At 70.7% G+C, this 57,671-nt stretch carries 51 protein-coding genes (1 of these 51 running past the window's edge); 17 read left to right on the plus strand and 34 right to left on the minus strand.

Features of this window, described 5'->3' with window-relative positions:
- Positions 1-214 precede the first annotated feature (214 nt).
- Complete coding sequence (locus QWU11_RS31000; protein WP_290118190.1) at positions 215-832, minus strand: MBL fold metallo-hydrolase; 618 nt, start codon at positions 830-832, stop codon at positions 215-217.
- Positions 832-1,917 (minus strand): S-(hydroxymethyl)mycothiol dehydrogenase, encoded by a 1,086-nt coding sequence (locus tag QWU11_RS31005; protein ID WP_290118010.1) that lies wholly within the window; start codon positions 1,915-1,917, stop codon positions 832-834. Before QWU11_RS31005 ends, QWU11_RS31000 begins: the two co-directional genes overlap by 1 nt.
- A 127-nt stretch (positions 1,918-2,044) precedes the next feature.
- Here QWU11_RS31005 and QWU11_RS31010 point away from each other — a divergent pair, with 127 nt between their 5' ends.
- Positions 2,045-3,379 (plus strand): CHAD domain-containing protein, encoded by a 1,335-nt coding sequence (locus QWU11_RS31010; protein ID WP_290118011.1) that lies wholly within the window; start codon positions 2,045-2,047, stop codon positions 3,377-3,379.
- Here the strand turns inward: QWU11_RS31010 and QWU11_RS31015 are convergent.
- The 13 genes from QWU11_RS31015 to QWU11_RS31075 all read right to left on the minus strand — a co-directional run bounded on the left by QWU11_RS31015 (position 3,347) and on the right by QWU11_RS31075 (position 17,915).
- Entirely contained in the window at positions 3,347-4,231 is an 885-nt protein-coding gene (locus tag QWU11_RS31015; RefSeq protein ID WP_290118012.1) for an NUDIX domain-containing protein, read from the minus strand. The genes QWU11_RS31010 and QWU11_RS31015 overlap by 33 nt on opposite strands.
- Positions 4,224-6,293 (minus strand): RNA degradosome polyphosphate kinase, encoded by a 2,070-nt coding sequence (locus QWU11_RS31020; RefSeq protein ID WP_290118013.1) that lies wholly within the window; start codon positions 6,291-6,293, stop codon positions 4,224-4,226. Before QWU11_RS31020 ends, QWU11_RS31015 begins: the two co-directional genes overlap by 8 nt.
- Before the next feature lie 83 nt (positions 6,294-6,376).
- Complete coding sequence (locus QWU11_RS31025) at positions 6,377-7,291, minus strand: hydroxymethylglutaryl-CoA lyase (protein WP_290118014.1); 915 nt, start codon at positions 7,289-7,291, stop codon at positions 6,377-6,379.
- A gap of 54 nt (positions 7,292-7,345) precedes the next feature.
- Complete coding sequence (locus QWU11_RS31030; protein WP_354670920.1) at positions 7,346-7,837, minus strand: hypothetical protein; 492 nt, start codon at positions 7,835-7,837, stop codon at positions 7,346-7,348.
- Between the two features lie 25 nt (positions 7,838-7,862).
- Positions 7,863-8,846: an adenylate/guanylate cyclase domain-containing protein gene (locus QWU11_RS31035; protein WP_290118015.1), complete on the minus strand. Its 984-nt coding sequence runs from the start codon at positions 8,844-8,846 to the stop codon at positions 7,863-7,865.
- A 6-nt stretch (positions 8,847-8,852) separates the two neighbouring features.
- The gene (locus QWU11_RS31040; protein ID WP_290118016.1) at positions 8,853-9,242 is read right to left on the minus strand and encodes a PH domain-containing protein; all 390 of its coding nucleotides are present in this window, start codon (positions 9,240-9,242) and stop codon (positions 8,853-8,855) included.
- Positions 9,243-9,411: 169 nt separating this feature from the next.
- Positions 9,412-10,041 carry a hypothetical protein gene (locus QWU11_RS31045; protein ID WP_290118017.1) on the minus strand — a complete coding sequence of 210 codons (630 nt, stop codon included), beginning with the start codon at positions 10,039-10,041 and terminating at the stop codon, positions 9,412-9,414.
- A complete protein-coding gene (locus tag QWU11_RS31050; protein WP_290118018.1) occupies positions 10,041-12,587 on the minus strand; it encodes an FtsK/SpoIIIE domain-containing protein in 2,547 nt (848 codons plus the stop codon). The genes QWU11_RS31045 and QWU11_RS31050 overlap by 1 nt, the downstream gene beginning before the upstream one ends.
- A gap of 57 nt (positions 12,588-12,644) precedes the next feature.
- Positions 12,645-12,905 carry a hypothetical protein gene (locus QWU11_RS31055; RefSeq protein WP_290118019.1) on the minus strand — a complete coding sequence of 87 codons (261 nt, stop codon included), beginning with the start codon at positions 12,903-12,905 and terminating at the stop codon, positions 12,645-12,647.
- 72 nt (positions 12,906-12,977) lie between these two features.
- Positions 12,978-13,799 (minus strand): biotin--[acetyl-CoA-carboxylase] ligase, encoded by an 822-nt coding sequence (locus tag QWU11_RS31060; RefSeq protein ID WP_290118020.1) that lies wholly within the window; start codon positions 13,797-13,799, stop codon positions 12,978-12,980.
- A gap of 19 nt (positions 13,800-13,818) precedes the next feature.
- The gene (locus tag QWU11_RS31065; RefSeq protein WP_290118021.1) at positions 13,819-14,808 is read right to left on the minus strand and encodes an NYN domain-containing protein; all 990 of its coding nucleotides are present in this window, start codon (positions 14,806-14,808) and stop codon (positions 13,819-13,821) included.
- A gap of 59 nt (positions 14,809-14,867) precedes the next feature.
- Positions 14,868-15,308: a GNAT family N-acetyltransferase gene (locus QWU11_RS31070; RefSeq protein ID WP_290118022.1), complete on the minus strand. Its 441-nt coding sequence runs from the start codon at positions 15,306-15,308 to the stop codon at positions 14,868-14,870.
- A 30-nt stretch (positions 15,309-15,338) separates the two neighbouring features.
- Complete coding sequence (locus QWU11_RS31075) at positions 15,339-17,915, minus strand: phosphoenolpyruvate carboxylase (protein WP_290118192.1); 2,577 nt, start codon at positions 17,913-17,915, stop codon at positions 15,339-15,341.
- Between the two features lie 135 nt (positions 17,916-18,050).
- On the opposite strand from QWU11_RS31075, the gene QWU11_RS31080 reads away from it, so the two are divergent.
- The 4 genes from QWU11_RS31080 (at position 18,051) to rox (ending at position 22,785) form a co-directional block, all read left to right on the plus strand.
- Positions 18,051-19,655 (plus strand): acyl-CoA carboxylase subunit beta, encoded by a 1,605-nt coding sequence (locus QWU11_RS31080; RefSeq protein ID WP_290118023.1) that lies wholly within the window; start codon positions 18,051-18,053, stop codon positions 19,653-19,655.
- Positions 19,656-19,680: 25 nt separating this feature from the next.
- Positions 19,681-19,890, plus strand: coding sequence for an acyl-CoA carboxylase subunit epsilon (locus tag QWU11_RS31085; protein WP_290118024.1), 210 nt, complete (start codon positions 19,681-19,683; stop codon positions 19,888-19,890).
- A gap of 58 nt (positions 19,891-19,948) precedes the next feature.
- Positions 19,949-21,145: a YncE family protein gene (locus QWU11_RS31090; protein ID WP_290118025.1), complete on the plus strand. Its 1,197-nt coding sequence runs from the start codon at positions 19,949-19,951 to the stop codon at positions 21,143-21,145.
- A gap of 215 nt (positions 21,146-21,360) precedes the next feature.
- Positions 21,361-22,785 carry a rifampin monooxygenase gene (rox, locus tag QWU11_RS31095; RefSeq protein WP_290118026.1) on the plus strand — a complete coding sequence of 475 codons (1,425 nt, stop codon included), beginning with the start codon at positions 21,361-21,363 and terminating at the stop codon, positions 22,783-22,785.
- An 8-nt stretch (positions 22,786-22,793) separates the two neighbouring features.
- Here rox and QWU11_RS31100 read toward each other — a convergent pair whose 3' ends face one another.
- From QWU11_RS31100 to QWU11_RS31150, 11 genes are all read right to left on the minus strand, one after another.
- Positions 22,794-25,772, minus strand: a complete 2,979-nt coding sequence (locus tag QWU11_RS31100) for a bacterial transcriptional activator domain-containing protein (protein ID WP_290118027.1) — start codon at positions 25,770-25,772, stop codon at positions 22,794-22,796.
- Entirely contained in the window at positions 25,769-26,578 is an 810-nt protein-coding gene (locus tag QWU11_RS31105) for a hypothetical protein (protein ID WP_290118028.1), read from the minus strand. The genes QWU11_RS31100 and QWU11_RS31105 overlap by 4 nt, the downstream gene beginning before the upstream one ends.
- 59 nt (positions 26,579-26,637) lie before the next feature.
- Positions 26,638-27,057: a pilus assembly protein TadG-related protein gene (locus QWU11_RS31110; protein ID WP_290118029.1), complete on the minus strand. Its 420-nt coding sequence runs from the start codon at positions 27,055-27,057 to the stop codon at positions 26,638-26,640.
- Positions 27,054-27,464 (minus strand): TadE/TadG family type IV pilus assembly protein, encoded by a 411-nt coding sequence (locus QWU11_RS31115; RefSeq protein WP_290118030.1) that lies wholly within the window; start codon positions 27,462-27,464, stop codon positions 27,054-27,056. Before QWU11_RS31115 ends, QWU11_RS31110 begins: the two co-directional genes overlap by 4 nt.
- Positions 27,461-27,934: a TadE/TadG family type IV pilus assembly protein gene (locus tag QWU11_RS31120; protein ID WP_290118031.1), complete on the minus strand. Its 474-nt coding sequence runs from the start codon at positions 27,932-27,934 to the stop codon at positions 27,461-27,463. Before QWU11_RS31120 ends, QWU11_RS31115 begins: the two co-directional genes overlap by 4 nt.
- A gap of 245 nt (positions 27,935-28,179) precedes the next feature.
- Positions 28,180-28,416 (minus strand): hypothetical protein, encoded by a 237-nt coding sequence (locus QWU11_RS31125; RefSeq protein WP_290118032.1) that lies wholly within the window; start codon positions 28,414-28,416, stop codon positions 28,180-28,182.
- Between the two features lie 43 nt (positions 28,417-28,459).
- Positions 28,460-29,374 carry a type II secretion system F family protein gene (locus tag QWU11_RS31130; RefSeq protein WP_290118033.1) on the minus strand — a complete coding sequence of 305 codons (915 nt, stop codon included), beginning with the start codon at positions 29,372-29,374 and terminating at the stop codon, positions 28,460-28,462.
- Positions 29,371-30,342: a type II secretion system F family protein gene (locus QWU11_RS31135; protein WP_290118034.1), complete on the minus strand. Its 972-nt coding sequence runs from the start codon at positions 30,340-30,342 to the stop codon at positions 29,371-29,373. Before QWU11_RS31135 ends, QWU11_RS31130 begins: the two co-directional genes overlap by 4 nt.
- Positions 30,339-31,640, minus strand: coding sequence for an ATPase, T2SS/T4P/T4SS family (locus QWU11_RS31140; RefSeq protein ID WP_290118035.1), 1,302 nt, complete (start codon positions 31,638-31,640; stop codon positions 30,339-30,341). The genes QWU11_RS31135 and QWU11_RS31140 overlap by 4 nt, the downstream gene beginning before the upstream one ends.
- A complete protein-coding gene (locus QWU11_RS31145) occupies positions 31,621-32,433 on the minus strand; it encodes a hypothetical protein (protein WP_290118036.1) in 813 nt (270 codons plus the stop codon). Before QWU11_RS31145 ends, QWU11_RS31140 begins: the two co-directional genes overlap by 20 nt.
- Complete coding sequence (locus QWU11_RS31150; RefSeq protein ID WP_290118037.1) at positions 32,433-33,224, minus strand: hypothetical protein; 792 nt, start codon at positions 33,222-33,224, stop codon at positions 32,433-32,435. The genes QWU11_RS31145 and QWU11_RS31150 overlap by 1 nt, the downstream gene beginning before the upstream one ends.
- 437 nt (positions 33,225-33,661) lie before the next feature.
- Between QWU11_RS31150 and QWU11_RS31155 the strand changes: the two genes are divergently transcribed.
- Entirely contained in the window at positions 33,662-37,897 is a 4,236-nt protein-coding gene (locus QWU11_RS31155) for an FtsK/SpoIIIE domain-containing protein (RefSeq protein ID WP_290118038.1), read from the plus strand.
- A gap of 14 nt (positions 37,898-37,911) precedes the next feature.
- Here QWU11_RS31155 and QWU11_RS31160 read toward each other — a convergent pair whose 3' ends face one another.
- From QWU11_RS31160 to QWU11_RS31170, 3 genes are all read right to left on the minus strand, one after another.
- The gene (locus tag QWU11_RS31160; protein ID WP_290118039.1) at positions 37,912-38,214 is read right to left on the minus strand and encodes a hypothetical protein; all 303 of its coding nucleotides are present in this window, start codon (positions 38,212-38,214) and stop codon (positions 37,912-37,914) included.
- A gap of 647 nt (positions 38,215-38,861) precedes the next feature.
- Positions 38,862-40,601 carry a hypothetical protein gene (locus tag QWU11_RS31165; protein ID WP_290118040.1) on the minus strand — a complete coding sequence of 580 codons (1,740 nt, stop codon included), beginning with the start codon at positions 40,599-40,601 and terminating at the stop codon, positions 38,862-38,864.
- Positions 40,602-40,763: 162 nt separating this feature from the next.
- Entirely contained in the window at positions 40,764-41,165 is a 402-nt protein-coding gene (locus tag QWU11_RS31170) for a WXG100 family type VII secretion target (protein WP_290118041.1), read from the minus strand.
- Positions 41,166-41,844: 679 nt separating this feature from the next.
- On the opposite strand from QWU11_RS31170, the gene QWU11_RS31175 reads away from it, so the two are divergent.
- The 7 genes from QWU11_RS31175 (at position 41,845) to QWU11_RS31205 (ending at position 49,223) form a co-directional block, all read left to right on the plus strand.
- Positions 41,845-43,590 (plus strand): biotin carboxylase N-terminal domain-containing protein, encoded by a 1,746-nt coding sequence (locus QWU11_RS31175; protein WP_290118042.1) that lies wholly within the window; start codon positions 41,845-41,847, stop codon positions 43,588-43,590.
- Between the two features lie 14 nt (positions 43,591-43,604).
- On the plus strand, positions 43,605-44,237 hold the full coding sequence (locus tag QWU11_RS31180; protein WP_290118043.1) for a hypothetical protein: 633 nt from the start codon (positions 43,605-43,607) through the stop codon (positions 44,235-44,237).
- Positions 44,234-45,352 carry a hypothetical protein gene (locus tag QWU11_RS31185; protein WP_290118044.1) on the plus strand — a complete coding sequence of 373 codons (1,119 nt, stop codon included), beginning with the start codon at positions 44,234-44,236 and terminating at the stop codon, positions 45,350-45,352. Before QWU11_RS31180 ends, QWU11_RS31185 begins: the two co-directional genes overlap by 4 nt.
- The gene (locus tag QWU11_RS31190; RefSeq protein ID WP_290118045.1) at positions 45,342-46,418 is read left to right on the plus strand and encodes a hypothetical protein; all 1,077 of its coding nucleotides are present in this window, start codon (positions 45,342-45,344) and stop codon (positions 46,416-46,418) included. Before QWU11_RS31185 ends, QWU11_RS31190 begins: the two co-directional genes overlap by 11 nt.
- The gene (locus QWU11_RS31195; protein WP_290118046.1) at positions 46,408-47,487 is read left to right on the plus strand and encodes a hypothetical protein; all 1,080 of its coding nucleotides are present in this window, start codon (positions 46,408-46,410) and stop codon (positions 47,485-47,487) included. Before QWU11_RS31190 ends, QWU11_RS31195 begins: the two co-directional genes overlap by 11 nt.
- 86 nt (positions 47,488-47,573) lie before the next feature.
- Complete coding sequence (locus QWU11_RS31200) at positions 47,574-48,869, plus strand: hypothetical protein (protein ID WP_290118047.1); 1,296 nt, start codon at positions 47,574-47,576, stop codon at positions 48,867-48,869.
- A gap of 42 nt (positions 48,870-48,911) precedes the next feature.
- Positions 48,912-49,223, plus strand: coding sequence for a DUF5313 family protein (locus QWU11_RS31205; RefSeq protein WP_290118193.1), 312 nt, complete (start codon positions 48,912-48,914; stop codon positions 49,221-49,223).
- Between the two features lie 53 nt (positions 49,224-49,276).
- On the opposite strand, the gene QWU11_RS31210 is transcribed toward QWU11_RS31205, so the two are convergent.
- The 4 genes from QWU11_RS31210 to QWU11_RS31225 all read right to left on the minus strand — a co-directional run bounded on the left by QWU11_RS31210 (position 49,277) and on the right by QWU11_RS31225 (position 53,328).
- The gene (locus tag QWU11_RS31210; protein WP_290118048.1) at positions 49,277-50,839 is read right to left on the minus strand and encodes a hypothetical protein; all 1,563 of its coding nucleotides are present in this window, start codon (positions 50,837-50,839) and stop codon (positions 49,277-49,279) included.
- Positions 50,840-50,873: 34 nt separating this feature from the next.
- Positions 50,874-51,338 carry a hypothetical protein gene (locus tag QWU11_RS31215; protein WP_290118049.1) on the minus strand — a complete coding sequence of 155 codons (465 nt, stop codon included), beginning with the start codon at positions 51,336-51,338 and terminating at the stop codon, positions 50,874-50,876.
- Between the two features lie 14 nt (positions 51,339-51,352).
- On the minus strand, positions 51,353-51,775 hold the full coding sequence (locus QWU11_RS31220; protein WP_290118050.1) for a hypothetical protein: 423 nt from the start codon (positions 51,773-51,775) through the stop codon (positions 51,353-51,355).
- A gap of 167 nt (positions 51,776-51,942) precedes the next feature.
- Positions 51,943-53,328 (minus strand): NAD(P)H-quinone dehydrogenase, encoded by a 1,386-nt coding sequence (locus QWU11_RS31225; protein WP_290118051.1) that lies wholly within the window; start codon positions 53,326-53,328, stop codon positions 51,943-51,945.
- A gap of 70 nt (positions 53,329-53,398) precedes the next feature.
- Between QWU11_RS31225 and QWU11_RS31230 the strand changes: the two genes are divergently transcribed.
- From QWU11_RS31230 to QWU11_RS31245, 4 genes are all read left to right on the plus strand, one after another.
- Positions 53,399-53,851: a gamma-glutamylcyclotransferase gene (locus QWU11_RS31230; RefSeq protein WP_290118052.1), complete on the plus strand. Its 453-nt coding sequence runs from the start codon at positions 53,399-53,401 to the stop codon at positions 53,849-53,851.
- Between the two features lie 14 nt (positions 53,852-53,865).
- The gene (locus QWU11_RS31235; RefSeq protein WP_290118053.1) at positions 53,866-54,678 is read left to right on the plus strand and encodes a purine-nucleoside phosphorylase; all 813 of its coding nucleotides are present in this window, start codon (positions 53,866-53,868) and stop codon (positions 54,676-54,678) included.
- Positions 54,679-54,688: 10 nt separating this feature from the next.
- The gene (locus tag QWU11_RS31240; RefSeq protein ID WP_290118054.1) at positions 54,689-56,308 is read left to right on the plus strand and encodes a phospho-sugar mutase; all 1,620 of its coding nucleotides are present in this window, start codon (positions 54,689-54,691) and stop codon (positions 56,306-56,308) included.
- A gap of 70 nt (positions 56,309-56,378) precedes the next feature.
- Positions 56,379-57,599, plus strand: a complete 1,221-nt coding sequence (locus QWU11_RS31245; protein WP_290118055.1) for a histidine kinase — start codon at positions 56,379-56,381, stop codon at positions 57,597-57,599.
- A gap of 9 nt (positions 57,600-57,608) precedes the next feature.
- Here the strand turns inward: QWU11_RS31245 and QWU11_RS31250 are convergent, their stop codons facing one another.
- Positions 57,609-57,671: the final stretch of a hypothetical protein gene (locus tag QWU11_RS31250; protein WP_290118056.1), read on the minus strand. Its footprint extends 618 nt past the window's final position; only the last 63 of its 681 coding nucleotides appear in the window; the start codon falls outside the window, past its right edge; the stop codon is at positions 57,609-57,611.

The raw sequence follows: 57,671 nt of genomic DNA on the forward strand, positions 1-57,671 counted from the left end.
TTGTGGCGCGTTCGGGGTTAGTTAAGGTGGCCCGTATTTTTCTTGCTAATCCTCTCGTAGGCGTAATACCCGGTCCCCCAACGGGAGACGGAGTTGTAACTGTTGTAAATGCGGGGCGACCAGTTTTACCCCCCGCGCTCCGCCGTACCCGCGACGCGCTAATGCCCCGTTAGCGCCGGGGGGGGCGCCCCACGAGGGGGGGGCGCCCCGCGCTCTAGTGGCCTCGTGAGATCCACTCCTGCAGGTGCGGGGCCTCGTCGGCGATGCTCGTCGGGTCGCCGTGGCCCGTACGGACGACCGTCTCCCCCGGCAGCGCCAGCAGGTGGTCGCGGATGGAGTCGATGATCACGCCGAAGTCGGAGTAGGACCGGCCCGTCGCGCCGGGACCGCCGTTGAACAGCGTGTCGCCGCTGAAGACCGTGGCCAGGTCGGGTGCGTACAGGCAGACGGCGCCCGGGGCGTGGCCCGGCGTGTGCAGCACGCGCAGGGTCGTGCCCCCCACGGTCAGCTCGTCCCCGTCCGCCAGCGCCCGGTCCGGCTCGCGGTCCGGATAGGTCATCCGCCACAGCACCGCGTCATCCGGATGCAGCAGTATCGGCGCGCCCGTACGGTCCGCCAGCTCCGCGGCCGCGTCGATGTGGTCGTCGTGCGCGTGGGTCGAGACGATCGCGGTCAGGCGGCGTTCGCCGACCGCCGCGGCGATCGCGTCCGCGTCATGGGCCGCGTCGATCACGAGGACCTCGTGCTCGTCGCCGACCAGCCAGACGTTGTTGTCCACGTCCCAGGTGCCGCCGTCGAGGCTGAACGTCCCCGACGTGACCAGGTGCTCGATCACAGGAGCACCACCGAGCGCAGCACCTCGCCGCGGTGCATCTTGGCGAAGGCCTCCTCGACGTCGTCCAGGCCGATCGTCTCCGTCACGAAACCGTCGAGGTCGAGCCGGCCCTGACGGTAGAGGTCCACGAGCATCGGGAAGTCGCGGGACGGCAGGCAGTCGCCGTACCAGGAGGACTTCAGCGAGCCGCCGCGCCCGAACACGTCGAGCAGCGGGAGTTCGATCTTCATGTCCGGAGTCGGCACGCCGACCAGCACGACCGTGCCGGCCAGGTCGCGGGCGTAGAAGGCCTGCTCGTAGGTCTCCGGCCGGCCGATCGCCTCGATCACGACGTCGGCGCCGTTGCCCCCGGTGAGCGCGCGCACGGCCTCGACCGGGTCGGTCTCCCGCGAGTTGACCACGTCGGTGGCGCCGAAGCCGCGCGCCCACTCCAGCTTCCGGTCGTCGACGTCGACCGCGATGATCTTCGCCGCGCCGGCCAGGGCCGCGCCCGCGATGGCCGCGTCACCCACGCCGCCGCAACCGATGACCGCGACCGAGTCGCCCCGCGTCACGGCGCCGGTGTTGATCGCGGCGCCGAGGCCGGCCATGATTCCGCAGCCGAGCAGCCCGGCCGCGGCCGGTGAGGCGGCGGGGTCGACCTTGGTGCACTGGCCCGCGTGCACGAGCGTCTTCTCCACGAACGCGCCGATGCCCAGCGCCGGGGACAGCTCGGTGCCGTCCTGCAGGGTCATCTTCTGGGTGGCGTTGTGCGTCTCGAAGCAGTACCAGGGGCGGCCGCGCAGACAGGCGCGGCACTCCCCGCAGACCGCGCGCCAGTTGAGGATGACGAAGTCCCCCGGCCCGACGTCGGTGACACCGACGCCGACCTCCTCCACGATGCCCGCGGCCTCGTGGCCGAGCAGGAAGGGGAAGTCGTCGTTGATACCGCCCTCGCGGTAGTGCAGGTCGGTGTGGCAGACCCCGCAGGACTGGATGTTGACCAGCGCCTCACCCGGGCCCGGGTCGGGGACCACGACCGTCTCGATGGAGACCTTCGCACCCCTGGACTTCGCCACGACCCCGCGTACCTCGTGCGGCATCCGATCACACACCCTTCATCGCGCTGCAAACGGCATACATGAACTATCACATCGTCCGCTGTCCCAAATGCCTGGTGGGCCGGATATACGCTCACGAAGAGCCGTTGTCACCTGGCTGGGGGTCCGCATGACGAGTCACCGCGCGTACGCGATCGACCCGGGCGCCCCGCTCCCGGGGCTCACCGGACTGCCCGGCGGCGCGGAGGCCGGCGAGCCGCGGTCGTACGCGCCGGCCGGTTTCGACACCGAGGACCTCACGCTCGCCGCACACGGGATCAGGCTGAACCACCGCGACGGCCACTGGCGGCTCACGCTCCTCTCCGGCGCGGAGGAGAGGCTCCCGGGCCCGGCGCGGACCGTCCCCGCGCGCTTCGTCGCCGCCCACGCCCGGGGCCGCCCGCTCGTCCCGGTCACCACACGGCGTACGGTCATCCCCCTGCTCGGCCCGGACGGAGAGACGCTCGGCGAGATCACCGACGACGCGGTACGCGCGAGCGGCGTGTGGCGGGAGATCACAGTCGTCTCGGGCTCGCCCGAGCTGCTGGAGGCCGTCGCGGAGCGGCTGCTCGCCGCCGGGGCGCGCCCGGCGCCGCAGACCCCGGAGTACCGCACGACCGGCGACGTCGTGACCTCCTACGTCGCCGAACAACGGGCGATCATCCTGGCCTACGACCCGAAGGTACGACTGGCGGTCCATGACTCGGTGCACAAGATGCGCGTCGCCGTACGGCGGACCCGCAGCATCCTCCGTACCGCCGCACGCCTCCTGGAGCCCGAGCCGGCCGGACGGCTGGAGGCCGAGCTGAAGTGGCTGGCCGGCGAGCTGGGCGAGGTACGCGACCTGGAGGTGCTGCGGGAGCGTTTCGCCGGGCGCCTCGCCGAGCTCGGCGAACCCGCACCGTCGTGGCTCGCGGGCCTGGGTGAGAAGGAGCGGCTGGCGTACGTCCGGCTGAACCACACGCTGCTCGGCGAGCGTTACTTCGCCCTGTTGGACGCCCTCGACGCGTTCGTGGCCGACCCGCCGTTCACCGGGCGCGCCTCGCGCCGGGCGCGGAAGGTGAACGCCCTGGTCGCCGGAGCGTGGCGGCGCGTCGCCCGCCGGCACGCCGAGCTGGAGCACGCCGAGGACCCCGACGAGGCACGGCACCGTACGCGCAAGGCCGCCAAGCGCGCCCGCTACACCGCCGAGGCGGCACGGCCGGTCCTCGGCGAACCCGCCCGGCGGCTGGCCGCCCAGGCGTCGCGGGTGCAGGAGACGCTCGGGGCGTACCAGGACAGTGTGATCGCCCGGGAACGCCTCGCCGAGCTGGACACGGGCGGGGAGGACGCCCGCACGATCGACGCCCTGATCGGCGTCGAGCGCGGCGCCGCCGCGCAGGCCCTGGCCGACGCCCGCGACGTCTGGGCCGAGGCCGAGGACATCGCGGCCCTAGAGATGGTGGCGCTCGGCCGAGACGAGTGATCCGCCGGCGGTGTGCAGCACCCAGAAGCCGCCCTTCGGCAGCTTGGCGTCCTCGGGCGGGGTCGCGCCGAGCGCCTCGCAGGCGCGGCCGATGACGTCCGGGACCAGCTCTCCGTGCGTGCAGACCAGCGTCGGGACGCCGTCGGCGAGGAGCTGGACGAACCGGCCGCCCGCCTCCTTCGAGGCCGACATCGAGGTGCCCATCGAGAACGCCCAGTCGGTCCGGACGTCGGCGCCCATCCTGGCCGCGTACGGCAGCACGGTCTCCAGGCAGCGCGCCGTGGCCGAGGTGAAGACGCGGGCGGCGCCGAACCCGGCCAGCGCCTCGGCCAGGTCCGTCGCCTCGGCGCGGCCGCGCGAGTCCAGGGGCCGCAGTAGGTCGTCGTCGGCCCACTCGTGCTTGTCGCCCGCCGAGGTGTGCCGCAGCACGATGTAGGGCGTGGTCCGGTTCGGGCCGGCGGCGAACTCCCGCAGCAGGTCGGCGTCGTGCTCGTAGCTCAGGCGCTCCTCCGCCTCGGGCAGCGGCAGCCAGTCGACCCGGTCGATCTCCTCGTTCGGCCGGAACTCGCCGTCGCCCCCGGTGGCGGCCCAGTAGTCGACGCGCTTGAGCCGGCGCTCCTTCTCATATTCTCGTGCCGGAAGCCGCCGGCCGAGGATCGGCCAGACGCCGCTCTCCTCCCAGACCTCCCGTACGGCCGCGCGCAACACGTGTTCCCCGGCCTTGGTCTTGCCCTTCGGGAACGACCAGTCGTCGTACTTGGGCCGGTGCACGAGCGCGACCTCGGGACCGTCCGCTCCGGGTCGCCAGAGGATCGCCCCGGCGGCCCGGATCGGGTCCGGGGGATCAGCCATCGACGGTCCTCCAGCGCCGGGTTCGCATCAGGTGGGTCTGGATGTGGACCGAGCCGCCGTGGCGGGTCCACAGGCCTTCGTCGTTCAGCAGCCAGCACTGGGTGTCCATGCCCATCGCCAGGTCGAAGCGGCCGAGCAGGTCCGCGCAGTGGCTCGCGTCCCGCACGCGGACCAGCGTCTCGACCCGGCGGTCGAGGTTGCGGTGCATGAGGTCGGCGCTGCCGATCCACACCTCCGGCTCGCCGCCGTTCTCGAACGCGTACACCCGCGAGTGCTCCAGGAATCGGCCGAGGATGCTGCGCACCTGGATCGTCTCCGACAGGCCGGGCACGCCGGGCCGCAGCGCGCAGATCCCGCGCACCCAGACGTCGACCGGCACGCCGGCCTGCGACGCCCGGTACAGCGCGTCGATGATCACTTCGTCCACGAGTGCGTTGCACTTGAACCGGATGTGGGCCGGCCGGCCCTCGCGCTGGTTCTCGGTCTCCCGCTCGATCCGGCTCACCAGGCCGCCGCGCAGGGAGTCCGGCGCGACGAGCAGCCGTTTGTACTCGGTGTCACGCGTGTAGCCGGTGAGGTGGTTGAACAGGTCCGTGACGTCCTCACCCACGTCGGGGTCGGCGGTCAGCAGGCCGTAGTCCTCATAGATCCGGGCGGTCTTGGGGTTGTAGTTGCCGGTGCCGATGTGGCAGTAGCGGCGCAGCGAGCCGTCGGACTCCTCGCGTACGACCAGGGCCAGCTTGCAGTGCGTCTTGAGGCCGACGAAGCCGTACACGACGTGGCAGCCGGCCTGCTCCAGCTTGCGCGCCCAGGTGATGTTGGCCCGCTCGTCGAACCGCGCCTTGATCTCCACGACCACGACGACCTGCTTGCCGGCCTCGGCGGCGTCGATGAGCGCGTCGATGATCGGCGAGTCGCCGCTCGTACGGTAGAGCGTCTGCTTGATCGCCAGCACCTGCGGGTCGTCGGCCGCGTCCTCGATCAGCCGCTCGACGCTCGTGGTGAAGGAGTCGTACGGGTGGTGCACGAGCACGTCGTGGTCGCGGAGGGTGGCGAAGATGTTCGTGTCGTGCGGCAGCGCCGCCTCCGACGGGACGAACGGCGGGTACTTCAGCTCGCTGCGGTCGAGGTCGGCGATGGCGAACAGGCCGCCGAGGTCGAGGGGGCCCGGCACCCGGTAGACGGCGTTCTCGCTGAGGCCGAGCTCGGTCGTCAGCAGGTCGAGCACTCCGGGCGAGATCGACTCCTCCACCTCGAGCCGGACGACGGGGCCGAACCTGCGGCGCAGGAGCTCGCGCTCCAGTGCCTGCAGGAGGTTCTCGGCGATGTCCTCATCGACCTCGAGGTCCTGGTTACGGGTGACCCGGAAGGCATGGTGCTCGATGATCTCGGTGCCGGTGAACAGCTGGGGGAGGTTCTCCGCGATGACGTCTTCCAGCGGGACGAACCGGGACGGCGACGCCTCCAGGAACCTCGGCAGCAGCGGCGGCACCTTGACCCGCGCGAACAGGGTCTCCTCGGTCTCGGGGTCGCGGACCAGCACCGCGAGGTTGAGCGAGAGCCCGGAGATGTACGGGAAGGGGTGCGCGGGGTCGACCACGAGCGGGGTGAGCACCGGGTAGATCCGCCGGCGGAACAGGCGGTTCAGCTCTTCCTTCTCGGTGTCGGCGAGCTCGTCCCAGCGGAGGATCTCCACGCCCTCCTTGGCCAGGGCGGGCAGAATGTCGTCGTGGAAGCACGCCGCGTGCTGGATCATCAGCTCGTGCGCGACCTCGGAGGTACGGGCGAGAACCTCGCGGGGCTGCTGGCCACTGGCGGTCTGGAGCGCGATCCCGGTGGCCATCCGGCGGGCCAGCCCGGCGACGCGCACCATGAAGAACTCATCGAGGTTGCTCGCGAAGATCGCGAGAAACCTGACACGTTCGAGGAGTGGAAGCTCGGGGTCCTTGGCCAGATCCAGCACACGCTCGTTGAACCTCAGCCAGCTCTCTTCCCGGTCGAGGAATCGGTCTTCCGGAAGCTCGCTTTCCATGTCGGCGAAATGTCCAGCTTCGACACTCATGAGGTATATGCTCCCCGGCTTGTATGAACTTGAAGCCAACGGGGCGTTATCTTCGTAAATTTCAGACGAGGCCCCCCGGCGGGTCAGGCGGGGATCGTGCGGCTCCTGGGGCCGGCGCGCAGGACCTGCGAAGGCAGCGTGTGGCCCACCATCCGCTCCGCCCGCGCGGCGACGTCGACCAACGCCTCCAGGTCGACGCCGGTGGCGACGCCCATGTCCTCCACCATGTGCACGAGTTCCTCCGACGCGATGTTGCCGGTCGCCCCCGGGGCGTACGGGCAGCCTCCGAGGCCGCCGACGCTGGCGTCGAAGTCGGCCACGCCCAGCTGGAGCGCGGCCAGCACGTTGGCCAGCCCGGTCCCCCGCGTGTTGTGGAAGTGCAGGTTGAGCGCGGTCTCCGGATTGGCCATCCGGAACTCTCCGACCAGCCGGGTCACCCGTGACGGCGTGGCCATCCCGGTCGTGTCGCCGAACGAGGCGCTGTCGGCCCCGTCGCGTACCGCCCGCGTGGCCACCCCGACGACCCTCTCAACCGGCACGTCACCCTCGTACGGGCAGCCCCACGCGGTCGAGACGATCACCTGGAGGGTCGCACCCCGGTCGTGGGCGATCCCGATGATCTTGGAGATGTCGTCGAGCGACTCGTCGGTGGACCGGTTGAGGTTCTTGCGGTTGTGGGTGTCGGAGGCGGAGACCACGACCTCCAGCTCCTTGAAGCCCGCCTCCAGGGCCCGCTCGGCCCCTTTGAGGTTGGGCACGAGCGCGGAGTAGCGCACGTCGCCGACCTGGCTGACCTTGCTCCAGACCTCGGCGGCGTCGGCCATCTGCGGAATCGCCTTCGGATGCACGAACGAGACGGCCTCGATCCGGCCGACACCGGTGTGCGAGAGGGCGTCGATCAGTTCGACCTTCGCCTCGGTCGGCACGGGGTCCTCGTTCTGCAGACCGTCACGTGGTCCTACCTCACGCAGAGAGATGCGCTCGGGCAGATCACTCATGTCCACCTCCTGCCGACAAATCTAACCCGCGCCGACGGGAAACGCGCCCGCGGATCAGCCGCCCAGAGCGGCCCGCAGCCGGACGATGTCCTCGGCGTCCTTCGCCCGGCGCGGGGCCCCGGGAACCCAGACCGGCATCATCTCCTTGATCTCGATCTGCGCCCTGGGGTTGATGATCGGGCACCGCAGCCCGCCGATACACCCGAGCCGGCCGTCCAGCATGTCCTCGGGCCAGGGCGACCCCGCCCAGGGGCCGCCGCCCACCACGACGTGGCCCGCCTCGTCCCGGCGGAGGAGGTTGAAGCTCAGGTCCTCTCCGTCCTTGAGCAGGTCGAGCTGCTGGTCCGCCGGCAGGCCGGTGGCCCGCTGGAAGCCGCGCCGCCCCAGCTCGTCGCCGAGGACCCCGGCATCGCCGGTCCAGGCGAACCAGTCGATGTCCCGGTGGTCCCGGGTGACCTCGCCCCGGAAGAAGTCCATGGCCCAGCCGCCCCTCAGCCACACCTCGACGCCGAGTTCCGTCGTGGCGGTCACGGTCTCGGTGATCAGCCGTAGCTACCGGGCCGCGCGGGCCTCATCCACGGCCCGTCGCCTGGCGACGGAGGACGTACGGCTGGATGAGGCCGAGGCCGTGGGCTCGGCGGCGGTTGATGCGGGTGAGGGTGTAGGCCTCGTCGTCGCGGAGTTCCGCCGCCAGGCCCGCGTCGACCAGGGCGCTGCCCGGCCTGGCCATCGTCGTCAGGCGGCTCGCCAGGTTGACCGTCGTGCCGAACACGTCGCCTCTCAGCGGTAGCACCGGGCCGTACGCCATGCCCACGCGTACGTCCGGGATGCCCGCGTGGTCGCGGACCGCCTCGGCGATCGACAGGCCGATCTCGGCGCCGGTGCGTGCGGTCTCCGCGCTGAACAACACCTCGTCGCCGAGGGTCTTCACCAGCCGGCCGCCGTGCTCGGCGACCACGTCCGACGCGGTCTCCTCGAAGCGTTCCACCAGCCGCCCCAGCCGGCGTTCGTCCAGGTCGCGGCTCGTACGGGTGAAGGCCACCAGGTCGGCGAAGCCGATGGCGGCCCGGGTCGTGGGGTCGTCGAGGTCCTGCGTGGTGAGCAGGCGGGTGCCCGCGGCGGCGAGCTGGCGCCGCCAGGCGTGCACGATGAGGGGTTCCAGCTCGGCGATGTGGAACTCGGCGTTCGCCATGATGAGCCCCAGCGCCTCGGGGTCCGGGGGTTCCAGCGGGTCGGTGAACGCCTCGACGAGGATGTCGACCTGCCACTTGGCGAGCCGCGCCATGGTCTGGCCCACGGCGCGGACCATCCGGAGCACGATCTCCTCATCGATAACCCCGCCGGCCCGTTCGGCGACCTTGGCGAGCGCGGCCACGTCGCCCTCGGTGAAGGCGGTCATCTCGTCCGGCACGTGCGGAAAGCCGAGGGCGCGCCACAGCCGCCGGGCGAACTCCTCCGAGACCCCGGCGGCCTCGATCGCGTCCGCGCTCGTGTACCGCAGCTCGCCGCCGAGCAGGAGTTCCTCGAGCCGCCGGGGGTCAGGCGCGTCGGTCATGGACCGTCAGGGGCGGATGCCGTCGCCGTCCGTCAGCTCCTCGACGAGGCGGTAGAGCTGGTTCTGGGCGTACTCCACGCGGGGGATCTTCTTGAGCACGAGCTGGCCCTGCTCGCCGCCGGACTCGACCATGAGCGTGCCGGTGCCCAGCATCCGCTCGATCAGGCTGTGCTTGAACGACACGTCGTTCACGCGGGTCAGCGGGATGTCGCGGCCGGAGCGGGACAGGATGCCGTCCCGCATCACGAACCGGCGGTTCGTCAGCGTGTACGTCGTCGTGACCCAGCGCAGGAATGGCAGGAAACCGACGATGATGATGGCTACGACGCCGACGGCACCGACGATGAGCCGGATCAGCGTCTGAGAGTCGCCGTCCGGAATGAAGAAAATGATCACACCGGCGACAACGACCGCGACAATCGCCCAGAAAAAGGTGGCGACAAGCGTTGACCAGTGGGGGTGAAACTCGAGGACGATCTTCTCGTCATCGGTCAACGAGCTCTTCGGAAGACCCATGGCGGATATCTTGACAGAAAACAACCCCATGAGCCGATCAATGTGATCATCACGTGACCACGCGTATGACGATGAAGGTCAGCGCGATCAGCCACACTCCTCCGCCGCCGAAAGCGCCCGCCACGGCGGTGTCCACCGCGTACTCCTGCTCCTCGTGCGACGTGCGGTACCTGATCCACCCGTTCGCCGCGAGATAGCCCAGGTAGGGGGCCAGCAACGCCGGCAGGCCGACCGCGAGGAGACGGGCCCGGCCCAGGTGGTGCAGGGCGATGGTCAGCTCCAGCCCGACCAGCGTGACCGCCATCGCGGCGGTGAACCCCAGCACGGCCATCCGGGCGTAGCGTCCCGCCAGCGGATGGTCGACCGGCTCGCGTACGCGCTGGTGCGCGTCGTCCAGCAGCTCTTCGGCGTCCGGCCCGCGCGCGACGCGGTCGGCGGGCTCGGGTAGCGGCCCGGCCGCGTGGGGGCCGAACCTCGTGGTCAGCTCCCGCCAGATGCCGGCGGCCCGCTGCTCCAGCCCGTCGAGATGCGCCCACTCCGCCTCCACCGAGGCGTACGTCGCGGTCCGCTGCTCCTCGGCCTGCGCCAGCCGGCGGGCGGCGTCGTCGGCGGCGTGCAGCAGGCGCCCCGCCTCGGCCGCCAGCTCCTTGTACTTCACCCGCGCCGTCTGCGGATCCATCACATGCCTTCCGGCGTGCTGCTCGTGGTGTCGCTCAGGACCTTGAACGGGATGATCGGCTGCGGGGTGTTCCCGGCGCGCTGGTCGTAGAAGAGGGCGCGGCGGCGGCGCGGGCTCCAGTGCTGGAGCTGCCCGCCCGGCAGTGAGGTCAGCTCGCTGTCGCGTACGTCCAGGGCGACCCACGCGTCGATCGTGCGCACCGGGCCGGTGCGCTCCACGACGTCGGCCCGCAGCCGGTCGACCGTGCGCCACCAGCCAAGGACGTGCATCTGGCCGTCGGGGCCGTGCTCGGCCAGCCGCCGTACGGCCGTCCGCAGCGGCGCCGAGCGGGCGGTGGCCGCGTCGACGGCGAACAGCGCCAGGTAGACCGGGACCTGCCGGTCGCCGGGCTCGGGGAGCTCGGCGGCCAGGTCGACCCGGTGGCCCTCGTCGGCGAGCCAGCGCGCCAGCCGGGCCACCTGGGGGTTCGGCTCGCCCTCGAAGAGGACGAACTCCGCCGACCCGGGCGCGTGCCCGCGGGCGAGCGACATCACGGCCGAGGACAGCACGTCGTACGCCTCGTCGGCGCGGGTGCCGATCACCGCGAGGTTGCGGCCGGGGTTGCGGTCGAAGCGTACGGTCGCGGCGCTGCCGGCCAGGTCGATCAGCTGTCCCACGATGCCCTCGCCCGGCGGCGGGGAAGGCACGCTCGTCAGCTCGGGCACGTGCGCGCCGTCGAAGATCTGCGGCGGCGCGAGGTGTTCGGGGCGGCGCTGCCACAGCTCACGCTGCAGCACGTCGAAGGTGCCCGCGGCGCCGGCGTCCGGCAGCCGGGCGACGCGGTTGGCCTGCCGCGCGCCGGACTCGGAGTTCACGACGGCGCAGAAGCGCGCGACCTGCTGGGCGGCCGGATTGTCGTCGGCCAGGATGCGCCGCGCCTTCGGCAGCGCGACCCGCAGCGTGAACTGGTCGAGGATCGCGCCGCGTCCCCAGAGCGCCTGGACGCCGCCGACGTTCTGGCTGGCGAGGACGAGGTGGATGCCCTGGGACCGGCCGCGGCGCGCGAGGTCGTTCAGAAGGTAGAGCGACTCGTCGGTGATGCGGTCCTGCTGCTGGATCAGCACCTGGAACTCGTCGATCACCGCCACGATGCGCGGCCAGTGCCCGTCGGGGTCGACGGCCCGCAGCTCCTCCAGCTTGGTGACCTCGTGCTCGCGCGCCGCCGCGCCCCGCCGCTCCAGCTCGCGGCCGAGGAAGCGCAGCAGCGCCAGGCCGAACTCGCGATCGTTGTTGATGTTGACGCCGATGAGCCGGGCGTGCGGCAGCCACGTCTTGTCCGTACGGCCGCTGGCGAGCCGGGCGAACGACACGCCCTCCTTGAAGTCGAGGAGGTAGAACTCCAGCTCGCTGGGGCTGTAGCGGGCCGAGAGCGAGCCGATCAGGGCGTACAGGAAGTTGGTCTTGCCCGAGCCCGGCGGCCCGCCGACCAGCGCGTGCACCGGGTCGTCGCCGAGCAGGACCTCCACGGGCTCGTACCGGTCGACGTCCTCGCCGATCGGCGCGCGGACCCCGGGCGCGGACGTCTCGCCCCAGAATCGGTGCGGGACGAGCTCGGCGAAGCGCGGCGGGTCGCGTTCGATGCCGACCCAGCGCGCGGCGCGCTCGCACACGTCGCGGACGAGGTTCGCGGGCGGCGGCTCGACGGTGACCCGCAGCTCGCCGGTCATCGAGGTGCGGACGGTGCCGTCCTCGCCGATCTCGACGGTCTCGATGCCGGGGGCGTCCGCGAGCGGGGCGTCGCGGCAGATCACGTGGATGCCGCAGGCCGCGCCCGCGTGCATCACGCTCTCCAGGTGGGCGACCTCGTCGTCGCGGAAGCCGCGTACGGGGCTCTGCACGATGACGACCTGCCAGGGCTCGGGCCGCCGTCCCGTGGAGGCGGCCAGCGCCGCGATCGAGGAGTGGCCGCCGCCCAGGACGTCGCGCTGGATGCGCCGGATGTCGCGGTCGAGCGAGCCCAGGAGGTCTTTCAGCTCCTCGACGCCGTAGACCGTGAGCAGGCCGGGCCGGGACAACGCGTGGAAGCCGCCGAGACCGGCGCCCAGCCGGCGCGGGTCGTACAGGCTGATGCGGACCGAGCCCGGCCGCGCCGTCGCGACGATGCGGACGAGCAGGGAGTCGACGACCGCGTCGGCGGTCGCCATGTCCTTGCCGATGACGCGCAGGTGGCCGGCGTCGAGCAGCGGCACCAGCGCCGGGACGCCGCCCTCGACCGACCCGACGCGGTAGAGCGAGGGCTCGTCGTCGCTCGGCTCGGGCTCGACCACCCAGTCGTCCCAGGGCGTGGACGCGACGCCGGGCGCGGCCTCGGCGGCGTGCCGCCGCCAGTGTTCGAGGACGAGTTCCGGACCGCTCGTCGCGGCGGCCTCCTCACGTGCCCGCTCGACGGCCGCCTCGGCTTCGGCGATCGTTTCGTCCAGATCACTCCTGCGCGCGCGAATGGTCGCGCGCGCCTGCCGGACGTCCTTCTGCACAGCGGCGAGGAGATCGCCGGGCTTCAAGGTCATTTATGGGTTCCTGGGGCATTCACACAGACAGGGTGGGGCCGGTCCTCAGTGATGGATCTAAAGCCCTTCGGAGTATTTGTTCGCCTCTTCGATCGCGGCGCCGATCTGGGCCTGGCATTCGGCGATGCTCTCCACCGCCTCCCCCATGGCTCCCAGGGAACCCCCGAGTGCCTCGTGGTCGCTGCCCTGGGCGACCGCCACCAGAAACTGCAGCGCCGCCTCCGCGCGTTCGCCGGCCTGGACGAGCATTTGAACGGCCTGCTCGGCCTCTTCGCCGGCCTGGGCGATCGCGCCCTTGAGCTCTGCAACACTGGCCATGCAAACGACCTCCGGGGGGACGGACTACTTTGATTAAACCGGCGCGCTGCGGGCCGGTCCAGTTGACGTCAACTACCGGACATGTACGACATCTCCGGCACTGAGAAGATGGTCGCCGTCCGCGGCTCTGACCACGAGACGCCCGGCCTCCTCGACGTCGACCGCCGTCCCGGTGAGCACTTCGTCACCGGGCAGTTCGACCCGTACCTGCCTGCCGAGAGTGGCGCACAGCTCGCGGTACGCCGCACGCAGCGACGCCCGGTCGGCCCTGAACTCCTCGTGCCGGGCGGCGAGCTCGCGCAGGATCGCGCGGAGCAGCGGGTCGCGGTCGGTCGGCGAGCCCTCGATGGCGAGTGAGGTCGCGGTGGGCACCGGCAGCTCGTCCGGGCGGAGGCTGACGTTGAGCCCGATGCCGAGGACGACCCCGGCCTCGGCCCGCTGGGCGAGGATGCCGACCAGCTTGCGCTCGCCGATCAGCACGTCGTTCGGCCACTTGAGGCTGGCGTCGGCCATCCGGCCGCGTTCGACGCCCTCGACCTCGGCGAAGCCCCGGAGCGCCGAGGCCACCGCGACCCCGGCGACGAGAGGCAGCCAGCCGAGCCGGGTGGCGGAGTCCTCCTGCGGGAGCAGCACGGAGAAGAACAGTCCCGAGCGCGGCGGCGCCGTCCAGGTGCGGCCCAGCCGGCCGCGTCCGGAGGTCTGCGCCTCGGCCACGAGGACCAGGCCCGGCTCCACGCCGGTACGGGCGAGCTCGGCCAGGTCGGTGTTGGTCGAGCCGGTCTCCTCCACGACACGGATCTCCCGCCACAGCCCGCCGGGCCGTACGAGCGCGCGGTTCAACGCACGCGCGTTCAGCGGCGGTCTGTCGAGATCGGAGAACGGAGAACGGCTCACTCGATCAGCCTAGAGCGTCTCAGCGCTGGGGCTTTCCCGAGACGCCGACGCCGAACTCGAACTCGCGGTAGACGCGGGCCCAGAAGCCCTCGCGCAGCCAGTCGCGGGCCTCCTTGTAGGGGCGCAGCGAGTGGCCGAGCTCCTTCTCCCCCTCGATCAACAGCTCCTTGTCGATCACCGTGGGCAGGATCGGGCCGGGCAGCAGGTCGCGGATGTTGTCACGGCCGCGCGTGAGGATCCACTTGTGCGCGACGTGCTCGCCGATCTCCTCCATGTGCGGCCGGGACGGGCCGAGCTTGGCGACCGAGCCGACCTGCGGCGTCTGCGGGCGGATCGCGGCCGGCGTGGGCACCGGCTTGGGCGGCCGGGCGCCGAAGACCGCGGTGGGCGAGGGGATCGGCTGGACGGTCCGCGGCTCCTCGGTGTCCTCGCGGGAGGTGTCGAGCCCGAAGTAGGGCTTGACGAACTCCGCGTGCACGATGTCGACGGTGTCGGACTCCCAGATCAGGCGCTCGGCCTGGTTGGTGCCGTACGGGGGCTCGACGCCCCACAGATGGATCCGTACGCCGTAGGTCTGCGCCGCCTCCACGGCGGGGACCATGTCCTCGTCGCCCGCGATGAGGATCGCGTCGGTGACCGCGCCGTGCCGGGCCAGCGTCTCCAGGTCCTCGCGGATCTGGGCGTCGACGCCCTTCTGCTGGTTGTGCTTGTTGAGGTTGCCGAGACGCAGCTTGACCCGCGGTAGCGGAGCGACGACGCGCTGGTCGATCGTCGGCACACGGTCGCGCGCGGCGTCGAACCAGTAGATGCGCAGCAGCTCACCCCGCATGCACGTGGCCGCACGGTCCTCCAGCGCCTTGATCAGCCCTTCGGCGTCCACCCGGTAGGAACGCCGGGAGGAGATGCCGAACAGCAGATCACCCGCCGCGGCGTAGAGGTATCCCACATCGACGAGGATGGCGAAACGCGGAAGCGGTGAGAGGTGGGAGGCTGGCTCGCGAACAGTCATCACCTCTGACTTTAGGTTAAACACAGCTCGCCGTCCCGGGTTGCTTCCTTTTACCGGCGCTACAACTCCTTGCGCATGTGCACGGCGTGCCGGCCGTCGATCGCCTCCCGGCCGGTCTCACGGTAGCCCAGCGAGGCGTACAGCCCGATGTTGGACTCCATCTTCTCGTTCGTGTAGAGCCGCAGCGCGGGCAGCCCCAGTGACCGGGCACGGAACTCCGCGAACGCCATGAGACGCCGGCCCAGCCCCCGCCCCTGGCGGTCGGGCCGTACGGCGACGTTCTCGACCAGCAGCACGTCCTCGGAGGCGTCGAGCACGATCACCGCGTCGATCCCGCCGTTCTCCAGCACGTGGACGCGACCCTGGGCGATGAGCTCTCCGTAGTCGGCGCCGAGCGGAAGCGGTTTCGCGCCGATCACCCGCACCCACGGCTCGTACGCCGCCTGGACGATCGCCTCCACCGCCGCACGGTCGGCGGATTCGGCCAGCCTGATCCCCATGCCCTCAGTAAACCGCCCGATTCGCCTCGATCATCCCGTGTTCTGAAGCCCGGCAGCCACGCCGGCGGCGGAGAGCAGCAGGAGATCCTCGACCTTCTCTCGCTGGGCGTCGTCCTCGATTCCCGCCCGGAGCTCCTGCAACGCGCGCAGCTGGAGGTGGGACAGGGCGTCGACGTACGGGTTGCGCAGCTCGACCGCGCGGGACAGCACCTTGCGGTCCTCCAGCAGCCGGGTGTGCCCCGTGACCTGCAGAACCAGGGACTGCGTGCGGTCGTACTCCTCCAGCACCGCCGAGGCCAGATCCGGCCGGTCGCCGAGGGCCAGGTAGCGCTCCGCGATCGCCCGGTCGGTTTTGGCCAGGCTCATCTCGACGTTGTCCAGCAGCGCGGCGAACAGCGGCCAGGAGCGGTACGCCTCGCGCAGCTCACCGAGGTCGTCCACGGCCGCGAGACCGCTGCCCAGGCCGTACCAGCCGGGCAGGTTGACCCGCGTCTGCGTCCAGGAGAACACCCACGGGATGGCCCGCAGGTCATCGAGCGAGGCGGTCGCCTTGCGCCGCGACGGACGCGAGCCGAGCCGCAGGTTGCCGATCTCGTGCAACGGGCTGACCTCGGCGAACCAGCCGGCGAAGCCCTCGGCCTCGGTCAGCGAGCGGTAGGTGCGCTCGGCCGCCACGCTGATCCGGTCGGCCAGCGGCCGGAACCGCTCGGCCGCGGCGAGCGCGCGCTCCTCGATCCCCGGGGTCGAGGCGAACAGGACCGCGCTGGTCACCTGCTCGACGTGGCGCCGGGCGATCTCCTTGTGGCCGTACCGCGCGAAGATCACCTCGCCCTGCTCGGTCACCTTGAACCGGCCGGCCACCGAGCCGGGCGCCTGGGCGAGTACGGCGCGGCCCGCCGGGCCGCCGCCGCGCCCGAGCGCGCCGCCGCGGCCGTGGAAGAGCGTCAGCCGGATGTCGTGACGCGCCGCCCAGGACGCCAGCGCGGCCTGCGTGTCGTACAGCTTCAGCGTCGCGGTGGTCGGGCCGAGCTGCTTGGCCGAGTCGGAGTAGCCGAGCATGACCTCCAGGCGGCGGCCGGTCTCCAGGAGCCGCCGGCGTACGGGCGCCAGGCGCAGCATGCCGTCCAGCACGGCCGGGGAGCGGTCGAGGTCCTCCCCGGTCTCGAAGAGGGGCACGACGTCGAGCACCGGCGGCCGTCCGCCGAGGGCCGCGTGCTCCGCCAGCTCGTAGACGGTCTCGATGTCCTCGGCCGTACGGGTGAAGGAGATGACGTAGCGGCGGCAGGCGTCGGCGCCGAAGCGCTCCTGCACCCAGGCGATGACCCGCAGGGTGTCGAGGACCTCCTCGGTCTGCTCGCTCAGCTCACCGCCCGCGCGGATCTCGGCGAGGGCCATCTCGTGCACGCCGGAGTGCTGGCGGACCTCCAGTTCGGCGAGGTGGAAGCCGAACGTCTCGACCTGCCAGATCAGGTGCTGCAGCTCGCCGTACGCCTGACGGGGCGCGCCGGCCTCCACCAGGGAGTCCTGGATGATCCGCAGGTCGGCGAGCAGGTCGGCCGGGCCGTCGTAGGCCAGGTCGGCGTCGCGCCGCCGGGTCGCCTCGACGCGCTCGGCGGCGTACAGGAGGAGCTGGCGGTGCGGTTCGCCCGGAGATCGCTTGGCGATGCCGGCGATCAGGTCGGGCTGGGCCGCGCGGGCTCCGGCCAGCGCGCCGCGCAGGGCCGCCGACGGCGGGGTCGTGCTCTCGTGCGCCGTGAGCGTACGGCCGACGCGCGTGCAGGCCAGGCCGAGCGCGCGCAGGATGTGGTCGGCCTGGACGCCGATCGCCTCCCGGGTGACCTGGGCGGTGACGTACGGGTTGCCGTCGCGGTCGCCGCCGATCCAGCTCCCGAAGCGGAGGTAGGCGTGGGCCAGCGGCGGGCGCGCGCCCGTGCCGGGGGCCAGCGCGGTGTCGAGCGAGCGGTAGATCGTCGGCACCACGCGGAACAGCGTCTCGTCGAAGATCGCCATCGCCGTACGGACCTCGTCGAGCGGGTCCGGCTTGGTGCGGCGCAGCTGAGAGGTGCGCCACAGCAGGTCGATCTCCTCCAGGAGCCGCCGCGTGATCTCCTCCCGCTCGCCGCTGCCGGCGCGGGCGTCGTCCAGGTCGGTGAGCAGCGCGCTGATCCGCAGGATCGCGGTGACCACGGCGCGGCGGCGTGCCTCGGTCGGGTGCGCGGTGAAGACGGGGCGCAGCTCGAGGTCCTCGAGCAGCTCCTTGATCCGCTCGTCGCCGATCTCGCGCACCGCGGCGCCGACGGACTCGCGCTGGGGCTCGCCGCCGGTGTCCCGCTCTCGGAGCGTACGGATGCGCTGGTGTTCTTCGGCGAGGTTGGTCAGGTGGAAGTAGACGGTGAACGCGCGCGCGACGAGCTCGGCGCGGTCGAGTGGCCAGCCGCTGACGATCGCGGCGACGTCGTCGACGTCTTTCTCGTCCCGGCGGGTCGCGATGACCGCGTGCCGCAGGGACTCGACGTCGTCCAACAGGTCCTGGCCGCCGTACTCGACCAGGACCTGGCCGAGGAGGGAGCTCAGGAGGCGGACATCGCCGCGCAGCGGCTCGGGCATCTGCTGCCGAGCGGAGTTTCGGGTCGACACGCGATTCAGCGTAGTCAGTGCCCGTGCCCTTGCTGGAAGCCCCGTCTCGCCAAGTGAGATCACCCCGTCTGCGGCACGCGTGCCGCGGCTGGCTAGTCTGGCGGCATGGCCACGCAAGCCCCTGAGCCGCTGCCGTCCGACGAGATCGACATCCACACGACTGCCGGAAAGATCGCTGATCTGGAGCGACGCCGGTACGAGGCCGTGCACGCCGGGTCCGCGCGTGCGGTCGAGAAACAGCACGCCAAGGGCAAGATGACGGCCCGGGAGCGGATCGACGCGTTCCTGGACGAGGGCTCGTTCGTCGAGTTCGACGAGATGGCCCGCCATCGCGCGCACGGCTTCGGCGTGGAGAAGAACCGCCCCTACGGCGACGGCGTGGTGACCGGGCACGGCACCGTCGACGGCCGGCCGGTCGCGGTCTTCTCCCAGGACTTCACCGTCGCGGGCGGCTCGCTCGGCGAGGTGTTCGGCGAGAAGATCATCAAGGTCATGGACCACGCGCTGACCACCGGCTGCCCGGTCGTCGGCATCAACGACTCCGGCGGCGCGCGCATCCAGGAGGGTGTCGTCGCGCTCGGCCTGTACGCCGAGATCTTCAAGCGCAACACCCACTCCTCGGGCGTCATCCCGCAGATCTCGCTCATCATGGGCCCGGCGGCCGGCGGCGCGGTGTACTCCCCCGCCCTCACCGACTTCGTCGTCATGGTCGACCAGACCTCGCACATGTTCATCACCGGGCCGGACGTGATCAAGACGGTCACCGGCGAGGAGGTGTCGTTCGAGGACCTCGGCGGCGCGCACTCCCACAACACCAAGTCCGGGGTCGCGCACTACCAGGCGCCGGACGAGCAGGACGCGATCGACTACGTCAGGGCGCTGCTGTCCTACCTGCCCTCGAACAACATGTCGGACGCGCCGGTGTACGACACGCCCGCGCCGCTGGAGGTCATCGACGACGACCTCGCGCTGGACACGCTCATCCCGGACTCCCCGAACCAGCCCTACGACATGCAGACCGTCATCCAGCACGTGCTCGATGACGGGGAGTTCCTCGAGGTGCATCCGCTGTTCGCGCCCAACATCGTGTGCGGCTTCGGCCGTGTCGAGGGCCGCTCGGTCGGGATCGTGGCCAACCAGCCGATGCGGTTCGCCGGCACGCTCGACATCGACGCCTCCGAGAAGGCCGCCCGGTTCGTCCGTACGTGCGACGCCTTCAACGTCCCGGTGCTGACCTTCGTGGACGTGCCCGGGTTCCTGCCCGGCACCGACCAGGAGTGGAACGGCATCATCCGGCGCGGGGCCAAGCTGCTCTACGCGTACGCCGAGGCGACGGTGCCGCTCGTCACGGTGATCACCCGCAAGGCGTACGGCGGGGCGTACGACGTCATGGGCTCCAAGCACCTCGGCGCGGACGTCAACCTCGCCTGGCCGACCGCGCAGATCGCCGTGATGGGGGCCCAGGGCGCGGTCAACATCCTGTACCGCCGCGAGCTGGCCGACGCCGACGACCCGGACGCCCGGCGCGCGGAGCTCGTCACCGAGTACGAGGACACGCTCGCGAACCCCTACATCGCCGCCGACCGCGGTTACGTCGACGCGGTGATCAAGCCGTCGGAGACCCGTACCCAGATCGTCAAGGCACTTCGCGCACTCCGTGAGAAGCGCAAGACGTTGCCGCCGAAGAAGCACGGGAACATTCCTCTGTGACACGTCGGCGACGGAGGTCTTCGAGATGAGCGAGCAGCGGTTCCTGCAGGTCGTGCACGGCGACCCGACGCCGGAGGAGATCGCGGCCCTGGTCGCGGTGCTCACCGCGCGGGCGCATGCCGCCGCCGCGCCCGAGCCCGGCAGGCGCCGTTCGGCCTGGTCAGACACTGCGCGGCGGCTCCGCAAGCCGCTGCCGCACGGCCCCGGCGCCTGGCGGACCTCCTCGCTTCCCTGACTTCTCTTCGTGGTTATCCGCTCACAACCTGTCTCCGGGTGGATAGAGTCCGGCGTTTGTGGGGAGTAGCCGACGAGCGTCCGGCGGCCGGATCGCCGTGCCGTTGGCGCTCGCGTCCCTTCTCACCGGTCTCGGGGGCTGCCGTTCACCGGTTCCGTTCCGCGGACGGCCCGGTCCCGACTCGCCGGTCTCGGCGCTCGGAGCGCCGGAGCCCTACCTCCGCCCGTCCCGTACGCCGCCGGTGGTCGACCAGCGCGGCGACCTGCCCGACACTCCGCCCGACGTCTACGCCGCCACGCAGGCGGGCATGTTCGGCCCGGCAGTCCGTGGCCTGCCCGGCCGGGTGTACGTCCCGGACTCCGGCGGCGCGGCCGTCGACGTGGTGGACACCACGAGCTACCACGTGCTCCGCCGCATCCCGGTCGGGCGCGCGCCGCGGCAGGTCGTGCCGTCGTGGGACCTGAAGACGCTGTGGGTCACCTCGCGGCGGAGCCTCGTGCCTCTCGATCCGCGGACCGGTGAGGCGGGCCGCAGGGTGCCGGTCGCCGCGCCGTCGGACCTGTACTTCTCGGTCGACGGCCGCGCGGCGCTTCTCCTGGACTCCCGGCGCGGCCGCATCCAGATCCGCGACCCGGCGACGATGCGCTACCGGTCGACCGTACGCGTGCCGTGCTCGGGCCTGACCCGGGCCGACTTCTCCGCGACGGGCGACACGATGGTCGTGGGCTGCGCGTCGGGCCTGGTCGCCCGTGTGGACGTGGCCGGCCACCGTTCGACGGGAACCCTCCGGCTGGCCGCCGGCGCGCGACCTCAGGACGTACGCCTGTCACCGGACGGCACGACCTTCTACGTCGCGGACCGCGGCCGGGGCGGGGTGTGGCTGGTCGACGCCCAGCGGTTCCGCAAGACCGGTTTCATCCGTACGGGCCGGGGCGCGCACGGCCTGTACCCCAGCCGCGACGCCGGGATCCTCTATGTCACGAACGGCGGCGAACGTACGGTGTCGCTGGTGTCCTTCTCCCTGCGCCGCCAGATCGGCCGCTGGAGGGTGCCGGCCGCCCCAGACGCCGGAGGCGTGTCGGCGACGGGCCGCGTGTTCTGGCTCTCGTCCCGCGCGGGCGACGCGGTGTACGCCATCTCGACGCGGACGGGCCACGTGATCAGGAAGGTACGGACCGGCCCGGGCCCCCGCGGCCTGTGCGTCCACCCGCAGCCCGGCCGCTTCTCCCTGGGCAACACGGGCAACTATCGCTAGAGCTCCGTTTCGGGTACCAGGTCGCGCTGATACCAGGTGCCCGGCTTACCGCCGAGGTACGCCGGGAAAGCGCAGCTGCCGGCCTCCTGCTCGGCCGGCAAGGCGCTGTGCTCCCCCTCTACTTTCAACGTATAGCGGGCACCGGGGCTTGCGGCAAGACCCGGCTCGTGCTGCAGAATCTGCGGCCGAAGCCGGAAGCCCGGGGGGGGGTTCTCATGATCGACGTGATCATTGCCGGGGGCGGGCCGACCGGGGTGATGCTGGCGTGCGAGCTGCGGCTGCACGGCGTGCGGGTGCTCGTGCTGGAGAAGGAGGCGGAGCCGACCAAGGTCGTTCGCGCGCTCGGCCTGCACGCGCGCAGTATCGAGGTGATGGATCAGCGTGGGCTGCTGGAGCGGTTCCTCCCGCTCGGCACCCGGTATCCGGTCGGCGGTTTCGCCGGCATCAGGAAACCGCCGCCGGACCGGCTGGACACCGCGCACCCGTACATCCTGGGCATCCCGCAGACCACCGTCGAACGCCTGCTCATCGAGCGCGCCGCCGAACTCGGCGTCGAGATCCGGTACTCCTGCGAGCTGACCGGGCTGGACCAGGACGATGAGGGGGTGACCGCCGAGCTGGCCGACGGCACGCGGCTCCGCTCGCGCCACCTCGTCGGCTGCGACGGCGGCCGCAGCACGGTGCGCGGGCTGCTCGGCACCGGCTTCCCCGGCGAGCCCTCCAGGACCGACACGCTGCTGGGCGAGGTGGAGCTGACCACGCCGCCGGAGACGCTGGAGGCCGTGGTGGCCGAGGTCCGCAAGACCCACAAGCGGTTCGGCGCGATGCCCCTCGGGGACGGGGTGTACCGCGTCGGCGCGCCCGCCGAAGGGGTGGCCGAGGACCGTACGGTCCCGCCGACCCTGGACGAGCTCAGACGGCAGGTGCGCAAGCTCGCGGGCACCGACTTCGGCGCGCACTCGCCGCGCTGGCTGTCCCGGTTCGGCGACGCCACCCGGCTGGCCGAGCGCTACCGGACCGGCCGGGTGCTGCTGGCCGGCGACGCGGCGCACATCCACCCGCCGGTCGGCGGGCAGGGCCTCAACCTCGGCATCCAGGACGCGTTCAACCTGGGCTGGAAGCTGGCCGCCGAGGTGAACGGCTGGGCTCCGGAGGGGCTGCTGGACGGCTACCACACCGAGCGGCACCCGGTCGCCGCCGACGTGCTGGACAACACCCGGGCGCAGATGCAGCTGCTGTCCGTCGAGCCGGGTCCGCAGGCGGTACGCCGGCTGGTGTCGGAGCTGATGGACTTCGAGGACGTGACCCGGTACCTCGTCGAGAAGGTCACCGCGATCGGGGTCCGCTATGACTTCGGCTCAGGACACGAACTGCTGGGCCGGCGGCTACGGGACGTACGGCTGAGCCGGGGGCGCCTCTACGAGCTGACGCACTACGGCCGCGGGCTGCTGCTCGACCAGACCGGCCGGCTCTCGGTCGCGGGCTGGGCGGACCGGGTCGACCACGTCGTCGACGTCAGCGAGGAGCTGGACGTGCCCGCGGCGCTGCTGCGGCCGGACGGCCACGTGGCGTGGACCGGCGACGACCAGGCGGACCTGCTCGGCCGGCTGCCCCGGTGGTTCGGCGCGCCCGCCGGCTGAACGCGCGGTCAGCCGGCGTGGCCGCCGGCGGCGACGCCGCGCCACTGCGGGAGGAGCTCCTCGACCAGGGCCTCGGTCTCCGGCTGCATCTGGTCGATGTACGGGTCGGACTCGACGCGCTCGCGCAGCTCCTCCACGACCTCGCGGACCTGGGCCGCGTCTCCCGTGGCGTGCGTGGCCCTCAGCAGGTCGCGCCACAGGCCCTCGTCGGCCGTGGCCAGGCGCAGGCCGGCGCGGGCGGCCGTCACGCCGCCCCTCGCGTCGCCCTCGTCCAGGCGCATCAGGACCAGGCGGTGGGCCACGTCCGCGACCCGGGCGGTCGCCTCGTACTCGAAGTCCTCCATCGCCAGCCAGCCGTACCGGCCACGCGGGCGGCCGTCCATCAGGCGTCCGCGTACGAGTTCGAGCGCGTAGGTCATGTACGCCATCTCCGAGGCCGGCTCGGCCGCGGACCGCCAGAGGAGCCAGCGGAAGATCTCCCAGTCGACGCGTACCTCCGAGCCGAGCCGGATGCGGCCGCGCTCGTCGTAGTAGAGGTTCGGGCGTCCGCGCGAGTCGCGGCCCAGCCAGTCGGCCACGCGCGCCACGGTCGCGTCGCGGACGCTCGCCGACACGCCGCGTGGCCACACCGCGCCGCCGAGGACGGTCGGGTGCACGCCCTCGCTGTGCGTCGCGAGGTACACCAGCACCTCGGTGCACAGCGCGCGGCGGCTCTCGTCCACGGTCTCAGGCGCGTCGACCTCGACGGCGCCGAGCAGCCGGATGTCGACGGACGGCTGCGTGTCGGCCCCGGGCGGCGTGACGAGCGGCTCGTCCTGCCGGTCGTCGTACGGGACTCCCTCGGTGCGCCCGGCGGTGCGGAACAGCTCGACGACCGCGCGGTAGTGCTGCTCGGGTACGAGCTGCGCGTCGACGTCGAAGCCGAGCACGCCCGCGCGCAGGTGGGCGTCGGCGGTGACGTCCCAGGTCCAGGTCGCCCCGGGCGTATCGCCGGCGACGATGTAGCCGGAGGCCATGCGCCGGCCCGTACGCGCGAGCGCGACGAGCCGGTCGGCCTCCTCCGGCGCGGGCGGGTCGGCCATGATCAGGTAGTGCGGCATCCACGCCTCGCCGAACACCCCGCGGCAGCGGCCGGTCAGCACCGAGTCGACGCCCGAGGCCGCGAGCGCCTGGCGTACCTCCTCGCTGCGCGCCTCCAGCTCCGGCAGCGCCTCGGCGAGCGACCCGACGACGCGGATCCGGTCCGGGGCGACGAGCGCCAGCTCCTCGTCGAAGCCGACCAGCGTGATCCGCATGTGGTCCGACCAGCGGTTGGTGGCCAGTTCGACCACGACCGCGGCGAGCACCGCGCGGCGTACGTCATCCGGGCCGTGCAGCGCGATCAGGCCGTGCGCCGCCTCGAGGTCGACCAGGATGCGGCCGGTGTCGTTGGTGCCGATCGAGACCAGGCCCGGGTACGGCGCGAGCACGTCGGTGAAGTCGCCGGTGTTCATGCCGTCGAGCGCGGTCGTCTCCAGCCGCCACACCTGCCCGTTGTCGTACTCCTGCCAGGGCGCGGGCGGGTTACGGTCGGCCGGCGCGATCCACAGGTCGAGGCTGTCGGCGCCGAGGTGCACGCCGTAGACCGTCGGGAGCGTACGGCCGTCGGCGGCCAGGGCCTGGGAGAGCTGCCGGAGCCCGAGGTCGAGCAGACGCGTCGCGTCGGTGTCGGCGCCGATGCGCAGGGCCTGTTCGGCCATCGCGGCGTCGCCGTCCGGGCGGGCGATCATGGTGCCGAACGCGCGGCGCCAGAGCTGTTCGCGCCGCCTGCGGCCGAGCCCGGCGAGCAGGCCGGCGGCCAGCAGCGACGCCACGGCGAGCTCCTGCGGCCAGCCGAACGCGGGCCCGTGGGCGGGCTCCTGCTGCTGAGGCTCCTGGTGTTGCGGTTCCTGCTGCTGGGGCTCCTGGTGTTGCGGTGGCTGTTGTACGGGCGGCTGCTGGACAGGGGGTTGCTGGACGGGGGGTTGCTGGACAGGGGCGTCCGGCGCGGGCACGTCCGGCCCCTCGTCGATCGGCGGGCGGCCGGCCTCCTTGTCGGCCTGGTCGTCACGCGCCTCCTGCTGGGCGGCGTGCCGCGCGGCCTCGACCGCCTGCTGCTCGGTGTTGACCTGCCCTTGGTGGTGGACGCCGCCCGGCACATCCGAGTGCGGGACGCCGTGCTCGTGCCGCCCGTCGTGGGGGCCCTTGTCGATGATCTCCACGTGCGTGGCGTCGGCGGGCATGTCGAGGACCCAGCCGGGGCGGATCAGGCTCGCCATCGTGAGACGGGTGCCGTCGGGCTGGAGCTTGCCCTTGTTGAGGGAGTAGATCTCCCGGTAGCGGCGGCCGTCGCCCAGACACTTCTCCGCGATCTCCCAGAGGCTCTCGTGGTGCCGCCCGGCCGGCGGCCGTACGCGGTAGATCTTCCGTACCGCGTTCTTCTCCATGAGGGTCGGGTTGTCGGGGCTCTCCTGCCGCTGGGCGGTGGGCTCGGCCACCCGCGTGACCTCACGGTGCTCGGGAGGGTTCACCCGCTGCTGGATGTGGGTCGAGCGCACCCCCGTGATCACCGGCATGACCGCCGTCGTGGCGGTGAACAGCAACAGCGCCGCGACGACGAGCCGGTGCGCGAGCGCCTGCGGCCCCCCGGCGAGCGGCACCCGCGCGGGCACACCGACACCACGGATCCCGGCGTACGCCTCGACGAGCACGCAGGCGGCCAGTTGGGCCCAGGCCAGCCAGACGATGATCACCAGGACGTGGAGCAGCGCCGTGGTGTCGAGCCGCTGGGTGAGCGTCTCGGTGGAGGGGAACTTGTGCGGTATCGGCGAGCCGAAGAAGGTCAGCAGCGCGAACGGCACGCCGAGCAGCAACGCGGCGAGCGCGGCGAGCGCGAGAACACCGGCGAGGACGTCGCCTGCGCTCCGCCCGCGGTCGATGCGTACCGGAGGCCGCTGGATGGAACTCATCGGCCGCGCGACGTCAGCGCCCTGGCTTGCGCGCCGGGCGGAGTACGCCGCTCCCTCCCCGCTATCTCGGTGACGGTCGGCGAAGCGTCGAGCGGCCGCCGGGACGAGCCGGCCCGCCGCCCTCCGCGAAGGTGACCCAGCAGAAGGCGATCGGTCGTCGCGCCGAGCGCCTCGGGCAGAGCGGAAGCCGCGCCGTACGCCTCAGGCACCGGAAGCCCGCCGACCGAGCCCGCGCACGTGGAGACCGGCGCGGCGTCCCCGGCCTGGCCCGCGTCGTCAGACCATGCCGAGGCCTCGGACGTGGCGTAGGCCGGGCCCACCGGCGTGACGGTGCCGCGGGACGCGGGAGTGACCTCAGCCGGGCCAGGCGAAACGCCCGCCGACTCCCGCCGCGCCGCAGCCGACACGCCGGCGCCCCAGACCCGCTCCGCGCCGCCGAACGACGCCGGGGCCGTGTCCCGGGCACCGAGCCATCCCGGGGGCACGGAAGTGGCCTCGACCGAGCCTGGCAGGACTCGGGTCGTCGGCCTCCCGGCCGTGACGCCCGCCTGGCCCGCCGAGGAGTCGGCACCGAGGCCCGCCGGGCTCAGCAGGACGCGCGCCAGGGACCTTCGGTTCTGGATCGGCGTGCCACCGCTTCGCGGCCGGACGGTCATGGCGGGGTCGGTCACGGCTGCTTCGGGGGCGGCCAGGCCGTCGAGCCACGCTGAGGACCCGGCCGGGAGGGCGACGGCATCGCCGCCGGGCGGGCGGTGACCGCGTGAGGTGACCGGCCGGGTGGCCGGCCGGCGTACCGCGAACCTCAACCTGCTCACTCCTCTGCGTAGGACCGGGGTGGTGCCGTGCCGCTCACGGGCGGCGGGTGTCAGATCCCCTCCTGCGGATGGGCCGATGCCGATGAGGACATTGTCATGTCCGAGAAGCCGAAAGCGCTAAGCAGTTGGAACTTCACGTGGATCTGCACGATTACGCGCGCGGACTCACCACCTGCGGTGTCGCACTGGATCGGGCCACTCACCTCGGGATACTTCGAGGCGAGCAGCCGCGCCCGCCGGCACGGGGCGCTGGAGGCCAGAATGCGCGCCTTGCCGGTCCGCCGCAGGTACGCGACGTCGATGGTGTCCGCGGCGGCCCGCGCCGCCTGTTCGGCGATGTCGGCGGCTCGCTGGCGGGCGTGGATGGTCAGGCCGCCGTCGACGAGCAGCCCGGCCAGGATCAGCACGAACATCGCGAAGATCGTTGTGAACAGCGCGACCGTGCCGCGGTCGCGGTGCGGCCGCCTCACCCGATCCTCCTCAGGGTGTCGATCGGCGCCGTCGCCGTACCCCTCATGGTCTTGGTCGGGCTGAAGTCGATGAGGGACAGGCCGGCCAGGTCGATCTCGCAGCTGACCGCCACCGTCACCTGGCCGCCCTGGCGCCACTGCGAGAAGTCGACGGAGGTGCCGGGCTGCCTGCGGCACCACTTGCGGCCGCTCAGCGTCTGCTGGGCCGCGCTCCTGGCGGCCGCGTCGGCGCCCGCCCGCGTACGGCCGAGAGAGGCGGCGCGTGCGGCGTCGCGTGCGGCGCCGTCGACCTGGCTCTGCGCCTCGACCACGCGGCCCAGGCCGACCATCACCATCATGAAGGCCACGAGCAGCGGCGTCAGCAGCGCCAGTTCGAGCGCCATCGTCCCCTTGTCGCCGCGTCTCATGGCCGGCCCGCGCAGGTCTCGCCGGTGCCGACGTCGGGCCGGTAGCACTCGATCGGGCCGCCGGAGTGCTCGCTGACGTGGAACTTGAAGAACGGCACGATCGGGATGGCGTAGCCGCCGACGGTGACGCCGCGCTGGTTCGCGTCGCCGTCCGGCACGGCCTCGACCTTCGTGAGGAGCTGAGGACCGATCTTGTTGACGTACTCGACCCCTTCCGACCGCGCCGCCGAACGCCAGTCGCCGGTGCGCTGCTCGCGGGCGACGCGTGCGGCCGCCTGGGCGGCGGCGAGCGCGACGTGGCGCGCGTGGAAGACGAGGGCGAACTGGACGACGAACAGGATGACGAGCAGCAGGATCGGCGTCAGCAACGCGAGCTCGAGCGTGTTGGCGCCGCGGTCCGGGCGACGGCTCGTACGGAGCGCGAGCCCCTTCGCGCCGCGCCCGGCATGAGCGTACGGACGGCAGGCCATACGGCCCCCCGACTCGCCGCACATTGATGTCACGTCAAATCCTACGAAGCAATTTCAACACCTGTCAACCATTATCCAATGGCCTTACATCAGCATCTGGCGACACTTCCGCCTCCCCGGGCCGCCATTTTCGGGTGTCCCAATAGGGAAATAGAGACTGGGATAGAACGCGCAGACATCCAGGTCCGGCGGGCGGCGATCCCGGCCACGCCCGGTCCGGGAGTCCGGTCAATTGGCGAATGTGATCAGTTCCCGGGCCCGTTGTCCACGTTGATTTTGTTCGCCGCGGCGGTGACCCGCCGGTAGATGACCCAGCCCACGGTTATCGCGATGAGGGCGAGAATCCCGGTGATGATGGCCCACTCGATCGCCGACGCGCCGCGCGACCGGTCGGTCTCGTGGCGCAGCCGGTGAATGCGCGTCTCGACATACGACCGGACGTACGCGACGACCGGGTCGTTCATCGGGTTCAGCCACTGCATGGTGTACCTCGCAGTCGGATTTGGGGGGACGGACGAGATCTCATCAGGAGGCGACCACGCGCATCACCGCCGGATAGGCCAGGAAGACCAGAAAACCGGCGCACAGCAGAAGCTGGGCGACGAGCATGGACTGAGAGCGTTCACCGGCCTTTCCTTCGATGTCGGCCAGCTGCCGGCTGCGCATGCTGGCCGCGCGTGCGGACAGGGACTGGCGCACCTTCGCCCCGTCGTCGGCCACCAGCGCGAGGGCGGCGGACAGGTCCCGCAACTCGTCGACGTTGACGTCGTCGCCCAGCCGGCCCAGCGCCTGCCAGGGCGTGATCCCGGTGATCCGGGCGTTGGAGAGAGCGTCGCGGATGCGGCGTACGGCCCAGCCGTCGCCGACGTTGGCCGCGGTCATGAGCGCCTCCGGCACGCCGCGGCCACCGGAGAGGTTCATCGCGACGAGGTCGAGGAAGGCGCTCACCGCGTGCCGGAAGTCGCGCCGCCGCGACCCCGCCTCCTGCCGGAGCTGCATGTCCGGCAGCAGAAAGAAGATCAGCGCGAAGAAGATGCCGAGCCACACCGGGACCGCGACGACGACGTTGAGGCCGAGGACCGCGAAGTAGGCGATGAGGATCGGGATGAAGACGATCGCCGCCGTCGCGAGCAGGAACTTCGTGGCGAGGAATGCCTCGAACGAGCGGTCGAGCAGGGCCAGGTCCGCGCGTACGGAACGCTGCTGCCACCCCCGCGCCTCGTAGAAGGCCGCCAGGGAGCGGCCGACACGGGCGCGCAGCCCGGTCACCCGCTCGGCCGTGCCCGCGGCGCGGCGGGACGGCTCGGCCTCGCCGCGCCGCCGGGCGGCGTCGAAGGCGGCGAGCCGCGCCGACAGGCCGGGCCGCGGCGGGAAGATCGCGCGGAACAGGAGGTAGGCGCCGAGGCCGAAGAACGCTCCGGCCAGCAGGGCGATGGTCATCGCGCGCCTCCTCGGGGATTGGCCGCGGTGGTCGAGCCGTTCGCGGGCGTCTGCCCCTGCCAGCGGGCGACGGTCTCGGGCACCTCGGCGGGTACGCCCGGCTTGTCGGAGTCGGCAGAGGCCAGGAAGCGCTGCGGCGTCTCGTACTTGGCCAGGCGCCGCAGCCAGATGAACCCGACGGCGAACAGGCCGACGACGACGGCCAGCACGAGCTGCCCGGTGACGGTGTCGTACATCGAGACGTACGCGCGGTTGACGACGGCGAGCAGCAGCGCGGTGCCCACCGAGACGCCCACGACGATCTGCACGCTGCGGCGGGTGGTCCGGCGGTTCGCCTCGACCCGGCGGCGCATGTCGAGCTCGGCGCGGGCGGAGGTGGCGAGGGCGCCGAGCATGTCGCGCAGGCCGGGACCGCGCAGCCGCGCGTTGAGGATGAGGGCGGCGACGACCAGGTCGGCGGAGGCGTCGTCGAGGTCGTCGCCGAACCTGCGCAGCGCGTCGGCCAGCGGCACGCGCGTGTGCATGCGGTCGACCAGCGCCTGCACGTGCGGGTGGAGGACCGGCGCCACCGCACGCAGGGACGACGGGATGGCCTGCTCCAGCCCGACCGCGCCCGCGATCGTGTCGCGCAGCGACTCGGTCCAGGCGGCGAGCGCCTCCAGGCGCGCCATCGACCGGCGCTCTTCGGCGGCTCCCCCGCCGATGGAGTTCCAGGACAGGACGAGCAGCCCGGCGCCGATGCCGGCCACCGGCCATCGCGTGATGACGAGCACGACCAGTCCGACGACGACGGCGAGCGCCGTACGCGTGCTGAACGTGCGGACGAGCTCCTCGCGGCTGCGCCCGGACGGCTTGCCCGGCCGCGGGCGTACGCCGCGCACCGCGACGATGAACAGCATCACGCCACCGCCGACCAGCGCGCCGGCGATGATCGCGAGCAGGAGATCCCCCGAGAACGCCCCTGTCACCAGATCGCTCCGTGCGAGGGGTCATAGCCGTACGGGACGAGCTCCTGGGCGCAGGCGATCGGCGCGGCCGGACGCGCGCCGCCGTCGGGACCCGGCTCGAAGATCTCGCTGGACAGCACCCGGCCGTCGCAGCCGGTGACCTCGCGGATGCTGGAGACGAAACGGCGCAGCCGCCCGCCGTGGACGTACTCGTTGCGCTTCTCGATGAAGACCACGAAGTCGATGGCGCCGGCGATCAGCATGTGCGTGGCCTCGATCGGGAGGCGCTCGTCGGACTGCAGGGCGTACGTCGCGATGCGGTTGAAGACCTCCCAGGAGGAGTTCGCGTGGATCGTGGACAGCGATCCGTCGTTGCCCTGGGTCATCGCGTTGAGCATGGTGACGATCTCGTCGCCGAGCACCTCGCCGACGATCACGCGCGAGGGGTTCATGCGCAGCGACCGGCGTACGAGCCCGGCCATCGTGATGGTGCCCTGCCCCTCGGAGTTGGGCAGCCGTTCCTCCAGCGCGACGACGTTGGGGTGCAGCTCGGCGAACTGGTCCAGGCCCAGCTCCAGGGCGCGCTCGACGGTGATGAGCCGCTCGCCGCCGGGGATCTCGTTGGCGATCGCCCGCAGCAACGTGGTCTTTCCGGCGTTGGTCGCCCCGGCGATCATGATGTTCTTGCGCGCGCCCACGGCGGCGCGCAGGAACAGGCCGATCTCGGTGGTGATGGTGCCGTTGCCGATCAGGTCGGCCAGGAACACCTTGCCCAGACGTGCGCGCCGGATCGACAGCGCGGGCCGTACGGTGACGTCCATGACCGCCGAGAGCCGGGAGCCGTCGGGCAGCCGCAGGTCGAGCTGGGGGTTGGCGGAGTCGAACGGCCGGCTGGACAGGCCGCTGTAGGCCGCCAGGATCTGGATCAGCTCGACGAGCTCCTCGTCGGACTCGGCCACCGGCTCGGCCATCACCTCACGGCCGTCGGCGTAGCCGATGAACACCCGGTCACAGCCGTTGACGTCGATGTTCTCGATCTCGTTGTCCTCGAGGAGCGGCTGGAGCCGGCCGACGCCGAACAGCGCGGCGTGCACGCCCGCGGCGAGCTGCTCCTCCTCTTCGGCGTTGGGCGGCCTGCGGCCGGCGCCGATCTCCGCGCGGGCGAACTCCTCCAGGACCTGGCCGATGAGGGCGCGCGCGAACTGGCGCTCGTCCTCGGGGTTCATCGCGGCGATGCCGTTCGCGGCGTCGAGCCGGCGCTGGTCGGCCAGACGGGAGCCGACGTCCTGGCGAAGGCGCTTAACGAGGCTGTGGTCCACTTGCCACTCCCTGCGCTTCGCGATCCGCCCCCGGGACACTCACGACCCGCGACGCGAGCTCACCGGCGATCTGCCGTGCCGAGCGAATCAGCAACGACCGGTCGAGCCGCCCGCCCCACTGGCCCCTCAGCATTTCAGCACCCTTGGGATCCATCGCGAAACCCCCGAGGACGGAGGCCGGCAGTTTCGCGTTCGAAACGATCCGGGCGACCTCGGTGATCGAGGTCCGGTATTCGCTCGGATCGGCGACGACGACGATGCCGATCGGCGTCGCCGCGTGCCCGCCGAGCTCGCTGGACAGGGAATTGATACGTTCGCGCAGGTGAGCGACGTGTTCGAGCGTCGCGCGGGTGAACAAAATAATCATTGACGCTTCGCGCAGCAGATCGGTCACGGCCGATCCCGCGCCGAGGCGGCCACAATCGGCCACGACATCGACGTCCGGCAGAGTGGCGAACGCGCGGCCGAGCGGGCTCCACAGCCAGGTCAGGCCCTGAGCCTGCTCGGCCCGAGTGAGCCCGACGAGGACGTCGAGACCGCCCTCGAGGCGTTGCGTGTGCTCCCAGATCTGCTCGGCGCGCAGCCCGCGCCGTGCGGTCGCGGCGAGGCTGAGCATGCCGCGGGCCGGGTTGAGCATGCCGCCGCCCTCGGCGGGCAGCCGGTAGACCAGGTCGCCGCCGGCCTGGTCGCACTCGGCGAGCAGGACCGGACGGGGCCAGACGGCGCCCAGCGCGATCGCCGCGGTCGTGACGCCCGGCGCCCCCTTGTCGGCCGCGAGTACGACGAGCCCCATCAGGGGGTGCCCGTCGATCTCGTCGTACGGGGCGAGGCCGTCGGTTCGTTCGGCTGCTGGCTCGCGGGCGGCTGTTTCGGCGCCGTCTGCGGGGCCTTCTCGCCCGCCGGCAGCAGCGCCACGGCGACCGCGCCCGCGGACGACGCCTGGGTCACCTGGGGCGCCTGCGCGACCGGGACGGTCACCGAGACGGTGATCTGGTCGGCCTGGATGTCGTTCTGGCCGGGCTGCACGACGTCGTAGACGGTGGCGGACGGCGCGAGCACGGTGCCGTTCTGCGCGCCGCTGGAGCCGCCCTGGGAGGCGACGGCGTACAGCGCGACGCGGTCGCCCGGCTGGAGTCCGCCGGCCGGGAGCTGGCCGGGCTTGAGCGCGAGGCCGACCACGACGTTGCCCTTGGCCACCGAGGCGTCCGTGCTGATCATGCCGTTGGTGAGCAGCGCGCCCTTCACGAGCGTCACCGTCGCGAAGGTCTGGGTCACCTTGGCGCGGTCGCTCCACGGGATGTAGTCGAGGCCACCGGTCGCCGAGACCTGGACCTCCTGCAGCGCGGAGGCCGGGATCTGCTGACCCGCCGCGACCGGCCGGGCGACGCTGATCACCGGAACCCGCTGGCCGCTCACCATCACGAGGTACGCGCTGATCAGCGCGCCTCCGACGATCAGCAGCACGGCCAGCGCGGCCATGGCCGGCTTGCGCTCACGCCGCGGAACGGGAATGCGCTGACCGGCGGCCACTCCGAGCGACGGACGCCCGGACGTGTCGGTCTTGCGATCACTGCTCGTCGTCACAGGCTGCTCCGCCAATTCGGCCGATTGCGGACTGTATTGCGTATGACGGTACGCGGCGAACCATCGTTCCGCCCTTACCGCTGTCCGTCAATGCGGCGACGACAGATTGTTTGCGCAGCCCGTCCTGCCACTTGTCAAGTGATCAAGGAAAAACTCTCACCGAGCCGCTGCCTCCTGTCTTCCCTCGTCTCTATTCTGGTCCCGCAAGCAGGCGATGCGGAGGGCTAATGCGAATCTCGCTCACGGTGCTGACCGATCAAGGTCCCCGTGACGTTGTGGTCAACGGCGATTCCGATATGACGGTCGGAACCGTTGCTCGGTCACTTATCGCCACATTGAACGCCGACTCCGTCAAAGAACCACTCGCGCAAGTCGTACGCCTTCCGACCGCCCGCTGGGTCGAAGATCCACCGCAACCACTTTGGGCCGGCGGGCGGATGCTCGACCCCACCGCGGCGGCCGGACGGCTGCTCCGCGACGGCGCCCTCGTGGCCGTGCACCCGTCCGGGGCGCCCGCGACCGTTCTCGACGAGCCCAGCGGCATCGCCGAAGTACGCGTCGCCGGCGGCCCGTCCGCCGGGTCCGTACACCGCCTGGGGATCGGCGCGACCACCATCGGCACCGCCTCCGACGTGGACGTACGCCTGTCCGACCCGTCCGTTCCCTCCCACGCGCTGCGGGTCACGGTCGAGTCCCGCCGAGTGACCGTGGCCGGCGCGGGGACGCTGGACCAGAAGCCGCTGGAGGGCATGGTCGAGTGGCCGCCCGGCGGCGTGCTCGAGGTCGGTGCGACCGTCCTCACGCTGGGCTCCGCCGCCGCCCCGGACGCCCACCTGTCGGCGCTCGAGGACGGCGGGCTCGCGTACAACCGGCCGCCGCGCATCCGCCCGGAGTCCCGGCCCCGGCGCATCGAGGTGCCGCAGGAGCCCGAAAAGGGACAGCGGGAGCGGCTGCGGCTGCTGGGCTCGCTGCTGTTCGCGGCGACCGGCGTCGTCATGGTGATCTTCACCGGGCAGTGGTACTGGGCGTTGATGGCGCTCGCGTACCCGGTCATCCAGGTCGGCGAGTGGATCGCGGACCGGCTGTACGGCCGCAAGTCGTACAAGAAGTCGCTGAAGGAGTACCGCGCGAAGAAGGCCTCGTTCGACGGGGCGCTGGAGGCCATGCGCCGCGCCGACCAGACCGAGTGGCGCACGCTCGCCCCGGACCCGGCCGAGGTCCTGCTCACCGCGACCGGCCCGCGCCGACGCCTGTGGGAGCGCCGCCTGGGCGATCCGGACACTCTGCACCTGCGGTTCGGCCTGGCCGACCTGCCGGCCCGCATCGAGCTCCGCCCGGGCCGGGGCGGCGGCGACGAGCCGGACCTGCCCCCGCCTCCGATCGCGCACTCCGTCCCGGTGCCGCTGCCGCTGGCCGAGCTCGGCGTGGTGGGTCTGTCCGGCGCACGCGACCGCTCCCGAGCGCTGGCCCGCTGGCTCGTCGCGCAGGCCGCGGCCCTGCACAGCCCGCGCGACCTGGCCATCGTCGTCCTGTCCGCCGACCCGGCGGCCGGCCGGCACTGGAACTGGGTGCGCTGGCTCCCGCACTGCGCGCCGCGCGAGGGCGAGGACTGCGTCGCGCTGATCGGCACCGACCCGGACACGGTGGCCCGCCGGGTGACCGAACTCGCGATCCGCATCACCGAACGCCGCCGCTCGGCCGAGCCGTCGTTCGGCGCGGCACCCACCGTGGCCGAAGGGTCGTACAACATCCTGCTGGTCCTCGACGGTGCCCGTCAGCTGCGCCGGGTCCCGGGAATGCCGCAGGTGCTGAGCGGCGGCCCGGACGTCGGCCTGCACGCGATCTGCATCGACGACGACGAACGCCTGCTGCCAGAGGAGTGCACGGCCGTCGCCGTCTGGGACTGGGACCGGCCCACGCACGTACGGCTGCACGGCAACGGCCTCGACTCGGTGGGCGCGGTCCTGGCCGACCAGGTGACGCCTGCGTGGTGCGACCGCCTGGCCCGCGCGCTGGCACCCGTACGCGACGTGTCCCGCGACGACGCGGAGTCGATGATCCCGCCGTCGGCCCGCCTGCTCGAACTCCTGCGCATGCCGTCCCCGACCGCCGCTCAGATCCAGTCGGTGTGGCAGGCCGGCGGCCGTACGACGTGGGTCCCGATCGGCGTGTCCGCGGACGGCGTCTTCTCGGTCGACCTGCGCCGCGACGGCCCGCACGGCCTCATCGCGGGCACGACGGGCGCGGGCAAGTCCGAGCTGCTGCAGACGTTGATCGCGTCCCTCGCGGTCGCGAACCGCCCGGACGAGATGACGTTCGTCCTCATCGACTACAAGGGCGGCGCGGCCTTCGCGGACTGCGCGTCCCTGCCCCACGTCGTGGGCATGGTCACCGACCTGGACGGCCACCTGACCGAACGCGCCCTGGAGTCCCTGGGCGCCGAACTCCGCCGCCGCGAGTCGCTGCTGCTGCACGCGGGCGCCAAGGACATCGAGGACTACTGCGAGCTGTTCGACACGGGCGACCGGCGGGCCTCCGTACGGGTCCCGCGCCTGGTCCTGGTGATCGACGAGTTCGCGGCGATGGTGGGCGAGCTGCCGGACTTCGTGGAGGGCCTGGTGGACATCGGCCGCCGGGGCCGGTCGCTGGGGGTCCACCTGCTGCTGGCGACCCAAAGGCCGGCGGGCGTGGTCACCGGCGACATCCGGGCGAACACCAACCTTCGGGTGGCGCTGCGGGTGACGGATCCGGACGAGTCGTCGGACGTGCTGGACGACCCTTCGGCGGCACGCATCTCCAAGTCCGCGCCGGGCCGGTGTTACGTACGCTCGGGCGCGGCGGCGCCGGTGGCCGTCCAGGCGGCGCGGATCGGCGGCCGGCGGCCGGGAAACGTCGCGGCCGTACCGGCCCAGGTGGTGCCGCTGCCGTGGGCGCGCCTGGGCCACTCGCTGTCCCTGGCCGCGCCGGCCGAGGACGAGTCGTCGATGGTCACCGACCTGAAGGTCCTGGTGTCGGCCATCCGCGAGGCGTGCGACCGCGCGGGCGTGGAGGAACAGGCCCCACCGTGGCTCGAGCCGCTGCCGCCGGTGGTGACGCTGGACGACCTGCCCGCGGTGTTCGCGGACGAGGACGACGTGGCACCGCTGGCCTTCGGCCTGACGGACCTGCCGTCGGCCCAGTCCCGATCGGCACTGACGCTGGACCTGGTGCACGGGGGCCACTTGTACGTGGCGGGCTCGTCCCGCTCGGGCCGCTCAACGGTGCTACGAACACTGGCGGGAGCGCTGGCGTCGTCCTGCTCCCCGGCGGACGTCCACCTGTACGCGATCGACTGCGGAGCCAACGCCCTGCTGCCGCTGGTCGCCCTGCCCCACTGCGGAGCGGTGGTGGGCCGCGACCAGATCGAAAGAATGGAACGCCTCCTGGCCCGCCTGCACACGGAGGTGTCGAGGCGGCAGCAGGCGTTGGCTGCCACCGGGTTCGCTTCGTTGGCGGAACAGCGCGCGGCGGTGGCCCCGTCGGAGCGGTTCCCATGGATGGTCTTGATGCTCGATCGGTGGGAAGGCTTCGTCTCCGCCTTCGAGAACTATGACTACGGCCGCCTGATCGACGCAGTCCTGCGGCTGCTGCGTGAGGGCTCCGCCGTGGGCCTGCGAGCCGTCTTCACCGGCGACCGTTCAGGTCTGGGCGGCCAGGTGTCGACGGTGTTCGACGACCGCCTTATTCTGCGCATGTCGGACCCGAATGACTATGTTTACGCGGGCGTTAGCGAACGCCAGGTGCCATCGGAGATGTTCGCCGGGCGTGCTCTGGAAGCCATGGGAGCAGGCAGCACATCTCTGCGGGAGTCACAGATCGCGCTGCTCGCCCCCGATGCGGCCGGAGCGGCCCAGGTCGCCGCCTTGCAGCTCCTCGGCCGTGAGGCGGAAAGGGCGTACGGCCGACCTTCCTCTGGACTCCGCCCACTGCACGTCGACGAGCTGCCGGTTCGAGTCACCTACTCACAGGCGCTCGGCCTGGACCCCGACTTCGTCGCCCCGTCTCCCTTGTGGGCCTTGGTCGGTGCCGGCGGCGACGAACTCGGCCCGATAGGCGTGGATCTGACGGCGGAGGGCCCAGGCTTCACCGTCGCGGGGCCACCTCGCTCTGGACGCTCGACCGTGCTGATGACGATGGTGGCATCATTGCTGGATCCGGACATCGGCGAAGGCGCCGTGCCGGTCGTCCTGATCTGTCCGCGCCGGTCCCCCCTGCGCTTTTTGGAGAACCGGCCCGGAGTGCTCGCCGTTCTTGGAGCGGACGCCGATGAGGATGCGCTGCTGAACGCCATCGGCCATCTCGAGCGCTATGTCATCGTGATCGACGATGCCGAACTCATGTACGAGACACCGCTGGACGACACGCTGGCCGACCTCCTCCGTCAGGCAAGAGACGGGGAGCACGGGATGATCATCGCGGGAATCGCCAGCGAATTGGCCCGGACCTTCCAGAGCTTCCTGGCGTCTGTGCCTAAGTCGAGAGTCGGTGTTCTGCTGGCCATCGAGTCTGTCGATGACGGGGAGATCCTTGGCGCCCGCCTACCCCGGAACATCGCGATCGGCTCGCCCTCTGGGCGGAGTCTGTACATCCAGCCGGGCGCCTCGCTGCCCATTCAGGTGGCCGTCTGTCCGTGACCTATGGAGCGAGGTCAATACCGCGGGTTGAGCTGCGACCTGGCCGCCTGGGGACTGACCTTCTCTGGGCAGTTCTTGAGGGCGGACTGAACCTTGTCCATGAGGTCGTCCGCGGATGACCTCAACTGGCCTCTCTTCATCGAGAGGTCACCACCCCAGGTTCTGGCCCATGGGCCGACCCACGCCTCTCCCGACGCTATCTTTGCGTTGGCGTCGTCCAGCGCCACTCTGATGGCACCGATCTCACCTTTCAGCTGGTTGAAGAGAGCTTGGAGTTTTTGGTACTGCGGATTCGGCACCAGAGGCTCCGCCGTCATTATATCTCCTCATTCCGCCGGGGTCGCTTTCGGTGAGTTACTGGGCGATACGCCAGAGAAGCTGTCGACATGCTTCAACAGGTCCACAGATCCAGATGGCCCCTTGAAACACTTTCCAACTATTTTCAGATGCGAGACCGAGGTCTTTTTAGGGTTGTTGAGCTCAAATGTGGCCAGCTCATTCCTGGCGCCTACCAGTCTCCAGGCATTGTTGTCAACCGAGCCATTCGGCCCCCATACCTCGGTTACGGCCCACTCATGATCTTCAAAATATTCTATGACCTGATGGATGATATCTCCACGAAAACTGTGCGTCTTATATGAGTCATCCATCGAAAGATCCACAGTGTAGCTGTAGCCGCCAGCCGGCCTGTAGCAATAAGTGAATTTACCACTACCTTCCATAGATACATATAGCGATACGAACCTGTGTTGAAAATCCGTCGCGAATTTCGACAATGCCACTCTGCTATTTACCAGATCCCTGCGCGCCGACACAGGGTCGACATTGTCGTTGCGATCCGAGCAGCCAACTAGACCACTCGACGCAAGAAGAGCGATTGCCAGTGACCTGTAGCGCCGCCGGAAGAACTTCCCCGTCTCCGACAATTTGTCGAGAATCCTTTCGTCTAGAGATCTGCCAGCACCTAATCTCCTGGGCTGAACCGATCCTTCAGCGCGTCAACCACAGCCGGATCCACGAGCCACGCGTTATACGCGGCCAACGTCCGAGGATTCTTCACTATTTCATCGATATCTCTCGCCCCTCCGGTAGCAGGATCGATGAATCCATCAGCAACGCCGAGACCAAAGCGCTCCTCGTACTTTCTCGGGTCGCCAAGCGAACCACCCGACCCCTTGAGGCCATCGTTTGCGAACTGGCTCCAATCTCGCCGATGACTGAACACATCAGGATTCACCTGCGGCTGGTCACTTGGGTTGATGGCGCTGATACCTAGACTTATAGACTTCTTAATCGCCATCAGCGACATATCTTTGAGGGCACCGTGTGGCGCCACCGACCAGTCAATTCCTTTTCCGATCACCGTCTCAACTCGCTGGTTGAATGCCTTCCGTTTATCTTCCGCGGCGCCCGCCGCTTTCATAAACTGATCGCGCATATATTCTGGAAAAAGCTTGTTGCGAGTGTAATTAACCCAGTAGTTGTCCTCGCCAGAGCCAATGCCACCCTCCTTCCACTTGCCATATCGGGCCAAAACGTGCGCAGCCGCCTCTGGATCTCGCAGCGTCTCCTGCAGCAGCCCACCCCAGTACTGGTCCGGCATGCCGATTCCCGGACCGAACGGATTGTCGACGGCCGTCGTCTCATGAGCGGGGTCGTTCGGCTTTGCCAGGTTTCCGGCGGTCAACGATGGCGAGGTCACGCTCGCGAACAGGTCGTCCCAGTACACATCCACAATGTCGGCGTAGATGCGCTGCACCTGCGGAACCGCATGTTCCGTGGGATTGTTCCGGTAGTAGCTCGCAACGTCTCGCACGTTGGCCTCGGCCAGCTTCGGGTTCACGTCACGACCGTCGATGGTCGCCGAGTGAATGAAGTCCGGCACGCCCTTTTCCGCACCGTCGGTGCCTGATATCGACCTGTTCGCGATGTGAAGGATCTTGTCGTGGTTCCGGCTGAAGAAGTCTGTGGCGAAGCGCGGATTCCTCGACATGGCTTCCCAAATATTTTCCGACCGCGGAGGGAGCATCCCGCCGTTGTCGGCTAGTAGCCGGTGCCCCACCAAGTCCAACCACTGATCAGAGAAGCTCCCGTACTTCATCAACGGAGCCATCAGCTCATAGTTGTAGTGGTCCCCGTACCGGTTGAAACCCGCAAGCCACTTCTCGTCGATCTTGGTCTTATGACTCGCCAGCCCAAGGGAGTCACCGATCGCTCGCTGAGCACCGTCCGCCTCCGCCTTTTCGCCAGACGACAACAGCCTTCTGACGTAACTGCCCAGCGCAGCCGTGCCCGAGGCGCCGAGCATCCGATAAAGCGCGGCCGCGTAATCTGCATCCGCCTTGTTCGCACCTATCTTGTCGATATAAGGCGCTATGTCATCATCGCGACCATGGCGGAGAAGTTCTTTCAGCTTCCTGCCGTCATCGGCGCCCGCCTTCGCCGCGGCAGCACTCGACGGGAACCGACCGAGGTCGCCTGCACCCGCCGGGACGTAGCCGCCCGCCCCGAACTCCCCGAGGTCCCACGCCGCTGCCAGGCTCTGCCGCCGCTTCAGTGTTGGAACCTCGCCGAGGGCCCAGTCGATGCTCTGCAGCATCCTTTTGACGTCGTCGGTCCCGACGCCCACCTGAGCGCAGAGGCCGACCACACTGCGCAGGCGTTGCGCGGCGTCCGTCGCGCGTCGTTCGAGCCCAGCCGTCATTCGGCCGAATGTCTGGGGATTTATTCCCGCGAAGTCTCTGTCCTTAGGCGCCGGCAACCTCGACTCCCGCAGTCGGATATGTAGATGGGAAGGCGACCCATCATTGACGCCCCCGGGTCCTGACCACGGATGATCAGGACCCGGAGTATGCGCACGTCAACGTCAGTGCTGCCACTGGTCGAGGCTTTGGGCCTTGGACTTGATGAAGCGGTCGGCCTCCTGCAACGCCGCCGCCATCTTGTCGAACGACGCCTTGGCTTCTTGCCAGGACGCGCGGAACTTGGTGGCGTGATCGCCCTTCCAGATCGCGTCGCTGTTGACGGTGTGACCGTTCAGGTCTTTGATCAGTGCCTGGAGGCCCTGTGAGTGCTTGCCGAAGATCCGGGCGAGCTGCTGCATTTGCTCTGGACTGCCACCGATTACGTCGGACATACGCGACCCTTCCTTGGTTGTTTTATCCGGGAAATTGTCAGGCGCAGCCTGCCGCCTCGCGACAAGAGCCTGCACGCCGGACGGCCAGAAGTCTCCAGGGGAGATGCGATACGGGAAAGGAGGGATCGGCACCGCACCGCACGATCCGCCGACGTCGCCTGCTGACCATCGTCCCCCCAGACGCATTAACCGTTCTATGGCGGGCGGTACCTACGGCACTCATCGCGAAGCGCCCGTCCCCGTCAGGCGTCTCACTCGCGGCCGGTCACCCGCCAGGTTGATCGACACCGACCCACCGATGGGAGAGGTGTGATCGTCCCCGCAGGTACCTTAACGTCTCTTTAGGTTTGTTTTCTAGGTTGCACAGCCAATTAAATGACCGACGCACTTGCTGTAACACTCCCCACATCCCGATCCGCACACTGACCTGCACATCCGCGCCTGACATGATCGTTAACGTGACATGACATACCAGTCCTACTAGATGCCGAAATTACCTATTACGCCTATCGGGACGTACGGTCAGATGATCAACAGCTTCTCGGGGACGTCTAGGGGTGCGAAGCGGTGTCACCGCGAGTCCGCCTGCCATCGTGGAGCGACCGCGTCTGGTCCGTGGCACGTGTCGAGGTTGTCCCCACAGACGCTCACCCACTGCCGTACCGACGGCGAAGTGACTGCTCGCACGGCCGGCCAATGTCTGGCAGGAGTAGAGCAAGGTAGGCGAAGCCTGACAACCCGGTAGGCATTGACGATGGGTGGATGCGTCTTGCCTAGACTCTGTTCGATCGGCAAGAGTGAGGAGTCGCACGTGCGAAAGGTCATGATCGCTAACCGGGGTGAGATCGCAGTCCGGATCGCACGGGCCTGTACGGACGCGGGGCTCAATAGCGTCGCGGTCTACTCCGAGCCAGATCTCGACGGGTTGCACGTGCAGGTCGCCGACGAGGCGTACGCCCTAGGTGGGCAGTCCGCCGCTGAGAGCTACCTCGACATCGAGAAGCTGCTCAACGTCGCTAAGACCAGCGGTGCCGACGCCGTTCACCCAGGCTACGGCTTCCTCGCCGAGAACTCCGACTTCGCCGCGGCCGTCATCGACGCCGGGCTCACCTGGATCGGGCCGCCGCCCTCCGCGATCCAAGCGCTCGGGGACAAGGTTCAGGCCCGGCATATCGCGCAGAAGGTCGGGGCTCCCCTCGTCGCCGGGACCAAAGATCCCGTCGAGAGCGCCGACGAGGTCGTGAAGTTCGCCCAGGAGCACGGGCTGCCGATCGCCATCAAGGCGGCCTTCGGCGGTGGTGGGCGTGGGCTCAAGGTCGCCCGCACCCTCGAAGAGGTGCCCGAGCTCTACGAGTCCGCCGTACGCGAGGCCGTCGCGTCGTTCGGCCGCGGAGAGTGCTTCGTCGAGCGGTACCTCGACCGGCCCCGGCACGTCGAGACCCAGTGTCTCGCCGACCACGAGGGCAACGTCGTCGTCGTCTCCACCCGCGACTGCTCTCTACAGCGCCGCCACCAGAAGCTCGTCGAAGAGGCGCCGGCTCCGTTCCTCACCGACGAGCAGATGCAGACGCTCTACACGAGTTCCAAGGCCATCCTCAAAGAGGCGGGGTACGTCGGCGCGGGCACGTGTGAGTTCCTCGTCGGCCAGGACGGCACCATTTCGTTCCTCGAGGTCAACACCCGGCTTCAGGTCGAGCATCCCGTGACCGAGGAGGTCGCCGGCGTCGACCTCGTACGCGAGCAGTTCCGGATCGCCCAGGGCGAGACCATCGGGTACGGCGACCCCCGGCTGCGCGGGCACTCCTTCGAGTTTCGGATCAACGCCGAGGACGCCGGGCGTAACTTCCTGCCCGCGTCCGGAACCATCAGGACCTGGTCTCCGCCCAGCGGGCCCGGCGTGCGGCTCGACACCGGGTTCGTGCAGGGCATGACCGTTCCGCAGATGTACGACTCGATGATCGCCAAGCTGGTCGTCACCGGGGCCGACCGGAACGAGGCGTTGCAGCGGTCGCGGCGTGCGCTCAAGGAGTTCCAGGTCGACGGCATGCCCACCGTCATCCCCTTCCACCGGGTCGTCGTCGAGGATCCGGCCTTCACCGACGAGCCGTTCCGGGTGCACACCCGGTGGATCGAGACCGAGTTCGACAACACCATCGAGCCGTACGCGGGTGAGGGCGACGGCGATGAGCCCGGCGAGCGCGAGAAGGTCACCGTCGAGGTCGGCGGCAAGCGCATCGAGGTCGTGTTGCCCGCCGGGCTCGGCGCGCAGTCCACGACAAACGCCAAGACGCCCGCCAAGCGGCGGAGCGGGCAGCAGTCCGGGGCGCGTCAGGCCGGCGGCGACGCCCTCGTCAGCCCCATGCAGGGCACGATCGTGAAGCTCGTCGCCGAAGACGGGGCCACCGTCGCCGCGGGCGACCCGATCGTCGTCCTCGAGGCCATGAAGATGGAGCAGCCGCTCACCGCGCACAAGGCCGGTACGGTCAGCGGGCTGAACGCCGAGGTCGGCCAGACCGTCTCCAGCGGTGCGGTGATCTGCGAGATCAAAGACGCCTGAGCGAGAGGAGCGGAATGCTCCGAAGTCTCCTGATGGCGTTGATCGTGACGGCATCGCCCCCCGTGACCACCAGGGCCGACTACATCGCCGGCCAGCTCGCCCACGACCCGGTCTTCATCACCGACGAGGCGCCGCGCGCCATCACGCCGGCGGACGCCGCACGGATCCGCGCGGCGGTCAAGCGCATGCCGGTGAAGACGTACGCCGCCGTGGTCGTCGACGGCGACCAGTCGCGCGACCCGCAGGGCGCACCCGACCGGCTGATCGCCCTGCTGCACGACAAGCTCGGTGAGAACGGCGTGTACATCGTCGTTCCGTCGACCGGGATCGGCGTGACCGCGGAGCAGTTCGGCGAGAACCTCCCCCTGCAGGCCGCCGAGCGCGAGGTCACCTTCTCCCAGCCGTACAACGCGGGCGCCGCGCGGGCCGTCGAGCGGTTCGTGGACGACATCCGCTCCGGTCAGGCGCAGCAGCGCTACGAGAAGGTGTACGCCAAGAGCCAGCACGGCTGGGAGCCCAAGCCGTACTCCGAGGCGGGCGACGACAACGACCTCGCCGAACAGGCCGGCGTCTACTCCGGGATGGCCGTCGCCCTGCTCCTCGCGACGGCGATCGGAATCCGCACGCGACGGCGGCGGAAACGGTGAAGCGCCTAGCGGCCGGGCTGATGCTCACGGCGATCCTCACCGCCACCCCGGCACACGCCGCCGACCGCGTCGACCGGATCACCGCCGCGCTGCGTCAGTCGCCCGTCTTCGTCGACCCGGACGTGTCGTACCTGCTCGACGCCCGCGACCGTACGGCGCTGAGCAAGCAGATCGCCGCGGCGGGCGTCCCCATCTACCTCGTCGCCGTACCCCTGCTGTCCGACGACGAGTCGGCCGGGAGCGGTGACTACCTCGCCTACCTGCTGCACCGGCGTCTCGGCCGGAACGGCATCTACATGATCGCCGACCAGCGCGGCAGCCTCGAGTGGGACTCCTACCAGGTGCCGCGCGACGACGAGCTGGACTACGCGCTGATGGCGAGCGACAAGCCGCTGCCGAAGAAGCTGCACGACGTCATCGACGCGTTCGCCCACTCCCCGGCGGGCAAGCCCTCCAACCCGCTCACGCCCCGTCCTCCCGTGTCCCCGGCCGGGCAGAAGGACGGGGTGACCGGACGGTTCGTCAGCGCGTTCTTCCCCTCGCTGCTGGCGAGCGGCCTGGTGCTGACCGTCCTCTGGTTCGTGTACCGATGCGTCCGCGCCCTCCTACTCGCGGTGCGCTCGAGGCGCCCCGCCACGCTCGGGCCGCGGCGGCTGCGGCGTACGGCCCGGGCCGAGCTCGTACGGCTGGCGCGCGCGATCGGCTCCGCGGCGGGCGACAACCCCGGCTTCACCCGGGCGATGGCCGACTACGACGCCGCCAAGCTGCTGCACGACGAGAAGACGGACCCGGGGAGCGTGTTCGGCGTCGTCGTGCTGGCGCTCGACGGGCAGGACGCGCTGCGGCACGAGACCGCCGATCCGCCGGCGCGCTGCATGGCCAACCCGCTGCACGGCACCGCCGAGCGGAGCGTACGGACCGTGCTGGCCGGCCTGGCGCAGGCCAAGCGGCCGCTGTGCGCGGTGTGCGTACGCGACGGCCATCGCCGCCCGCTCACGCTGGAGATCGACGGGCAGCGGCGCCCGTACTATCAGGCGCCCGGACTGTGGGAGAAGATCCGGGGACGGCCCAGGGACCTGCCCGAACGCGTACTGGAGTATCTCGGTGTCGAGTGACGGAGCGACGATCGCCGCCGCGCTGCGCCGCGATCCGCTGTACGTGGACCCGGCGTACGCGAGCGCGCTGCCCACGGCCCGGCGTGCCGCGCTGGAGCGGCGGATCGAACGTTCGCCCGTTCGGATCTACGTCGTGCTGGTGCCGATCGTGGCCGGCAGCACCTGGCAGAGCTCGGAGCAGGTCACCACGGTCGTACAGTCCCATCTCGGGCGCGACGGGGCGTACGTCACGTTCGACGCGGACTTCGACGACGTGTTCGACGTCGTCAGGTACGGCGGAACCGACGAGGAACAGCAGAACGCACGCGACGCCGGATGGGCCGTCTCGTACGAGAAGGGGCACACCACCCTGGCCGCGCGCCTCGGCCGCTGCGTCGACCTGATCGCCACCGGCCAGGGCTCGGCGGCGTACACGAAGGCCAAGGACACTGAGTTCCCGCCGCGTCCCGCGCCCCGCCCGGTCGCGCACCGCGCCGGCGGGCACGGCGACCTCACGATCGGCGTCCCCGCCGCGGTGGCCGGGGTCGCGGCGATCGTGGGCGGCCTCGTGTGGCTGCGCCGCCGGCGGGCTCGCGCCGCCATGGAGGCGCTCCGCCTGCCCCGTACGGTGTTCGGCACCGCGCTGGAGGCGGGCGACGACGACCTGCGCGCCCGTGCCGAACGCGACCTGATCGCGCTCGGCGAGTCGCTCGACGGCGGCGAGCAGGCCCTGGACGCGGCCCTTGACGCGTATGACGCCGCGAGCCGTACCCTCGACCGGGCGCGCTCGACCGCCGACCTCGCGGGGGTGCTCGCGCTCATCCAGGCGGCCAGGGGCGGGCCGCCGCTGTGTTACTTCGACCCCCGGCACGGAGACGGCACGATCACCGTGCACTGGCGCGCGCCGGGGACGCGGCCGAGGCTGGAGGTACGGGTGTGCGCGGCGTGCGCGAAGGCGGTACGCGACCGGCGGGCCCCGGACGTCGTCCTCGACCGCGGCCGCCCGTACTACGAGGCCGCGACGCCGTGGGCGCGGACCGGTTACGGCCAGTTCGGCGACCTGGTCGGGAGCGTCCGTGGCGAGTGAGCTGACCCGGATCGCGGCGTCGCTGCGCAGGTCACCGGTCTACGTCACGCCGTCGATGGCCTCCGCCCTGCCGGCCCCCGAACGGCTGCTGCAGGCGATCCGGTCCGCCCCGGTCCCGGTCTTCGCGGTGATCGTCCCGCTGGTGGCCGGCGGCGCGTGGCCCGACGCCGAGCATCTCGCCGACGCCGTGCACGGCCGGATGCGGCGCGACGGCGTCTACCTGACCCTGGACGAGGGCTCGTCGAACGAGATCGCCGCGCGGGAGTACGGCGTCGACCGGGACTCCATCGACGCCGCCGGGGCGGTCAACCTCGACCCGGCGATGGACAGCGCGTCGCTCACGGACCGGCTGACCCGGTGCGTCGAGTTGATCACCTCGGGCCGGGCGCACGCCGTGTACCAGGAGCAGTCCGACGCGCTCGACCGGCGGATACGGAACGAGAGTCCCGGTGGTGGCGGGCATTCCCTGGCGTACGGCCTCGGGGGCGGGGCGGCGGTGGCGGTGGCCGCCGTCGCGGGACTGCTGGTGTGGCGGCAACGACGCGTGCCACGACCGCGCCCCGCGCTGACCGGCGCGCGGACGACGGCCGAACTCCGCGAGCGCGCCGAGGCGGAGCTGGTCAGGCTCGGCGAGGCGCTGGAGGACAAGCCCGACGACACCCCCGGCCTGCGCGAGGCCCTCGACGCGTACAGCGCGGCCGGGAAGGCCCTGGACGCGGCCCGTACGGTGCCGGACCTGGCCGGGGTCCTCGTCCTCGTCGACATGGGCGGCGACGCGGCGGGAGGGCAGGAGCCGACCCCGCTGTGCTTCTTCAACCCGCTGCACGGCGACGGGCCGGTCGCGGTGCGCTGGCGCGCGGTCGGCGGCCGTGAGCGGCTGACCGTACGCGCCTGCGGGGCGTGCGCGCGGGCCGTACGAGCGCGTAAGACTCCTGACGTGCTAAGAGATGGCGCGACGCCTTACTACGAGGTGGATCCAGCGCGTAGCGTGTGGGCTACCACCGGCTACGGTCAGATCAGGGGGGACCTGGTGCAGCGGGTGCTGCGCGGCGATCTCCGTCGCGCCTGACCGGAACCAACCGGCCCAGCGGTTCGTCCCACGTTAAAACAAAGGCAAAAACTGACCACCATGAAGGCCACATGAAGATACGCCGTATGACGATCCCCGCCGTGCTGGCAGCGATCGTCCTTTTCGCATTCATGTCCCCAGCCGGCGCGGACCCGTTCAACAGCGTGGTCCAGGGCCTGAAGTCCCAGCGCTTCTACCTGTCCCAGGACGCCGGCGCCACGATGTCGTCCGGTGACCAGCAGGCGGTGGTCAGTGCGCTGAAGGACGACGACTCCACGATCCGCATCGCGATCGTGAAGACCGAGCGCGTGAACTCCGCGGGCCTGACCCAGCTCGACCGCGCCCTCGGCCGCAAGGGCACCCTGATCATGCTCGACGGCAAGGGCTCCAAGGTCGTCGCGGGCTCCCACGAGGGTCTGGGCAGCAGCAAGATCAGCGACCTCGTCGCGCAGTCGCGCGGGCAGTCCTCGGACCTCAAGGGCCTCCTGCTCAACCTGGACAAGAACTTCGACAAGGCGCTCAAGGACAAGAAGTCCAGCAACGTCATGGGCGGTCTGATCCTGCTCTTCATCCTGCTGCTGATCGCCGTCGGCGTGGTCGTCGTGATCATCGTCGTGTCCCGTCGCCGCAAGCAGCGCAAGGAGCGGGAGCTGGCCGAGCTGAAGGAGAGCGTGTACGAGGACGTCACGCGCCTCGGCGAGGACATCTCCGCGCTCAACCTCAACGTGATGGACCCGGACCTCGACCCGGCCGCACGCGATGACTACCAGAAGGCCATGGACTCCTACGACCGCTCCAAGGCGGCGGTCGACGCGGCCCGCAGGCCGGAGGACATGCGCCAGGTCACGACCGCGCTGGAGGACGGCCGTTACTTCATGACCGCCGTACGCGCGCGGGTCGACGGCCGGCCGGTGCCCGAGCGGCGCGCCCCCTGCTTCTTCAACCCGCAGCACGGCCCGTCGGTCCAGGACGTGTCCTGGGCGCCTCCGGGCGGCGCACCGCGTTCGGTGCCCGCCTGCGCCGCCGACGCGCAGCGGGTGCTGTCGGGCCAGGACCCGGACGCGCGGCTGGTGACGGTCGGCGGCTACCAGCGGCCGTACTGGGACGCCGGCCCGGCGTACGCGCCGTACGCGGGCGGGTACTACTCCGGCTTCGGCGGCGGCGACATGCTCGGCGGCATCCTCATCGGCACCGCGCTCGGCTCGATGTTCAGTGGTGGCTGGGGCCACGGTGGGTATGGCGGCGATTATGGCGGCGGCGGGTTCAGCGACGGCGGAGGCGACTTCGGCGGCGGAGGCGACAGCGGCTTCGACATCGGGGGCGGCGACTTCGGCGGCTTCGACGGCGGCGGCGGAGACTTCGGCGGCGGAGGCGACTGGTAAGCGAGGTCCCCGCTGACCCGGCTGCCCGGTGACCCGGGCGTCCTGCGACATTTTCGGTACGCGGTGGGCCTCCGGCTACCGGTGGAAAACCACGGCTGGGTCCGGCACGACCTTACCGACGCGGGGTGGCGCGGCCGCATGATGGCCCGCCACCTCACGTTGATGGTGCCCTTGTGCGTGCTGCTGGGCCTGCTGCCGGCGGAGTGGGGCATCCGCGTGGCGGTGGGAGCGCTGGCCTTGCTGAGCAGCACGTTCGTGGTCGCGATCCACTCTTCGGAGATCCGCCGAGCCCGCCTACGCCAGCACGGCCTGCCGATGCCGGACGAGCCCCAGCAGGGTCATCCACCGTACTGAGCCGTTCATCCACAACCTGTGGACAGAGCCGGCGTCCGACTGGCGCGTGGGGGTCAGTGCGGGAACTGGCCGGAGATCGGCCGCCCACCCGTCGGCGGCGGGGGAGTGCTGTAGACACCGTGCTCACGGGCCCGGTAATGCTCCTCGGTGAACACGATCGCCGGATCTTTGGACCCCGCGTCTCCCGGGACGTCCGCCAAGGCGTCGCCCTTGGTGGCGCCCTCCCAGATATCGCCTGCCAGGCCCGACGCGGCCACTCCGACGAAGGGACACACGATCTCACCCGCGCCGGTCTCCGCGACGACGGCACTGCAACCCGCGGTCGCCGCGGCACCCGCCGCGAGGTCGACGCCCTCCGCCACGCTCGCCCGGATGAGCGCCTCAGGAACGGGACGTTTCTCGTTCATCACCTGGTCGGACGCGTCGATGACGGCTTTGATCACCGCAAGCGGCGTCTCCAGCTTGGCGAAACGCTCGATGTCCTCGGGCGTGAATGTCGTGTGGCCTCGTAGCTGACTCTCCAACTGTCGAGCGAACTTCGCCACCTCCGGATCCTTGCTGTTCGCGTAAATGGCGAGCGATTCCAGCATGGCGGACGAACGCTCGTGGGCGTCTCCGGTGTCTTCGCCGACGTCGTTGAGACGCTGCAGGAGGTCCCCGAGCTTCGGCGTGTCCGCGCTCGACCGGCTTCCGTTGAGCGTGACCTTGAAAGGCGTCATCGTGTCCGTCTGCTCGAAGTCCAGGACACGGAACCCGGCGGGCGAGGCGAGAAGCTTCTCGATCGCCGCTATGCGCAACTTCACCGAGGCCTCGTCACGTGGATAGAGCTTGTACCCGACACCGCTCTGGGAGTCGCCGAGCTGTCCCATGAGCTTTTCGTGGTAGCCGACCAGGCCTATCCGGTTGGCGAGTCCGCGCAGTTCGGCGGGGGCTCCGGCCATACCACCGACGACCGAGGGGTACGCGGTGGCGAACCACAGCTGCTGATCCAGCGACAGCTTCTTCCAGTTGTCCGCGAAGACCTTTGTCGGCATCGTCGTGATGGCCGTGAATCTCTTCAGAGCCGGATCGGAGTCATCCGCGTTCTCGGACAGCAGTTGCGCCGCCTTGGGCAGGTTCACTATCAGCCAGAGTCGCGTACCCGCGTCTGGGACATTTTGCTCCAGCCACCGCCGAACGTCGTTCGCCTGCTTGCCCGGGTCAAGTGAGATGTCCTGATCGACCTGAGCCTCCAGCTCAGCGAGCTTGATCGCTCGCGGGTTGTCGAGCAGACGCTCCATCCGTTGATGCAACTCGGCCTTCCGGGCGCCCGTGAGCGGCGACCAGATTCGCCCCGCCTGAAGCTCCGCCTCCCTCTCGAAACGGGCCAAGAGGTCGTGCAGGCCGGTGACCTTCCGTCCTGCCTGGTCGAGTTCTGTCGCGATCGAGCCGACGGGAGTACGGCCGGCCGTCTCTCGGGCGGCCTGGGCCGTCCTCAGAGAGATCTTGTACCGGCGGAGCGTCGTTTCCGCCTCTGCCAGCCGGGCCAGTTCCTTGGGAAGCTGTGCGGTCAGGTCCCGGTTCAGCCCGGTCGCGTTGTCCTTGAGAACCTTCGCGAAGGACACCAGGTCGTCCATGTCCCAGATGATCTTCATGGTCCGCCTTCACATGTCAGAGCCGTCTCAAGGCGATCTCGACGAACTCCTTCGAGTAACGCACCGGATCGTCCGCGGTCACCGAGACCCTCACGGTGACGGAGCCTCTGCGGGCCTCGACCGCTCCGGTCGAGAAACCACCGGGGGCCACGTAGCTGAAGGCCTCGTCGCCGACACCATCGATCGCCCGTACGACGCTGCCGGTTTTCGCCATCGCGGCCTTGCGCTCGCCGTTGAAGCCCGCGCGACCGGCGTGCCAGTCGACCAAAATGTCCACGTAATAGCTTGAGGCCGGCTTGGCGTCACCGTACGAGCAGCCGCGATAGCCCTTTCCACCGTTCTCTGATGGTTCTTTCGCCACCATGCCGCTGATGGTCTTTTGCACGTCGGCCTTTGTGATCAGTTTGCACGGGCTCGCGCCCACGTCGGAGCCCGATCCGCAGGCCGTGAGGGTCCCGGCGAGAACAACGGCCACGCTCATGGCCCGAATACCGCTCACAAATACCCCTGTGTGTGGCTCCGGCCCAGAACCGTGTGAGCGAGCTGCGCCCACTGAGGGTCGAGGGAGGGCGGGAGACGTCGGATGGCGTACAGCGCGTTCGAGCCGGTGACTCCTCGCCCCTTCAGATAGCCCTCGTACGCGCTCCGGACATCACGTTCGTCGGCGCGCAGACCCTGGAGTACGTGGTCAAGCCGGCCGGCGGCGCGTTTCAACTCCGCGGCACAGGCGGACACGGACTTGTTGAGCCTCCGGGCAGACGCGAGGTGCGTGCCGAGTTCCGCGTCGAACCTCCTGCGCGCTCCGCCGTTCCACGTGGTCTGCTCGCTTTGTTTTTCGACTGCGGCGGTCACACCGCGAAGGCGATCAGCACTCCATGCCAGATCGCCCGCCAACCGTCGTATTTCGTCCGGCGTCATCAGCCCACCCCCGTCACGGTCCCGCCGCCGTGATCGTCAGCCGGGTCCAGCTTAGACGTACCGTTCTTTCAGAGTGTTCCCCTATGGTGACCGATATGCGCCGAAAAGACGGCGGGGCCCGTCCGCAATAGCGGGCCGAGACCTATTCCGGTGACCGCTCGCGGGAGCTAGTAGGCGGACTCCTGCATCAGGCGGCGGGCGGCCTCCGTGATGCTGCCGGACACCGACGGATACACCGCGAACGTATGCGCGACCTGGTCGACCGTCAGGTGTTGCTGGACGGCCATCGACAGGCCCAGGATCAGTTCGCTCGCCCGGGGCGCCACGATCACTCCGCCCAGCACGATGCCCGTCGCCGGGCGGCAGAACAGTTTCACGAAGCCGTCCAGGAAGCCCTGCATCTTCGCGCGCGGGTTCGTGGACAGCGGCAGCTTCACGATGCGCGCCGGGACCTCGCCCGAGTCGATCTGGGCCTGGGTCACGCCGACCGCGGCGACCTCGGGGTCGGTGAAGATGTTCGCGGACACCCAGCCCTGCTTCAGCGGCTGTACGGCCTCGCCCAGCGCGTGCCACATCGCGATGCGGCCCTGCATCGCCGCGACCGAGGCCAGCATCAGCACCCCGGTGCAGTCGCCCGCCGCGTACACGTGGGCCGCCGACGTACGGGAGACCTTGTCGACCCGCACGAAACCGCGCTCGTCCAGGCGTACGCCGGCCTCCTCCAAGCCCATGCCCTGCGTGTTGGGGACCATGCCGACGGTCATGAGGCAGTGGGAGCCCTCGACCTTGCGGCCATCGGTGAGAGTCACCTCGACCCCGCCCGGTACGCGCCGCACGCCGGCCGCGCGTGAGCGGGCCAGCAGTTCCATGCCGCGCCGCTGGAAGACGTCTTCCAGCACGCGGGCGGCGTCCTCGTCCTCGTTGGGCAGCACGTGGTCGCGGGAGGACACCAGGGTCACCCGTGAGCCGAGGGCGAGGTACGCGCCGGCGAACTCGGCGCCGGTCACTCCCGAGCCGACCACGATCAGGTGTTCGGGCAGCTCGGACAGGTCATAGAGCTGGCGCCAGTTGAGGATGCGCTCGCCGTCCGGCTCGGAGCCGGGGAGCTCTCGCGGGGTCGCGCCGGTGGCGACCAGGACGATGTCGGACTGGATGCGCTCGTCTCCGACGGCCACGATCTGCGGGTCGACGAAGCGCGCCTCGCCGTGGACGATGCGTACGCCCTCGGCGGAGACCCGCTCCTCGATGTCGGCGGACTGGGCCCAGGCGAGCTCGCGGACCCGTTTGTTGACGAGCGGGAGGTCGACCTCCAGGCCGCCGACGATGCCGTCGGCTCCGCCGGAGAACCGGACGCCCAGCGAGGCGGACTCCGAGAGGGTCGCCATGCGGGTCGAGGTCGCGATCAGTGTTTTCGAGGGCACACAGTCGGTCAGCACACACGCACCTCCGGGGCCGTCGCGTTCGACGACGGTCACGTCGGCGCCCAGTTGTGCGGCGACGAGAGCGGCCTCGTAGCCGCCCGGGCCCCCTCCGATGATGGCTATGCGTGTCACATGCTTCATTCTCCCGCACTCCGGGAGTTAACGTGCCGCCACGCCCGTACAGGCCGTACGCTGGGCGACCGTGGCCTTGTATGCGGCGTACGCCTCCAACATGGATCCCGACCAGATGGCGCAGCGGGCTCCGCATTCGCCCCTGCGCACCACCGGGTGGCTGCAGGACTGGCGGTTGACCTTCGGCGGCGAGGGGCTCGGCTTCGAGGGCGCTCTCGCGACCGTCGCCGAGGCCGGCGACGAGCACGTCTTCGTCGTGCTCTACGACGTCCCGGACCTGGACGAACAGGCGCTGGACGAGTGGGAGGGCGCCGGGCTCGGCGTCTACCGCAAGATCCGCGTACGCGTCGCCACCCTCGACGGCGACGTGCTCGCCTGGCTCTACGTCCTCGACGACTACGAGGGCGGACTGCCCTCGGCCCGCTACCTCGGCATCCTCGCCGACGCGGCGGAGAAGGCCGGGGCGCCCGACGACTACGTGAAGGACCTGCGTACGCGGCCCTGCCGCTCGCTCGGCGACTGACCGAACCGCCGGTAATGTGGGCGGTTGTGAGCAACGACGCCTACGACCTCGCCCGTTCCGCAGCCGATGACTTGCGGGAACGCGCCTCCGCCGACTCCTTCGACGTCGCCCTCGTCATGGGTTCGGGCTGGCTCCCGGCCGCCGACGCGCTCGGTACGCACGCGGTGGAGGTGCCCATGACCGAGCTGCCCGGGTTCGCGCCACCGGCCGTTCCCGGCCACCACGGGCGGATCAGGGTGGTCGAGGTCGGCGCGAAGCGCGCACTGATCTTCCTCGGCCGTACGCACCTGTACGAGGGCCACGGGCCCGCGGCGGTCGTCCACGGCGTCCGTACGGCGCTGGCGGCGGGTGTCACGACGGTCGTGCTCACCAACGCCGCGGGCGGCACCCGCCCGGAGTGGCAGAAGGTGGGCGACCCGGTACTCATCTCCGACCACCTGAACCTCACCGGGCACAACCCGATCAGCGGCCCCACCTTCACGGACCTCACCGAGGCGTACTCCCCCGCGCTGCGCGAGCTCGCCAAGAAGATCGACCCCTCGCTCGCCGAGGGCGTGTACGCCGCGCTGCCGGGCCCGTCGTACGAGACTCCGGCGGAGATCCGGATGCTGCGGACGCTCGGCGCGGACCTCGTCGGCATGTCGACCGTTCCGGAGACGATCGCGGCGCGCGAGGGCGGCGCCGACGTTCTGGGTATCTCCCTCGTGACCAACATCGCCGCCGGGCTCGCCGGGCGGCCTCTGGACCACCAGGAGGTGCTGGAGGCCGGCCGGGCCGCCGCGACGCGCATGGGCGGGCTACTCGGCGAACTCGTCAAGAGCCTTTGAGGGAGACGTGGTGAGCGACAGGGCGCGGGCCGAAAAGTGGCTGGAGCAGGACCCGGACCCGGAGACGCGTACGGAGTTGCGCGCGCTCCTCGATGACCCGGAGGCGCTGGCCGACCGGTTCGGGGCCAAGCTGGAGTTCGGCACCGCGGGCCTGCGCGGCGAGCTCGGCGCGGGGCCGAACCGCATGAACCGCGTCACGGTCAAACGCGCCGCGGCAGGCCTGGCCGCGGTGCTCACCGACCGCGACGACCTGGCCTCCGCCCCGTCCGTGGTGATCGGCTACGACGCGCGGCACAAGTCCGACGTCTTCGCCGAAGACTCCGCCGCGGTGCTCAGCGGCGCCGGCATCAGCGTCTATCTCATGCCGCGGACCCTGCCGACGCCCGTCCTCGCGTACGCCGTGCGCCACCTCGGCTGCGCCGCCGGGATCATGGTCACGGCCAGCCACAACCCGCCGCGGGACAACGGGTACAAGGTCTACTGGCAGGACGGCGCGCAGATCATCCCGCCGCTCGACGAGGAGATCTCCACCGCGATCGACGCGGTGGGCCGGGTGGACGAGCTCCCGCTGGGCACCGGCTGGGAGGTCCTGGACGAGTCGATCGTGGAGTCCTACCTGCGTTCGCTGGCCCGGCTGCCGCTGGGGACCGCACGCGAGGTGACGGCCGCGTACACGCCGCTGCACGGCGTGGGCGGCGAGGTGCTGCTGCGGGCGTTCGAGTGGTGCGGTTTCGCCCCGCCGGAGGTCGTCCCCGAGCAGTTCACCCCGGATCCGGACTTCCCGACGGTGTCGTTTCCGAACCCGGAGGAGCCCGGCGCCATGGACCTGGCGCTCGCCCTCGGCAAGGGCCGCGACCTGGTGATCGCGAACGACCCCGACGCCGACCGGTGCGCGGTGGCGGCCGGCGGCCGGATGCTGACCGGGGACGAGGTCGGGGGGCTGCTCGCGGAGTACGTCCTGCGGCACACCGACGGCGCGGACCGGCTCGTCGCCACGACGATCGTCTCCTCGTCCCTGCTGGGCAAGATCGCCGAGGCCTACGGCGTACGGCACGCCGAGACGCTCACCGGCTTCAAATGGATCATGAAGGCCGGCACGGACCGCGACCGGCTCGTGTACGGCTACGAGGAGGCCCTGGGCTACTGCGTCGGCGGCGACGAGGGCGTGCCCGTACGCGACAAGGACGGCATCGGTGCGGCGCTCACAGTGGCCGCCATGGCCGCCGAGGCCGCGGCCGAGGGCCGTACGCTCCTGGACCTGCTCGAGGACCAGGCGCGCCGCTACGGCCTCCACGCGACCGCACAGCTGTCCGTACGGGTCGAGGACCTGTCGCTGATCTCCGACGCGATGGTGCGGCTGCGCGAGGCGCCCCCGTCCTCACTCGCCGGCCGTACGGTGACCGAGGTCGACGACCTCGCCTCCGGGCTCGACGGGCTGCCGCCCGCGGACGTCATTCGGCTGCGCCTGTCCGGCGGAGGGCGCGTGATCGTACGGCCGTCGGGCACCGAGCCGAAGCTCAAGTGCTATCTGGAGGTCGTGATCCCCGCGGACGGCGACGAGGCGCGCGCGGCGGCGTCCGCCGAGCTGGCGGCGCTGCGGGAGGCCGTCGCGGACGTCCTGAGACTGTGACCGACGGTCTAGACGACCGTCGACTTTGGTCGCTACCCCGCCGCCGCGTCCCCGCCTACCGTGGTCAGGCATGAGCGGCATCGCGGCTCCCCGCCCCGACCATCCATCGTTGCTGCCCGCGCTGCTGGCCGCGGACGCCCCCGAGGGACGGGTCCGCCGTACGGCACGCGACTGGGCCATCGACGTCCTGTGCTTCGTCCTGGCGGCCGGTTTCGGCATCTTCATGCTGTATGTCACTGGCCACTCCTCCCACCCGATGCCCCATCCGCCGCGTCCTCCGGACGTGATCCTCGGGGCGTCGGCATGCCTGCTGCTGTGGAGCCGCCGCCGCTGGCCGGTGCCGCTCGCGCTCGTCCTCGCCGTGACCGGCGTCTTCTCGGTGACCTCCGTCGGCGCGGCGGCCGTGATGGTCTTCACCGTCGCCGTCCACCGCCCGTTCCGCACGGTGGCGCTCATCGCCCTGACCCACATCGGAAGCAGCGCGGTCTACTCGGCGTTCTATCCGGACCCGAGCCAGTCCTACTGGGCCTCGATGGCGTGGACCGTCATCATGGTCGGCGCCGTAGTCGCGTGGGGCATGTTCGTCCGTGCGCGGCGGCAGCTGATCCTCTCGCTGCGCGACCGGGCGCTGCGGGCCGAGGCGGAGCAGCAGCTGCGCGTCGGGCAGGCCCGCCACCAGGAGCGCGCCCGCATCGCACGGGAGATGCATGACGTCCTGGCACATCGCATCTCCCTGCTGAGCGTGCACGCGGGCGCGCTGGAGTTCCGCCCGGACGCCCCTCCGGCCGAGATCGCGCAGGCGGCCGGGGTGATCCGGGCCAGTGCCCACCAGGCGCTGCAGGACCTGCGCGAGGTGATCGGCGTCCTGCGCGACGACGCGGGCGACGACGCGCCCGAACGCCCGCAGCCCAGCCTCACCGACCTGCCGGCCCTGATCGACGAGTCGCGCCGCGCGGGCATGGCGGTCAACTGGGAGAACAAGATCCGCGACGTCTCGGTGGTGCCGTCCAACATCGGCCGCAGCGCCTACCGTACGGTCCAGGAGAGCCTGACCAACGCCCGCAAGCACGCGCCGGGCGCGGTGGTACGGGTGATGGTGGACGGCTCCGCGGGCAGCGGCCTGACGGTCGAGGTCCGCAACCCGCTGGTCAAGGCGGCCCCGGAGATCCCCGGCGCGGGCGCGGGCCTCATCGGCCTGACCGAGCGCGCGATGCTGGCCGGCGGCCGGCTCGAGCACGGCCGCCTGGAAGACGATTTCCGCGTCCGCGCCTGGCTGCCCTGGCCCGCCTGAGGCACCCCGTCAGTCGCCGCTCACCAGCCGGGCGGCGGCGGCCTGGATCTCCGCCTCCCGGCCGGGAAAGTA

This window comes from Actinomadura sp. DC4, from assembly GCF_030406325.1.
Lineage (GTDB): Bacteria > Actinomycetota > Actinomycetes > Streptosporangiales > Streptosporangiaceae > Actinoallomurus.

What these genes read in the sequence shown, in the direction of transcription:
- QWU11_RS31005 (WP_290118010.1), bottom strand. Translation starts at nt 1,917, where the DNA reads ATGCCGCACGAGGTACGCGGGGTCGTGGCGAAGTCCAGGGGTGCGAAG.
- QWU11_RS31010 (WP_290118011.1), top strand. Translation starts at nt 2,045, where the DNA reads ATGACGAGTCACCGCGCGTACGCGATCGACCCGGGCGCCCCGCTCCCG.
- QWU11_RS31015 (WP_290118012.1), bottom strand. Translation starts at nt 4,231, where the DNA reads ATGGCTGATCCCCCGGACCCGATCCGGGCCGCCGGGGCGATCCTCTGG.
- QWU11_RS31020 (WP_290118013.1), bottom strand. Translation starts at nt 6,293, where the DNA reads ATGAGTGTCGAAGCTGGACATTTCGCCGACATGGAAAGCGAGCTTCCG.
- QWU11_RS31025 (WP_290118014.1), bottom strand. Translation starts at nt 7,291, where the DNA reads ATGAGTGATCTGCCCGAGCGCATCTCTCTGCGTGAGGTAGGACCACGT.
- QWU11_RS31035 (WP_290118015.1), bottom strand. Translation starts at nt 8,846, where the DNA reads ATGACCGACGCGCCTGACCCCCGGCGGCTCGAGGAACTCCTGCTCGGC.
- QWU11_RS31045 (WP_290118017.1), bottom strand. Translation starts at nt 10,041, where the DNA reads ATGGATCCGCAGACGGCGCGGGTGAAGTACAAGGAGCTGGCGGCCGAG.
- QWU11_RS31050 (WP_290118018.1), bottom strand. Translation starts at nt 12,587, where the DNA reads ATGACCTTGAAGCCCGGCGATCTCCTCGCCGCTGTGCAGAAGGACGTC.
- QWU11_RS31055 (WP_290118019.1), bottom strand. Translation starts at nt 12,905, where the DNA reads ATGGCCAGTGTTGCAGAGCTCAAGGGCGCGATCGCCCAGGCCGGCGAA.
- QWU11_RS31065 (WP_290118021.1), bottom strand. Translation starts at nt 14,808, where the DNA reads ATGACTGTTCGCGAGCCAGCCTCCCACCTCTCACCGCTTCCGCGTTTC.
- QWU11_RS31070 (WP_290118022.1), bottom strand. Translation starts at nt 15,308, where the DNA reads ATGGGGATCAGGCTGGCCGAATCCGCCGACCGTGCGGCGGTGGAGGCG.
- QWU11_RS31075 (WP_290118192.1), bottom strand. Translation starts at nt 17,915, where the DNA reads ATGCCCGAGCCGCTGCGCGGCGATGTCCGCCTCCTGAGCTCCCTCCTC.
- QWU11_RS31080 (WP_290118023.1), top strand. Translation starts at nt 18,051, where the DNA reads ATGGCCACGCAAGCCCCTGAGCCGCTGCCGTCCGACGAGATCGACATC.
- QWU11_RS31085 (WP_290118024.1), top strand. Translation starts at nt 19,681, where the DNA reads ATGAGCGAGCAGCGGTTCCTGCAGGTCGTGCACGGCGACCCGACGCCG.
- rox (WP_290118026.1), top strand. Translation starts at nt 21,361, where the DNA reads ATGATCGACGTGATCATTGCCGGGGGCGGGCCGACCGGGGTGATGCTG.
- QWU11_RS31100 (WP_290118027.1), bottom strand. Translation starts at nt 25,772, where the DNA reads ATGAGTTCCATCCAGCGGCCTCCGGTACGCATCGACCGCGGGCGGAGC.
- QWU11_RS31115 (WP_290118030.1), bottom strand. Translation starts at nt 27,464, where the DNA reads ATGAGACGCGGCGACAAGGGGACGATGGCGCTCGAACTGGCGCTGCTG.
- QWU11_RS31120 (WP_290118031.1), bottom strand. Translation starts at nt 27,934, where the DNA reads ATGGCCTGCCGTCCGTACGCTCATGCCGGGCGCGGCGCGAAGGGGCTC.
- QWU11_RS31125 (WP_290118032.1), bottom strand. Translation starts at nt 28,416, where the DNA reads ATGCAGTGGCTGAACCCGATGAACGACCCGGTCGTCGCGTACGTCCGG.
- QWU11_RS31130 (WP_290118033.1), bottom strand. Translation starts at nt 29,374, where the DNA reads ATGACCATCGCCCTGCTGGCCGGAGCGTTCTTCGGCCTCGGCGCCTAC.
- QWU11_RS31145 (WP_290118036.1), bottom strand. Translation starts at nt 32,433, where the DNA reads ATGGGGCTCGTCGTACTCGCGGCCGACAAGGGGGCGCCGGGCGTCACG.
- QWU11_RS31155 (WP_290118038.1), top strand. Translation starts at nt 33,662, where the DNA reads ATGCTCGACCCCACCGCGGCGGCCGGACGGCTGCTCCGCGACGGCGCC.
- QWU11_RS31160 (WP_290118039.1), bottom strand. Translation starts at nt 38,214, where the DNA reads ATGACGGCGGAGCCTCTGGTGCCGAATCCGCAGTACCAAAAACTCCAA.
- QWU11_RS31165 (WP_290118040.1), bottom strand. Translation starts at nt 40,601, where the DNA reads ATGACGGCTGGGCTCGAACGACGCGCGACGGACGCCGCGCAACGCCTG.
- QWU11_RS31180 (WP_290118043.1), top strand. Translation starts at nt 43,605, where the DNA reads ATGCTCCGAAGTCTCCTGATGGCGTTGATCGTGACGGCATCGCCCCCC.
- QWU11_RS31200 (WP_290118047.1), top strand. Translation starts at nt 47,574, where the DNA reads ATGACGATCCCCGCCGTGCTGGCAGCGATCGTCCTTTTCGCATTCATG.
- QWU11_RS31210 (WP_290118048.1), bottom strand. Translation starts at nt 50,839, where the DNA reads ATGGACGACCTGGTGTCCTTCGCGAAGGTTCTCAAGGACAACGCGACC.
- QWU11_RS31215 (WP_290118049.1), bottom strand. Translation starts at nt 51,338, where the DNA reads ATGAGCGTGGCCGTTGTTCTCGCCGGGACCCTCACGGCCTGCGGATCG.
- QWU11_RS31220 (WP_290118050.1), bottom strand. Translation starts at nt 51,775, where the DNA reads ATGACGCCGGACGAAATACGACGGTTGGCGGGCGATCTGGCATGGAGT.
- QWU11_RS31235 (WP_290118053.1), top strand. Translation starts at nt 53,866, where the DNA reads ATGTGGGCGGTTGTGAGCAACGACGCCTACGACCTCGCCCGTTCCGCA.
- QWU11_RS31245 (WP_290118055.1), top strand. Translation starts at nt 56,379, where the DNA reads ATGAGCGGCATCGCGGCTCCCCGCCCCGACCATCCATCGTTGCTGCCC.